This window comes from Actinomadura mexicana (genome assembly GCF_900188105.1).
GTDB classification, from domain to species: domain Bacteria; phylum Actinomycetota; class Actinomycetes; order Streptosporangiales; family Streptosporangiaceae; genus Spirillospora; species Spirillospora mexicana.
This window is the reverse complement of sequence record NZ_FZNP01000028.1, coordinates 1-55,945: the sequence shown is the minus strand read 5'-3', so window position 1 is coordinate 55,945 and position 55,945 is coordinate 1. Positions and strand designations below refer to the sequence as shown.

The following is a 55,945-nucleotide window of genomic DNA, read 5'->3' as shown; positions in this document are numbered from 1 at the left end:
AGCCACTACGACCGCTTCCGCAGTGAAGGCATGGACTCGCTCGACGCCATGGCCCAAGCCGCACCCTTCTTCACGCGGGATCCAAACGTTCGCCCTGGCGACCCTGGGCCCCAACAACGAGAACTGCACGAAGGCACAGGCGCCGAGTGGGCTGCACGAGCCCACGGCCCCGACCGCGGCGAGTGGGAGGAAGTCCGGCAAGAACTGCGCGCAAGCCAGATCGCGGACAAGCTGAGGAACAGCCTCAACCTTCAGGGACGTGAGCCTCAGCCCGAAGAGTTGCGCACGATCCTGGAGCTCACGACCAACCTGCCCGAACACATCATCCTCAAGGCCGTCCCGGCGACCCCTCGGCAGGACCCCAGCCGGGGCTCGGACGTGGAGCGGGCCGCTGAAGACTTCCCTCTCTCCATCGACGAGGCTCTGGAGATGAGCTCGAACCAACCCTTGGACGCCCCAGCCGCTCGCCGGACCCAGCCACAGATCCCCGAGCGCAACCGCCGGCGGAATCTCTAACCGAAGGGAAGATGATGATCGCCATCCAGAGCAGCGCGTTCTTCTGGCTCGGACTGGTCGGGCTTCTGGCGTTCCTCGCTGTCCTGCCGACGCTCATCGCGCTCATACGAGGTGCCGACGACATTGGCTACATCATCCTGAGCAACCTGATCTGCTGCGCGACCGTCCTCGCCTGGCCCATCGCAGTGTTCGCGGCGATGAGATGGCCAGCCAATCACTCACGTCCGCCCAGCACCGCACGGAAGCCTGGATTCAGACCACCACTCGGCGGCTCCCAGAGCAACCTCCGCGGCCGAGGCCCGAATGCGTGACGCCGCAGCCGCCAGCGACCCGCTCCGACAAGGCCGAGGCAATGCAAATCGCGAGAGCCGAACACAAGCCCGAAGGCGCAGAGCAGCGAGCCTATTAGGCGCATCCCTCGTCAGCTCCGGCGTCCTCCTCTGTACTGCCGCACCGCTTGCTCAGCACCAGGACACTGGCCCGATCGCCGTCCAGCAGGTGGCGAAATGTGCTCCGATCGGTCCAATCGCCAGCAGGTACGTCGACAAGAAGGAGGTTTGCCGCCGTGCTCGCAAGGAAGTCTTGCGAAGCCTCAAAACCGGCCGCGACCCCGACTGGGGCGACGTCTTCCGCGATTCCATACCCAAGGCAACCAAACGGCCCCGTCACCACCAGACCTCGAAGCCTCGTCGCCTACCTTTCAAGAAGCACGAGTCGACCCCGACGCCGCCCGGGAAGGCACCCACAACCGGTGCTACCGGCCGCAGCCAGCCACCGGATCGAACGCAAGGGGAGCTGCCACCAGGATCACAGGCACCCACCGCCAAGAAGCAGCCGAACACACTCCAGCCTGAACCCGTGCCCTCCGCTGGCCCGTCGGTCCACACGGCCATCCCAACCGCACGCACACAACCAGACGGCCGCAGGCCGTGGGCGATCATTGGGACGGGAGCCTGTGCACTAGCCGTCCTCCTCGGCGCTGCCGTCTTCCTGAGCAGATACCGACGGCCCCTCGTCTCGACGGCAAAATCTATGTTCGGTCAGAAGAAGCGACGTTTTCGACCTGAGCCCAAACCGATGTCACCGGCCCCCGCCGACCCGCCTGAGAATGTCCCGCTCGCCACGACGGGGGAGTCACCTGAGGGCCCAGCAGCCGAGGACGCCGCCCGCCGCCTCGTCATGGATGCCCTGAGTAGTCGGCCCGGAGCCACTACCGAGTTCGTCCTGAGTCGACCAGACGCACGGCGACTACTCGGGATAGATATCGGCACCCTGCAAGAGGATCGGATCCCCGGCTTGGAGCTGACCGAAGGCCTGGAGCAAACACGCGCCTTCCTACGGCGTCAGACAGTCTCCCGGCGTGTCCTGATCACTTACGACGGCGGCGCCGCAGACGTCCGCGAACTCCTGAGTAACCAACGAGGCCAAGTCGTCGTCATCGCACTGTCGACTCCCACGGTGGCAACTGTGGAGTTCACACGCGACAGCGAGTCCTCAACGAACGCCGCGCAGCTGCCCGAGCCAGCTCGCCTTGCACCACTGTCGAAGGACGACGGCTTCATCAGGCTCATGTCCATGCCAACGGTTGCCCGGCGACCCACCCGCCCGTAGCATCCGCCAATCCAGCACCATCCAACGCCGTGACGCCTGCATCAAGCTTGCTTTCCTCAGCCGCAAAAGGCGCTCGAACGAGCAGTGCACATGTCGCCCGACCTCAACGGTCTTGCGGCCGGAGGAAGGTGAAGTGCTCCACCCTCTCCTTGGACAGATGACCGATCATCGTCGCGGACTCACGCGTCGGCTGCGTTGTCATCTTGGGGTGGGCAGCAGGTTCGCAAGTAGGCCTGGAGTTCAGTGAGGGATCGCTCTACTGAGCGGGTGTCGACGCGGTAGCGGACTTGCTTGCCGTCCTTGCGGGAGGTGAGCAGGCCGCCGCGGCGCAGTACTGCGAGTTGCTGGGAGGCGTTGGACTGGCCGACGCCCAGGCGTTCGGCAACGGTGCCGACGGTCAGCTCAACACCGCCGGCGAACAGTTCGAGCATCTGCTGCCGCTGCTCGCTAGCCAGGCCCCTGAGGAACTCGCGCAGCTTCTCGCTCGGAGGCTCGACGACGGCTCCGCATCTGAGCTCCGGCTCGGGGAGCGAGCTGCTTGTGGCCTGGTCAGGCACCTGTTCCTCCTCTACCTCAGGCCAACATATTAACATTTCATGAAATGATGTTATGTTGAGCCCATGCCTCAGCGTTCCAACACCATCATCATCGGGGGCGGCCAGGCCGGTCTCGCCACTGCCCAGGTCGCCCGCGGGCTCGGCCTGAGCCCCTTGGTCCTGGAAGCCGCGCAGTCGACGACCGGGTCATGGCCGCGGTACTACGACAGCCTCACGCTGTTCTCTCCGGCCCGCCGCAGCGCCCTGCCAGGCGCTCCGTTCCCTGGCGACCCGAACGGTTACCCGACCCGCGATGAGGTCATCGCCTACCTGGCCCGGTACGCCGAACGGCTCGACATCGATGTTCGGACCGGTCACCGCGTGGCGAAGGTCGCTGCGGAGGCCGCCACGGCGCGCGGGCGGATGTTCGAGGTCGCGACCGAGAACGGAGACAGTTTCGCCGCACCGATCGTCATCGCTGCGACCGGAGCGTTCAGTCGCCCGTACCGTCCCGACCTGCCAGGGCTGGGGTCGTTTACCGGCAGAATGCTTCATTCGTCGCAGTACCGGCGGCCCGAGGAGTTCGCCGGACAGCGGGTCGTGATCGTGGGCGGCGGCAACTCGGCGGTCCAGATCGCCATCGAGTTGGCCGCGCAATCGCGCGTCACGCTGGCCACCCGGCATCCGTTGCGTTTCATGCCGCAGCGTGTGCTCGGCGTCGACATGCACCTGTGGCTGCAGCGGACCGGCCTGGACGGGGCTGGGTGGGCGCGTCCGCTACTCACCGGTGGCAAAGGGACGCCGGTGCTGGACACGGGCGTCTACCGGGCGCGGATCGCTACCGGCAATCCAGACCGCCGCCCTATGTTCACCAGACTGGATGGCGATCACGTGGTGTGGCAGGACGGGGTGCGCGATCGCGTCGACGTAGTTCTGCTAGCCACAGGGTTCCGTCCCGGCGTGGGATACCTCGACGCGCTGGGCGCCCTCGATGACGAGGGCCGGCCGCTGCACCGGGGCGGCATCTCCATCACTCATCCAGGCCTGGGCTACGTCGGCTTGGAGTGGCAGCGTTCGTTCGCATCGGCCACCTTGCGCGGCGTCGGCGCAGATGCCCGTTACGTCCTCAACAGGCTCCGCAAGTACACGTGAGTCGTCGGGAGAGGGTCAGGCCGAGGTGAGATGGGGCAGGGCGAAGAGGCCGGAGAGCCGGGTGAGCCGCTGTGGGACGACCCGGTAGTACACCCAGGTTCCTCGACGTTCCCCGTCGATCAGCCCGGCCTGGCGGAGCACTTTGAGGTGGTGGGAGATGGTCGGGGCGGTCAACTCGAAGGCGCCGGTCAGGTCGCACACGCACGCCTCGCCGGCATCAGCAGAGGCGATCATGTTCAGCAGCCGGAGCCGCACTGGGTCCGACAGCGCTTTGAACACTCCCGCCAGCTCTGCGGCATCGTCCTCGCCCAACGCCGGCCCGCTCAGCGGAGCGCAGCACGCCGAGGCGGTGACGTCTTCCAGATCCATCAAGTTAGACATGTCTCTAATTTGACATCTATCTAGGCAGCGAGGCAAACTAGCGACTACTTAGAAGTCCATCTAATCAGGAGTCGGGATGGAGACGTTGCTCAGCCGGATCGCCGCCCAGACCGTCCGCGCGAGCGGGCGGATCACCTTCAGCGACGACCGCGGCGAAGTCTGCGCGAGCGCCTGCCGCGCCGCTGCCCACCGCGACCGGATCGCCACGGCCGCGCACCGCGCCCGGCTCTGACCCTGACGAGCCCTTGGCAAAGTCCATCCTGACGACTACCACGCAACGCAGCGAGGAGAACTGATGAGCGAGAGCACCGAGGCTCCGCAGCCTGCCGACGACGACACCGCAGGCAGCTGCTGCGGTGTCAGCAGCTGCTGCAGTGACACCGAGCAGTCCCTGGACCCGGCGATCACCGTGCTCGAAGCAAAGACCGCTGTCGGCTGCGGCTGCGTCAACGACCAGGACGGCGCCCACGATCTGCCCGTGGTGGTCATCGGTGCAGGGCCGGTGGGCCTCGCCGCCGCCGCGCATCTGGCCGAACGAGGGCTGGAATTCCTCGTGCTGGAGGCAGGCGACAGCGTCGGGGCGGCGATCTCCGACTGGGGGCACGTCCGGCTGTTCTCACCGTGGCGGTACGACACTGACGCCGCCGCACGGCGTCTCCTGGAGCCCACCGGGTGGACGTTGCCCGATCCGGAGACGTTGCCGACCGGCGCCGAGCTGGTCCGCGACTACCTGACGCCCCTGGCGGAGGTGCCCGAGCTGGCCGTCCGGATCCGCACCGGCACCCGCGTGGTCGCGGTGGCCCGCCGGGGCGTGGACGTGACCCGCACCGTCGGACGCGACGAGCAGCCGCTGCTCGTCCGCACCATCGGACCGGATGGCACCGTCACCGACCTGACCGCCCGCGCCGTCATCGACGCCTCGGGTACCTGGGGCCGCAGCAACCCGCTCGGCCACTCCGGCCTCCCAGCTCCCGGCGAGGACCAGGCCGGCCCCTACCTGACCGGCCCGCTGCCGGACGTGCTGGGCCGTGACCGCGACCGCTTCGCCGGCAAGCACACCCTCGTTGTCGGCATGGGCCATTCGGCCGCCAACACGCTGCTGTCTCTCGCTGAACTCGCCAAGACCGCACCCGGCACCCGCATCACTTGGGCCGTGCGCAGCGCCTCGGTCGCCCGCCTGTACGGCGGTGGCGACGCCGACGGCCTCCCCGCCCGCGGCGCGCTCGGCACCCGTCTCAAGGCTGCTGTGGAAGGCGGCGAGATCGATCTGGTGCGCAGCTTCACCATCACCGGCTTCGCCAGCCCCAACGCCGGCCCGGCTGCCGGTCCTGTGAAGGTCATCGGCGTGACCCCGGACGGCGAGCGCGTCATTGAGGCCGACGCCCTGGTGGCGGCCACCGGTTTCCGTCCTGACCTGGACATGCTCCGCGAAGTCCGGGTGGAACTCGACCCGGCTACCGAGGCGCCGGTGCGGCTCGCGCCGATGATCGACCCCAACTTCCACTCTTGCGGCACCGTTCCGCCGCACGGCGAACGCGACCTCGCCCATACCGAGACTGGTTTCTACCTGGTCGGGATGAAGAGCTACGGCCGCGCCCCAACCTTCCTAATGGCAACCGGATACGAGCAGGTCCGCTCCGTCGTCGCCGCGCTCGCTGGAGACCGTGCCGCGGCCGACGCCGTCGAGCTCGACCTCCCCGAAACCGGCGTCTGCTCCACCAACCTCATCACTAAGGACCAGCTGCCCGGCGCCGCCGCGGGCGATGGCTGCGGGACCTCCTGCGGCACCGAGCCCGCCGAGATACCGGCCGCGGTCACCGCAGGCGAAACGGGAGGCGGATCGTGCTGCGGTGGATCGGCGCCCGAGCCAGTCACCATCGGCATCGGCGCTCCCGCCGGATTGGGCTTCGCGACCGGAAGCGTCCACGGCTACTCCGGCGAGACCGAACGCGGCGACAACTGACCGGTGTCTCACGAACCATCGACGCCAGAGCCGTTGCCGGCGACGGACGATCCCGTCGCCGGCACCGGCACCACCGCTCCCAGCAGCCCGAGCGGCGCCACCGCCAACGGTGCGGTCACCCGCGTCCCTCTGATCGCGCTGTGTGTCACCGAAATCACCAGCTGGGGCATCCTCTACTACGCCTTTCCCGTCCTGGCCCCCGACATCAATCACGACACCGGCTGGTCGACCGGTGCCATCACCGCGGCGTTCTCCGCCGCACTCGTCCTTGCAGCCCTCGGCGGCATTCCCATCGGGCGAGCGCTCGACCGGCACGGCCCCCGGCTGCTCATGACCGGAGGCTCCCTACTGGGCGTGCTGGCGGTCCTCGGCATGGCCGCAGCACCGAACCTGTTCTGGTTCGTCGCCGCGTGGATGCTGGCCGGTGCAGCTATGAGCGCCGTGCTCTACCAACCCGCCTTCGCCGCGCTCACCCGCTACTACGCACCCCGTCACCTCGGGGCGCTGACCACCCTGACCCTTGTCGCCGGGCTCGCCAGCACCGTCTTCGCCCCCCTGACCGATGCTCTTGCAGCGGAGATGTCCTGGCGAACCGTCTACCTGGTCCTCGCCGTCGTCCTTGCCGTCGTGACCATCCCACTGCACTACTTCGCCCTGCGTCGTCCCTGGCCCCCGCCCCCCGAAACCGGCACCGGCCGCGCCAAAATCGGACACGACCAGGTGAACATGGTGGTCCGCGGCGCACCGTTCCTTCTCCTGACCGCTGCGCTCACCCTGTCGGCGTTCTCCATGTACGCCGTGCTGACCAACCTCATCCCCCTGCTCACCTCGCGCGGCGCCTCCAGCAGCATCGCTGCTTGGGCACTCGGCCTCGGCGGCATCGGCCAAGTCGCCGGACGCCTTGGCTACGGCACCCTCACCCGCGTAACCACAGTCCGTGCCCGCACTGTGCTGATCCTCCTCTGCTCGGCTGCCACCACCATCGCCTTGGCCGGGCTTCCCGGACCCGTGCCTGTGCTCATAGCCGTCGCCGTCCTGGCCGGCACCACACGCGGCATCGCCACGCTTCTGCAGGCCACCGCCGTCTCCGACCGCTGGGGCACCGCCGCCTATGGCTCCCTGTCAGGCGTCATGGCCGCGCCTGTTACCACGGCCGGAGCCATCGCCCCCGCCGCAGGAGCCGCCCTCGCTGCGACCTTCGGCGGTTACCCGGCCCTGTTCGCCGCACTCGCCGGCACGGCGATACTCGCCGCCGTGCTGGCCATCGGCAGTGTTCCTGGAGCACGGGCAGACGATCTACACGATCGGGCCACACGCCAGGCTGCCACCTGACCGACCAAGCGGGCCGCAGCGGCGCTGGCGTCAGCAGGTGATCGGCTCAGCCGCTGGACGTTGGAGGCGGTCACGCGGTGACGAGCGCGGCCAGAGGTTCCTGGCCTACAAGGGATTCGGGGTGCCAGGGCAGCAGCCAGGCGCGGGCGGCGAGTTGATCTCGTACGCGGTGCACATGCGGGCGTTCCAGGGCGGCGCGCGCACGCAGGACGGGATCCCGGGTTGCCGTACCTGTGAGGGTGGCGTTGATGATCCAACCGTAGGGTTCGATGCCGGCGCGCTGCAGATCGTTTTGCAGCGCTGCGGCTTCGGACACCGGCGTGGCTTCGGCGAGCGTGACGATGAGCACGCGAGTCTGAGACGGGTCTTGCAAGCGCATGAGCGCTGTGGTTGCACGGCCGCCCACATGCTCCAGGTCGCCCATGACCTGGCGGTGATAAGAGCCAGTGAGGTCCAGCAGGCGCAGTGTGTGGCCACTCGGGGCGGTGTCCACGATTACTAGTTGGCGCCGGGCCCTGGACAGCAGCGTAGAGAACGCACGGAAGACCGCCATCTCCTGGGTACACGGGGAACGGAGATCTTCTTCCAGTAGAGCGCGCCGTTCAGGGCTCAGATGCTCGGCGGCACGGAGCCGTCCGGCGGTGTAGTCGGCCAATTCGGCGTCCGGATCGATGCGGCTGAGAGTTAGAAGGCGAGGCACCTCTCCGGTGAACAGGTCGCCGGGCCGCCCCGCAGGGTCGGTGGTGGACAGGTGCACCGGGTGGCCCCGCCTGGCCAGACCGACGGCGAGGGCAGCGGCAATCGTGGTCTTGCCGACGCCGCCTTTGCCCATCACCAGGACCGCTCCTGCCTGACCGGCGTCCAAATCCTCAACAAGGGCGTCCAGGGTTGGCAGGGGCAGCGGCTCGCCGCCCGCCGCTGCGGGGGTTGAGACGTGCGATTCCGAACCCCCAGGCGGCCGGAGCGCATGAGGGACCGGTTCTGCCGCCAGCGCCCGCAAGGCCGGAACGCCGATCAGCTCATAAGCGATCAGAGGAACAGCAGATACAGGCAACGTCCGCAGGTCAGACGGGCGGTTCTCCAGTGCCACCCTCTGATGGAGGGCCAGTGCTCGTGCAACAGGGTCACCGGGTGCTGGCGAGGCGAGCAGGCCGTTGACGATCAACCACTGGTTGCCGATGCCCTCGGAAGCGAGCTCGTCACCCGCGCGACCGGCCTCGCGCAGGGACGCGGGATCTGGGCGGCTGACCAGAACCAGTGTTGTCCGAGTCGGGTCCGCGAGCTGCGTCACGGCCTGCTGGTACTGCTCGCGCTGTGCCTGAAGTCCCGAGCGCGGTCCGAGGCAACTGGCCCCCGCAGCACTGGTCTGTATGAACTCCGACCAGGCGTTGGGCAGGTTCATCAGCCGCAGCGTGTGCCCCGTCGGGGCCGTATCGAACAGTATGTGGTCGTACCGCTCCGCCGACTCGGGACGGACGATCAGCTGGGTGAATCGATCGAACGCCGCCACCTCGACCGTGCATTCGCCCGCCAGTTGCTCCTCGATTCCGCGCAACTCCTGCTCGCTCACTATCCCGCGGTAAGGAGCGACGACTCGCTCACGGTAGGAGGCCGCTGCCGCTTCAGGGTCGATGTTCATCGCTTCGAGCCCTGCCACGCCCGGAACCGGGCCGGGGACGGCCTCGACCTTCGCGTCGAACAGGTCATCAAGGTTGGATGCCGGATCGGTGCAGACCAGCAATACCCGCCTTCCCGCGTCGGCCAAGGCGACCGCCGCCGCACCCGCGATGGTCGTCTTGCCCACCCCGCCCTTGCCTGTGAAGAAGACGAAGGGCGTCTTCCAGGCACCCCATTGCATCAACGGCAGATCGAGCGCTTGCATCGTCAGACCGCCCCGTCACTCGAAGAATGCGTCGGTTCACCCCTGCGCCCCCGGTCCCTGGGGCACCTCGTATATGCCCCCGGGCCGCTGCCGCGACCCAGATGAACTGATCACTCGTGTTGCCACTCGGGCGAGCCGCCCCTCGAACCGAGATGCATCAGCTGGACCGATGCATCGCTCTGGGCGGCAGGGCTCTATAGTTCGCGCGTCTGCTAACGTATCAGTCTGTGATGACGTCAGTAAATAATGATGTGCTACGACTGCTCGCAGATCCGTTGCGAGCACAGATCGTTTCGTTGCTCGCCGGTGAGGCGCTGTGCACGTGTCACCTGGTCGAGGAGACCGGGGCCAGGCAGACCAACATCTCCAACCACCTGCGCGCGCTTCGCGAGGCGGGCCTTGTCGACGCCGAGCCGTGTGGCCGCTACACCTACTACCGGCTGCGCCCAGAGGCCCTGGACGGACTGGCCGTCCAGCTGACTCGCCTGGCCGAGGCGGCACGACTGGCCAATCTCGAACAGCGGAAGAGGCCCTGCACTTGACCGGCATCGAATCGAAGCAGGCCACCGCCGATCGCAACGAGCCCAAGGTCGTGGCAGGGCTGTCGACTCTGGACCGCTTCCTGCCGGTGTGGATCATCATGGCGATGGCGATCGGCCTCGGCCTCGGACGGGCCGTTCCCGGACTCGATGACGCCCTGAGCAAGGTCGAGGCGGGCGGGATCTCGCTGCCGATCGCGCTCGGGTTGCTGGTGATGATGTATCCGGTGCTGGCCAAGGTGCGCTACGACCGGGTCGACACCGTCACCGGCGACCGCCGTCTGATGGTCTCCTCGCTGGTGTTGAACTGGCTGGTCGGACCCGCCGTGATGTTCGCGCTGGCCTGGATCTTCCTGCCCGACCTGCCCGAGTACCGCACCGGACTGATAATTGTCGGGCTCGCGCGCTGCATCGCGATGGTCATCATCTGGAACGACCTGGCCTGCGGCGACCGGGAGGCCGCGGCGGTGCTGGTGGCGCTGAACTCGGTGTTCCAGGTCGTCGCGTTCGGCGTACTCGGCTGGTTCTACCTGCAGATCCTGCCCGGCTGGCTCGGGCTGGACACCGATGACCTGCACTTCTCCACCGGCAAGATCGTGGTGAACGTGCTGGTGTTCCTCGGCATCCCGCTGCTGGCCGGCTACCTCACCCGGCGTTTCGGCGAGAAGACCCGCGGCCGCGAATGGTACGAGTCGCGGTTCCTTCCCCGCATCGGCCCGGTCGCGCTGTACGGGCTGCTGTTCACCATCGTGATCCTGTTCGCCCTGCAGGGAAAGACGATCACGTCCCAGCCCGGCGACGTCGCCCGGATCGCGCTCCCGCTGCTGGTCTACTTCGCGCTGATGTGGGGCGGTGCGTTCGCCCTGGGCCGAGGCGTCCGGCTGCCCTACCCGCGCACCGCGACGCTGGCGTTCACCGCGGCCGGGAACAACTTCGAGCTGGCCATCGCGGTCGCGATCGGAACCTTCGGCGTCACCTCCGGCCAAGCCCTGTCGGGCGTCGTCGGGCCGCTGATCGAGGTGCCCGTGCTGGTCGGGCTCGTCTACGTCTCGCTCTGGCTGCGTCGCCGCTTCTCCAAGGCGCCCGAACGGTTGGAGAGCGGACGATGAGCGCGACCGTCGACCGGGCCGTCTTCGACCGCACAGCCGTGCGACTGGCTGCCCGCTTCCATGGGCTGGTCTCCGTCGACACCGTGAAGCGTCTGGTGATCGACTCCTACCAGCAGCTGCAATCCACCTCGCGCATCGGCGCTTACCTGGTGGTCCTGGCCGAGCGGTTCGCCACCGAGCGGCTCACCGCCCTGGCCCAGGCCGAAGGCCGACTCGCCAAGCCGGTCCCCGAGGTGCTGTTCGTCTGCGACGCCAACGCCGGACGGTCCCAGATGGCGGCGGCGCTCGCCATAGCCCACGGACGAGGCCGTGTGCACGCACGCTCGGCAGGCACGGCACCGGCGGCCGAACTGGAACTGGCCGTCGTCGAGGTCATGGCCGAGATCGGCGTGGATCTGTCCGCCGAGTTCCCCAAGCCGCTGACCGATGAGCTGGTCGGCGCCGCCGACCTGGTCATCACGCTGGGCTGCGGCGGCGCGTGTGCCCTCCTGCCCGGCGTCCGCTACCTGGACTGGACCATCCCTGACCCTGCCGGCCAGCCCCTGGACGAGCTCCGGCGTGTCCGCGACGAGCTCGACCTGCTCGTCATCGACCTGCTCGCCGCCCTCGACCTGCAATGGAGCCCAGATGCCTGACAAGCCCAGTGTGCTGTTCGTCTGCGTCCACAACGCCGGACGCTCCCAGATGGCCGCCGCCTACCTCACCCACCTCGCCGGCGACCGCATCGAAGTCCGCTCCGCCGGATCCCAACCCGCCGACCAGGTCAACCCCGCCGTCGTCCAGGCCATGGCCGAGGAGGGCATCGACATCTCCTCCGAGATCCCCAAGGTCCTCACCGCCGACGCCGTCCAAGCCTCTGACGTCGTCATCACCATGGGCTGCGGCGATACCTGCCCCGTGTTCCCCGGCAAGCGCTACCTCGACTGGCAACTCGACGACCCCGCCGGCCAAGGCGTCGGAGCCGTCCGCCCCATTCGCGATGAGATCCGCGGCCTCATCGAGAGACTCACCGCCGAACTCGATGCCGCGGCAGAGCAGGCGTGACCCGGCCCCCCTCGTCTCACTCCGTCCTGGACGTCGCCGTCATCGGCGGTGGCCAGGCCGGACTGGCCGCTGGCTATTACCTCCGTCGCGCCGAACTGGACTTCGTCATCTTCGATGCCCAGGAACAGCCCGGCGGGGCCTGGCCGCACGCCTGGAGTTCGCTTCGACTCTTCTCGCCCGCCCGCTACAGCTCCCTGCCTGGCTGGCCGATGCCGCCCTCACAGCATCCTGGCAACCCGCCCGCTGCCCACGTCGTCGATTACCTGACGGCCTACGAAAAGCGCTACCAGCTCCCCGTCAACCGTCCCGTCCAGATCAAAGCCGTTCACCGGGACGGCGGCCTCTTCCGTCTGGACGACGCGACCCGCTCCTGGTGGGCCCGGCACGTGATCAGTGCGACCGGCACCTGGTGGCGCCCCTACCTGCCCTACTACCCCGGCGAACGCGACTACCGGGGCCACCAACTTCACACCGTCCAATACCGCAGGCCCGAGGAGTTCCACGGACAGCACGTGGTCATTGTGGGCGGCGGCAACTCCGCTGCGCAGATCCTCGCAGATCTCGCACCCCATGCCACCACCACCTGGACGACCCAGCGCCCACCGCGTTTCCTACCCGACGACGTGGACGGCCGAGCCCTCTTCGAACTGGCCACCCGCCGCTACCTCGCCCAGCAGAACGGCCAGAGCGACCCCGACGGCATCGCCGGCCTCGGCGACATCGTCATGGTCCCTTCAGTCCGCCAGGCCCGCGACAAGGGGGTCCTGCAGGCCCGGCCGATGTTCACCCACCTCACCGCCACCGGCATCGCATGGGGCGACGATCACACCCAAGACTGCGACGCGATCATCTGGTGTACCGGCTTCCGGCCCACCCTCAGCCACCTCACCCCGCTCCGCCTTCGCGACGACACAGGCCAAATCCCAACCAACGGCGGCACCCAGACCCTCGGCGAACCAAGCCTGCACCTCCTCGGCTACGGCGACTGGACTGGCCCTGGCTCAGCCACCCTCATCGGAGCCGCCCGAACAGCCCGGGACGCCGTCCGCGCCATCACCTCCAGTGCGCCCGCCAGTAACCGCCGTTCCTGACGTTCCTGTTCACCCAGCAGGCAGACCACCCAAAGGTCTCGCCGCTCACCAGCTCCATGGGCGGGTCTGTCCACAAGGGGCCAAGACCTGCCGTTCCTTGGCGTTGGTACGAGTATCTGCGGTGTGCGTTGACGATTCTCAACACAGGTCGAGGGAACGATGACGAGGTGCCCGCCGGGTGACATGGTGGAGACAGGAACACGAGCGGCCGTGGGAGGGAGGTGATCGTCAATGGCCTTTCCTGCAGAGCTCACCTCTGTCCTAACCGGGGCATCCATGGGGCAGCTGCGGCGCTGGAGCCAGACAGGGCTGCTGCGTCCTGAGATCCAGCAACGCCCAGTTGCCCTCTACTCCTTCCAAGATCTCGTCGCGCTGCGCACGTTCGTGAGGATGCGGAGCGAGCTCCCGCTCCAGCGCATCCGGAAGGCTGTCGCCAAGCTGAAAGACTTCGACCTGACCGAGCACCCGGCGAAGTACCAACTGCACACCGACGGCGACTCGGTGTACTTCGTCGAAGACGAACGGTCGGTCGACCTTGTACGCAAGCCCGGGCAGCGGGCTGTTCTGAACTTGCAGGACGTGTTCGCTCCGTTCAAGACCCGGCGGGGAGCCGAGGTCGTCGACTTCCTGCGTCCTCGCGCGAACCTTGAGGTCAAGGAAGCGCGGATGGGTGGATGGCCCACCATAAAGGACACTCGCGTTGGCTTCGACAGCGTGGCGAAGCTTCTCGACGGGGGCGAGATCTCGCCCGAAGACGTGCAGCGCTTCTATCCCAACGTGACACCTGAAGGTGCCGTCGATGCCAAGGACCTGTACGACGTTATCGCTGCCCGTCGAAGGGCGGCGTCGTGAGGTTCTTCCTGGATGAAAATGAGACCGAGGCCGTCCTGCCGCCGCTCAGACACGTCTTCTTCAACCACGAGTTCGTCTCGGCAAATGAGATCGGCGTTAGAGGCTTTGACGACAGGGACCTCTTCCCGACCGTGGCCGAGCACGGGTTCGATGCGATCATCACGCGCGACCGCAGGCAGTTGGTCGACCCGGCGGAGTGCCGGAGTCTCTTCGACAACGGGCTGCACTGGATCGGCCATCGTGACTCCGGGGTCGGCGGGCTGTTGTTAATCGCGACGATCTCGGCTGCATACCTCGCGGCGCTGCCGTTCATCCTTGAAGAGATGGCTGAAGCGGCCGAACCCACGGCCTTCTTTGTTCGGAACGTCCCGATGATGCCCAGTCAACGCGTCAAGATCAAGCCGTTGAAGCCTCACTAGCCAACGTCTCCGTCCCTGGGGCGACATCTCGAAGATTACGGAGAGTGACCGTCTGTATTCATGGGCGGGGGAGGGTGCGTTGGCCCCATGAAAGCTTTCTGATGTGGGCAAACGGCGCGGATGGCCCTAGATCTTGGTGTATGGGGCGGCCGCGTGTCCGGTGCTGAGTGGACTTTGCGACACGCGGCCACCTATGTGGACGAGTTACGGCGTTCTGTATGCGCTGGTGCTAAAGGTCGAGCTCTCCGTGGCTAGCCATCTCGGCCAGTTGGTGCCATCCATTGCGATTCAGAAGAAACATCGGGCCTTCGGGGTCCTTGGAGTCGCGGACAGCGATGCCCCCTTTGAGCGGAGCGAGTTCGACGCAGCCCTGGCTGCCTTGGCTGGCGGTCGCCTTGCGCCAGGCGAGGGGGGACGGGGGCTGGTTAGTCATTGAATCTCCTCTTCGGCGCTGCGCAGGAATGATGCCGTTTCACGAGGGTCGAGTGCCGACGCCACAAGCAGGTTGAACTTGGTGTTCATGCGGTTCACTTGATGCGGCTGCTCCAGGTAAGCGTTGCCGGCCTGACTCTCTACGTAGACGACGTCCGGGTCGGTGGGCTCGGGAAAGCCGAGTAGCGAGAAGGGCCCATCGAGCCCGACGTGCCCACCCTTAGCGAAGGGTAGGACCTGCAAAGTGATGTTGGGAGTCTTGATCGCTTCGAGGAGCCGGTGTATCTGCTCGCGCATCACCTGAGGGTCCCCGATCTGCCTGCGCAGTACGTTCTCGTCAAAGATCACCCATAGGGAGAACTGCGGGAAGGTGCGGTCGAGGAGCTGTTGCCGGGCGAGGCGGAGCTCCAGGAGCCGGTCGATGGTCTTGGGCGCCTCGCCAGGCAGAGTCGTCCGCAACACCTCGCGTGCGTACTCGGGAGTTTGCAGTAGGCCGTGGATGAGCTGGTTGTCGAAATGCCGCAGCTCCGTGGCTTCGCTCTCCAAGCCGATGTAGGAGCCGAAGTGCGGCGGAAAAACGTCCTGGAACTCGCTGTACCACCCCGGTTGTGCCGCTTCCCGGGCGAGTTGAAGGAGGGCGTCCTGGATCCGGGCGTCGGACGTGCCGAACAACTCCAGCAAGTCGCGTAGCTCGCGCTGTTTGGGCGGCTGTGCCTTGCCGGTCTCGATCCGACTCACTCGTGAGGGCGAGCATTCAAGGTGCTCGGCGACCTGCTCGATCGTGTAGCCGGCGCTCTCCCTCAACTTGCGAAGTTCGGCGCCGAGTCGACGCATGCGTACCGTCGTGACTCGCGGTTGCGGCATGGAGTTCTCCTTTCATGCCCGGCACAAGTTATACGGCGCAAGTCTCCTTCCGGCACCTGAAGCTCCAACCTTCCACAGGTCTGTAGTGACGTCTCCGACAAATAAGACAAGCTGTCCTTACTTGGTCGGCACACTTGTGCGGCACAGGTTCCAGGTGCATGCTGTGCTGTGTTCGGTCGGCCACACAGGGCGACCGAACGGAATCTGAAGTAGCCGATCCCGCTGATCTCTGCCGGGCGAATCCGGCTGAAGTCCTCAGCGGGAGCGATGCGATCTCGGACGCGGTGCGGCATCACCGGCCGCGGCCTTGATCGAATAGTGGAGGTCCTCCGACCCATGCATGATCGAACGAATACAACACCCGGCCCGGTGATCGCTCACGCCACAAAACACGGGCCTGACGGCGGACGACGTCATGACGATACGTCTGTTCGGACCACGGCGTCCGGGCCATACTGGACGGTTAATCAAGGTCCGGCGCAGGCCGTCGCCGAGCTCGGTCATCGGTACGCCCACGCCGCGATCTGGTTCGGTGCATACACGGGCAATTACTGGGCCTTGGTCCGCACGGAGAACGGCGAGCCTCGGCTGATCGAGCAGAGCTCGCCGGAGGTCCTGAGTCGATATCTCGCGACCCTGGCCCCCCTTACGCCGGAGCGTCACCTGCAAAGGCCGCTCTCGCCCAGCACACCCCGCCACATCCCAGCCTCATCCGGGGCTTGCGCAGACAGGTCTACTCAACCCGTGCCCGGACACGAGACGTCCAGGGCCATCGACAGGAGCCAAGGTAGTAACGCCGGTCCCGGGCCTGAGCGCAGGAGGGACAGATGATGACCGGCGACGCAGCCGGCATCGCGGCCGGCGGAGCCTGTGCCTTCCCCCTCCCCAGCGATGCGAGTACCGCCTCCCAGGCACGCTCTCTCCTCGCTGCGACGATGCGTCCGCTTGGCTTCGCCTCAGATCGGGTCGAGGACGGCGAACTTGCGGTGTCCGAGCTGGCGACCAATGCCTACATCTACGCGTCCTCGGCGGAGCGCGTCAGCGAGGTGGGTCAGGAACTCTGGATTTGGGCGCGAGCCTGTCCCACTCCGGAACTGGTCGTCTCGATCTTCGACACACAGCGAGGGACCTGGCCGATCATCCGTGATGTCGACCTGCTCGACGAGCACGGCAAGGGGCTCTCCATCGTCGCGGCCGTCTCTACCAGCACCGGCACTCACTTCACCCGGTCACGCCTGACCACGGCGCTCGGCAAGTGCGTCTGGTTCACCCTCGCATTACCAAGCCCCTGGCAGATGGTCGACCAAGCTCTTACACCGACGCTCGCGGCGTGCCAGCTCTCCGAGGCACTCAAAGCCCGCGGCATCTCGACCACCTACTGCAGGGAAGATAGTGGAGCCACCGTTCTCAGCACTCGAACCCTGAGCATCTGGATCGGGTCCAAGACGTTCACCTGGCACGACGGCCACCGCTACACCCGCCTACCACTGATCGACCTCCAAGAGACCGCCGAGCGCATCACCAGCCACCACGAAACTCACCCCTCGGCATCGTTGGCCTGAAAGCTTGAATAGCCCGGCCGCCTGGGGATCCCAACGCCGGGGATGCGGCGCCACCCCCAGCTCGCCGCGTCCCCGGCCCACAACAGCACGCCAGGACGAGTACCTATGCCTACCGAAGCCGACCGCCTTGCTCACCTACGGCGAAGCGCCGAGAAGATCCGGATGCTCGCCGAGCGAGCCGACCGCACTGCCATCGATCGCCTTCTCGCTCGCCCAGATGCCGCCAGTCAACTCGATGCCCCCACCCTCGACTTCCTCCGCCAGGCCCAAGACCTGGTCTGCTCCACCACGCAGGCGCTGACAACAGCGCTAGAAATCGCGAAGACCAGTAACGACGGTGACCAGCCGACGGGTGTCCCTAACGCTGACCTCCACCTCGCCACACCCAGCGCGGCCCCTCTAACGCCAGCCGCCCCACAGCCCCTGGACACCGCCGAGGCTTGGCGCCTCGCACACCTCCGCCTGCCCCACCGCCACGACAGCCCGATCCTCATCCACATCCGTGAATTCGAGGACGGCTACCAGGCCATCCCCATCTCGGTCCCAATCCCCGAAGCACCACAAATTCCGACGGTCGAGACTGCAACCACCCTGGTCATCGACAAGTCCACCGGCACCGTCACTCGCTGGCCCCTACTCCCACTTGACGCCCTGGCCCGCCTGTATCGCCGCTACCAACAGCGAGAACCTATGACCTTTGGTGATCAGTCTCGGTCGCGCTGACAACCCGGCTAGGTAACGTTGTCAAAGATTCACAATCACGCGCGCACGTCTGAGCGACGAGGCGCCCGCAACGGGTCACGAGGAAGAACACGTTGCCCTCCCGCAGCGTCAGCGGTGGGCATACGCCACATCCTCCGGGGCGAACATCTATCCCGACCCCATCCGGGGCCACCAGGTGACCGCCGCTCGGCCGCGGGATATGCAGGCCATCCTGGCTCGGCTGCCTGAGTATGAGCGAGCCTTCTTCCTCGCCCAGTACAGGGAGCGCGCTCACGCCGCCGCCGACGACGTCACCGGATACCAGGCCCTCCAGCGTTTCTGCACCTCTGGAGCATCCGGGCCCACGCCCCACGCGAAGACCGCGATCTCAACGCCGAAGCACAGGAGATCCGCGACGGCGGCCCTACGATCCCGATCGAGGACGCGCTCGCCGAAAGCCTCGGCATGTCCCGCGAGGACGCCGCCGCCTGGTGGCGCCAGAAAGTCGAACACGCCGCCGAGAGCCGCTGAAGGGCGGAAGACTACGGCCCGTGACCTACCGGGCCGAGCTCTCCCCCCGCACGCGACGGCAACTCGCTGGCATCCCGATGGAAGCCCGGTTCGCGCTCGCTGAGGCCCTCAGCATCGTCGTCGATGCCCCGTACGCCCCAACCTTCACCGAGCCGACGCCCCACCCGGACCTCAGACAGACGATCTTCGGGCGCTGGGTGTCATCGAGTACATGATCTGGGACGAACTGCACGTCGTGGTCGCACTTGACGTCATCTGGAGGGGCTGAACCCTCAGTGACCTGGGCCTACGCGGTCTGGACCAGCAGGCCCCTGCGCCCTAGCGAGCCACCATTCCGGCAATGGCCACACCCCTGCAATTCTTCAAGAATGGTAGGGGATCTGGGTGGTCGGAGACCTTAACGTGGGTAGCGCCCCTACACTCGGACCTATGAGCGCGCAGCCCGTCCGCCACGAGCCGGACCCGCGGGACCCGCAGGTCATCCATGACCGGCTTCCCGCTGGTGAGCGCCCCGAGTTCCTCCGCCAGTACCAGGCGGCTGCGGATGCGGCACGCGCCGATATCGCGAAGTACCGGGCTTTGCAGGACCTCCTCGCCCGTTGGGCCCTCACCGCCGAAGCGCTCAACGACCCCGCTTACAACGAGGCGCTCGCCGAAGCCCGCGCCGCCACCACCCCCGGCCTGTCGATGGAGCAAGTTGACGCAATGCGCCACGGAGCCTGACAGCACTCCCGTAGCGTTCTGGGCGTGTCCTACGAAGTGGAGTATCGACAGAACGCCGCCGCCCAGATCAAGCCGCTCACGGCCGCGGACTTCCTGTCGTTGACCGACGCGCTCCGCTTTGCCGCACGGGACCCCTTCGATGACACTCACAGCCAGCCGACCGCGGACGTCCACGTCCGCCGCGTCGACTTCGGTGTGGAAGTGATCGGGCAGGCGTCGGTTTTCGTAGACCCGGAGGCCGAAACATTGCGAGTGTTCGACATCCGCTGGTCGGAGCTGACCGCAGGTTGAGGGTCATCCCTCCCCGAGCCCCGGGTACCTCTCCTCGTCCGAATCTCGGGGCTGGCTGTGCTCGATCGAGATAAACTCGGCCTCCGCGGCCCCGTCGGTCTCGTCATCCACGACGCGGAAAAACAGATGCGCGTTCGTGTCGAACCTGGTTTCCCACACCTCAGGATCGCTCCGGTACTGCTGGGTCCACCAGCGTGTGCACCAACTGCCGTCCTCAAGGCTCAGCAGCAGTTCCCGCATCCGTTTCCTGTGCAGCGGGGACGCTGAGGGCCACCAGTCGGCCACGACCTGTTCGCTTCGCGCGGTAGGCCGCAGCCGCGGGCACATGAGCTACTCCTTGAGACGCTCCGCCATGTCCGCGAAGGTCACCCCAGCCGGCTTGCTGGGCGCCCCGCGGGTTTCCCGGATGGCCTGCCGCAGCCCCGTGCCCGACTCCAGACGGACCATACCGTCAACACTCTCCGCAAGCTTCACCAGGTCGTCAACATTCTTCGTTCGGCCGTACGCGGCCACCACCACCGCCAACGACCGGAACATCTCACGCTGCTCCGCAGCCGTCAGGGCATCCCAGACACCCATGGCCTGCGCAATCATCGCCTTATCGGCGGCCAGCACCTCGGGACGCCAGTACTCGACAGACACGGCGGTCTCCCTTCACGGTCACCCTCGTTGCCCGCCCTAACGTAGGGCCCGCAGTGGGCAGGGAGCCGCTCCTCCAAGGCGACTCGCCGCTGTCGTGGCCAGAGTGGGCCCATCCCCCGGACTGGTGAACCCTCTGCGCCGCCGGCGCGTCGCCAGACACTAGCCCCCACAGCTCTGAGTTGGCGGGAGGGTAGACCTGTGCTGTCACGGGAGTCGATGGCTCCGCTTAACTTGTGGGGGTGATTGGATATTTGAGGCGTCCGTAAAATTGTTTGAGCTGGTGAGAACTTCGGTGAGTTGGGCTGGGAAGTCGACTGCGGCCAATTTGGACTGGCTGTGCTCGTTGAGAGTGGTTGCTCGACGGAGGATTAGGCATACTTCCTGTGGAATAGGGTCTGGGGAGGTGAGGTCTTGGATTGCTTGGCTGAGTGTGGTGATGGCTTGGCTTCCCTTGGTTCGGGCTGCGTCGTAGCGGGTTGATAGTTCGCGTGCCGATCCTGGTAGGCGTGGTAGATGAGTTGGGTATTTCTTGTGTCGGTTCACTGCGCCTATTGCGGCTGCGTCGTTGATGGCGGCGTGGTGGTGTGCGGCGAGGCTGTTGCAGGCTTCGATGGTTTTGAGGGTGGTTACGGCGAGGGTGGCTGCGTGGTGGAGGTCGGGGGCGAGTTCGTGGGGTGGTTTTAGTCGGCTGGATGAATGGGGGCTTGGCGTCCACGCAGGGGCGGCGTGTATGAGGCGGCCCAGGCGGATGATGAGGTCGCTGGCGTCGGTGGCCGGGCCGTTGGCGGGGTGGCCGTAGTGGCCGATGTGCTCGTCCCAGCGCCGGATGATGGTTCTCCAACTGCGACCAGTGCCTTGGATGTCTGCTGCGGCCTGCTTGAGGGCGGGTAGGTGGTCGTATTCGTTCAGTTCGTTGATTCGGTGGATCAGTTGGTGGACGGTTTTCGAGTCGAGGTCGCAGATGATGGCGGCTGCTCGCGCGAGGTAGCGCCAGGTGGTTACCGAGGTACTGGTTTGTGGGTTGCTTAGCCGCTGGATGCTGGCGTCAATGCCGGCGAGGGTTTGCGTGACGTCTTCGCCGACCGCAAGGGGGATGCGGCCCGGCGTGTGCAGGGGCTGTATGGCGGTGATGGGCGGTGAGGTCTGGTTCTCGCTGTAGATGTGGGAGAGGAGTGCGGCCTTCAGGAGCAGAACGCCGGCCTCGTTGGTGGGCGTTGAAGTGCGCCTGGCTAGGTGCCCGACGGTGGAAGTGTGAACGCTGAGCTGTTGTAGGAGCGAGCGGGCGCTGTCAGCGGAGGCGATCACGTCTGCGGTCGCCGAGGTCGCCGAGGTCGCCTGGTCATGGGTTGTGGAGAAGTGGGTGGACAGCAGGTCCAGACCGCAGCCAAGAGCGATCGAGGTGGCGCGGAGTTTTTGAGCCAGGGCCGACCGTGGGGTTTCGGTGTCTGTGTGTGGGCCGAGGAGGTGTTCGGCTTGCTTGATGAGGTTGCTGGCGCGGCGGGCGCCGACCCTTACGCCGGCGCCGGTTGGGTCAGGGACGCCGAAGCCGTCAGCGATCTCGTTGTGGTAGCGGGCGAGGACGTGGGCGAGGCGTGCCAGTTCGGGCAGGGCGGTGCGACTGCGGATGTCTCTTTCGAGGCGCGCCAGGTGGAGTTGGTTTCGGAGGTCGGTGAGGTGTTCGTTGGCGAGTGCGGTCATCTCCCCGAACGTGGCCATGGGCGGCTACCGGAGTGCGTCGCGTAGGCGTCCGGCGTGCAGGGCGGCTTGGAGGCACGCCATTTTGTCGTCGGGGTCGCTGGCCAGTTCGGCGGCCCGGACGAGGCTCTGGGAGGTCTTTCGGGCGAGGTCGAACAGGGCGTCAGCGGTCGCGTTCTGGCCGGTGTGGTCGGCGGGAAGCTTGGTACGAAGTGATGGGGCTTGGCGAAGTGCCTGGTGGGCTTGGACGGCTTCACCCTCGGCCATGCCCCAGGCGATGAAGCCGTCGGGTGATTGGGCGGCGTAGGCGGTGATGACGCGTTCTGCGTGGGCGAGGTCGTTGAGGGCGCTGTTGAGGAGTTCGGTGAACCAGCTTTGGCGGACGTCCTGGTGCTGGCGTTCGTGCGTCATTGCGGTGTCCTCCGGTGGACGGTTGGGGTGGCCCGTGTGCCGGCCAGGTGGCGGCGGCGCGGTTTTGGTTGCAGCGGCGATGCGATGGGTTATTCGGGGCCTTGGGGTGCTCTATCCGGGTGCTTATGCGGTGGGAGTTGAGCCATGGGCCGAGGGCGGCGGCTGCTTGTAGTCGAGTGTGTCCGGTGGTGCTGCGGTGAGTCTGTGGTTGATGTCGGTGGGGAAGTCCGCAGCGGCTGCACGGGTATCGGGCTGTTGGAATCTGGCCGCGGTCGGGCGCGGGGCGAGTTCGATGTGGATGCGGGACCCGGAGATTCCGCTCCAGGAACTCAATGCGGCCAGCAGTCGCTGGCGGTCGTTTTCTAGCTTGGTGCGGGTTGCCGCAGGAGCATGCGGAAGCTGCTTGGCTATTTTGAAGTACAGCTGTTCGGCTTGGTCGGGATAGCGCACGGTGCCGAGGATTGTCTCGGTCGGTGGGAACGCAGGCGCGGGTTTAAGGTGCGTGGCCGCCTCGGCATAGATGTAGGGGATGCCGGGGACCGTGACGAGGTAGGAGGTCTCGTCGTCGGAGCCGGTGGTCTGCCAGCCGATGACGGTGCCGCAGTAGTTGTACTGGCGAGTGAGGCGTACCTGGTCGCCGGGCTTGTAGGGGGCGTCCTCGGAGACCTCTTCGGCGTTGAGAGCGCGGCCGGTGCTGACGACGCCGGAGAAGCTGATGCCGTGGTGGTTGGCGTAGTGCTCCAGATCGCAGACCAGCGCTGCCAGCAAGGCCTCGGTATAGAAGGGGTCGCGTTGCAGAAGCGAAGGCTTGCCTGGGAAAGCCTCCAGTTCGTAGGCGGTCAGAGCGTGAGTCGCGCGGTCGATGCGCTTGGTGTAATGAGGCACGGGTCCTATTTCATTGCCGCGTGAACGTTGCCGGCGTGGTGGGCGGCTCTCAGACAGGCCACTCGATCGGCTGGATCGGTGGTTTTGGAAGCGACGTTGAGGATGGCTTCGGCCACTACCATCACCAAGGCGGCGATGGATTCGGCGAGGTCCGATACGTCGGTGTCCGACATAGAGCGGTCTGGCCAGGTGAGGGTGGGAGCGTCGACCAGGGCCCACCAGGCGTCGCTCGCCTCGGCGAGTGCGGTTTGGTAAGCATTCTCGGGTGCGGTCTGGGCCAGGACCGTGGTGGCGCGTTCGATCAGCTCCATGCCCATGAAGGCGGCGGCGAGGAGCGCGGGAACTGAGTCGGCCGTCTTGATCTGGCGGGCGGCGTAGTCGAAGAAGTACTTCAGCGGAACCTCCAGGTTGTTGACGCCTATCTCCAAGGCGTGTTTCTAAAAGCACTGAGAGCAATTATCGTTGCTCATGATCAATGGACCAACGATGGAAGTGCGTGTCGCGATGAGTTTCCGCAGGTGGCGGCGGCCCTATCGGTGGCGGTCGGTGCGCCTGCTAGCGGAGGTGGTGGGGTGAGGAGTTGTGTGGGTGCCAGGGCGGTGCTCTGTGAGTCCTTGTTCCAGCGGTATCGGGAAGTCCTGTGCTGCGAGTCGGCCGGGGCTGAGAGCTTTGTCTGTGACTGGGATCTCGGCCTGGGACGTGGTGAGTCGTTGTTCCACCTGGGCTAGGAGCAGGTCGGTGACGTCACGGGTGTCCATACCGTTCCAGGCCACGAGGGCTTCCAGCAGGGCATGACGGTCGTTGAGGTCGTCCTGGTTCGGTGGGATGCCGTGGAGGTCGGCCCGCCCGATCCGGGTCATCACTTCGACGAGGGCGTCTTCAGCCAAGAAGGGGTCACTGATAATGCCCTTTGTGGTGGATGTGTCCGGGAAGGTCGACGCTTCTGCCAGTTCGGTGGCGAGGATGCTGTGGCTGCCGGGCTCGCCCAGGAAGCGAACGTAGTACTCGGTAGGACCGTCATGAGGGACGTAGATTCCGGTGACGCCGCCCCTGGTCGGTCGACCGAGCAGAGCTGCCTCGTCGGCGGCCGGCCCTTCGAGTTGGACGACCGAGCCGATGGCGTAGACGTCGGAGCTGTTGCGTTCGCTGAGGTAGTGACCGTTGGCTTGGGCGAGGACGTCGTTGAACTCCAGACCGCGGCGCTGGGCGTAGTGCATCAGGTCGATCAGCAGGTCGCCGAGGAGCTCTCGGGCGTGGACGTCGTTGCTGCGATGGTCGAGATGCTCGGTCTCCTCGAAGAGGGCCTGGAAGGAGTCCAAGGCTGCGGCTCCGAACTCGGCGAACTCTTCGGCGCCGGCTTCGGCCATATGGCCTCCAAGGGTTCGAGTTAGGTGGCATGGGAGGCGCCGGTGGGGTCTTAGGGGTGGTGCTTGCGTGGGTTGTGCCGGTTGTCTGGGCTGGGCCTTGTGCTGGGCGGTTGGTCGGGTGACGGTGAGGGAGTCGGGCCCTGGGGGAACTCGCTTGCGGACAGCCGCGCTGCAGGTCGTCCTCGCCCTGGCTGGGCCGACTTCTGAACGGCGGCCAGTATGCGGTCGTGGAGGTGGCGCATGATTGCGTCGGGCTGGCCGCCGGACCAGGTCCCCAGTCTCATGGTCAGCTGTGCGAGGTCGGTGAGCGCCTGCTCGTCGGCGACGAGGCCGCTGGCAGCGGCGCGCTTGAGCCGGACGCCGATGTCGATGATCGTCGACTCGGCGCCCCGGGCACTTACGACGACACCAGCCGTTCGGGTGGAGAGTGGCGGAAACGGATCGGCCGGTTCCAGCTCGGATGCGGTGACGTGTAGACCTTGGTGGATGCCCGGCACGCGGACCGTGCACTGTGCGCCACCGTTTGTTGAGGCTGCCAGTGCGGTGATGAAGCCGCGCCATAGCGGAAACCGCGGCTTGGCCCCGGTGGCGGTGGGCTCTTGCCGGAACTGGACTTCGCTTGCGAGCCGGAAGCGTTCGACCGGGTCGTGGGCGCGCCCGCCGCGGTCGAGTCGTTCCTGATGAAGCAGAGCCAAGGTGTCGTTCAGTTTCAGGTCCCGTCGCTCGGCGTAGCGGACGAGTTGATCGATGAGCGACTTGCTGAGCAACTCGGCCAGCAACGGGTCGGCCCGGTGGCTGGGAAGTTTGTCGGGCAGGACTTGCCGCTGGTAGGTGTCGAGTGCGTTGGCGACTGCCTCTTCATGTTCGCGCATTCAGTACCTCCGGATGACTGAGCGGGTAGGGCCGATCACGTAAGGCGGAGAGGCGGGTTTGGGCCTGGCGGCTCGGGCCGGTGGGCCGTTGACGTGGTCGGCTGCTCGCCGGCCAGGCTGGCGGCGATGCCGTTCGGGAATGCTGCTGCGGCGCGGCGAGCGGCTGGTGAGCGGTGATCCGACGATGGCGGGGAGAGTCTCGCCTGGTAGCGGAGGTGGTGCAGGACCCGTTGGGGTGTCGTGCCGGACCAGGTGGCCAGGGCGGTGGCCAGTTCGTCCAGATCCGCGAGCACCTCAGGAGCAGGATCGGTGTCCGGCTTGCTTGTCAGGCAACCGAGGATCTCGATGATGGTGTCTTCGGCCTCCAGTGCGGAGAAGACGATTCCGCAGGTACGAGTCCGTACAGGGACCAGCCGGATAGCCGGTTGGAGCTGCGAGGTGATGGTGTGCTGTGGGTCGATGAGCCCCGGGACGCGCAGGACGCATTCGGCGTCCTGTCTGGAGCCGGGTGACTTCAGTTCGGTGATGAACCCGCGGTGCTCGTCGGCGTCTCGGTCGCGGAACTGGACTTCGGTGTTGAGGCGGAAGCTGTAGCGAGGGTTGATGAGGGCCCCGCCGCGGTCGATGCGGGCTTGGACGAGGGCGTCCAGGAGGTCGACGACGTCCAGGTGGTTGCTCTCGCCGTAGGTGATGAGGTCGACGATCAGCGCGTGCACAAGCCCCTCGGCTTCTGCGTGGTCGTTGCGGTGCCCATGGGCGAGCTCCCCGAACAGGTGCTGTTCGTAGGCGTCCAGCGCCAGGGCAGCGGCGGCCATGCGTCCAGTCACACGGGCCTCCAGCCAGCGGTTCGCAGCGTCCGAGGCGAGTTCATGCGCCCGCCGCGGCGAGGTCGTCTTGGTCGACGCCCAGCCACCAGGCGGGGACCGGGATGGTTCGCGCCTGGTGCGGGGCCAGATGCTCGTTCTCGGTGCACTGGTAGAAGGGGCCGCGCGGTCCCAGCAGGACGGGCATCTGGTGGTCGAGGTGGTCGCGGTACCACAGGGCCATGCCGGTGGCGCCCTGAAGCCGCATCGCCTCCCACGAGAACCACAGGGCGGTGAGGCGTGAGATGGCTTCGCCGTGCCGCCACCATTCGGCGCACCAGCGGAACTCGCCGCCGAGCGTGCGCCGGTACATCGGGACGAAGTGCTGGGTCACCCAGGCGATGACATCCGGATACAGCGGTTTGAGACGCTGGTCGTCCGTACCTGGCGCGTCGGATTGGGACATGGAGCCTCCAGAGCTGTTGCGGTGTGCATGCAAGGCCTTTCGCGGACACGGGGGTGGGGGATCAGTTGGTGTCCCGGTGGTAATGGCGGCGGGCGGCGTCGGCGATGGCGATATCGGCGGTCTTGATGGCCGTGGTGATGGCCGCGGCGTGTGGTCCGGCGTACCAAGGACGCAGGCGGATGAGGGCCGGCTTGGTGCCTGTCGCGAGTAGTAGCGCGGTGCCGGTGGGCAGAGCGCGGATGTCGGCGGCTTCGAGGATGTCCTGGCGGCGCAACGAGATCTGCTCGCTGGCGCGTCCCTCGCTGTAGGTGATGGACCGGACGGGCACGTCGTGCTGGCCAATGAGGGTCGCCAGGTCGCGGACGAGGCGAGGTGAGTCGATGCCGGCGCCGATGAGCTTGCGGGTTGCGGCGCCCCACAGAGCGGCCATACCAGGCTCGCCCCAGACGGTGATGCCCTGCTCGTAGCTCTGCAGGATGGTGACCGGGACGATGCCGCGCGAGCCGAGGTGGGAGTAGAGCTGCGGGAGGTCGGCGATGCGGCAGATGTTGGCGGCCTCGTCCAGCGCGACGATGAGCGGCGGGTCCAGGCGGCCACCGGCTTGTTCGGCGCGGCGCTCGGCGGCGCGCATGGTGGTGTCGGTGAGCGCGGCGATCAGCGGAGCCGCCGCCGAGAGCGACTTCGACAGCAGATACAGCGTGTCGCGCGAGGTCGCGAACGCGTCCGGGTCGAAGACCGGCAGGTCGCGGGCGGGGGTGACCCAGGCGAGGATTTCCTGGTCGCGCAGTGCCTTGGCCGCCGTCCGAGCGGTCTGGTAGATGCCGTCCCGCGTCTCGACGGCCCCGTTCTGCGTGCCTTTGAGCGAGGAGGCCATGAGCTGGAAGCCGGCTTTCTGGAGCAGCTCGATCGGCGTGGGGACGGCCGGCTCGTCCAGCCACTGCGCCACATGATGAAGCGAACGGCCAGAGGTCGCGGCGGCCAGGAACAAGGCGCACAGCAGGTCTTGTGCTGCGGGCCCCCACAGGTCCTTCTTCTGGCCGTCGTCGACGGTGAGGACGAAGTGCCCGGCGAGCCGGTGGGCGTCCTCGACGGTGGAGAGGCCGGCGAGCGGGTTCCACCACCAGGCTTGTGGCTGGTAGGTGATGTGCTGCGGATCGAACAGCCAGATCTTTCCACCGGTGCGTTTAGCGCGGACGGTCGCGATCGCCGACCACAGATCGGCCTTGTTGCTGGTCGCGATGACGGGGCCGGGCGCGGAGAGGACGTGCGGGATCGACTGGGTGGTCGTCTTGCCCGACCGCGGCGCCATGAACGCGACCACGGTGTCCTCGAACGAGGCGAACAACGTCGGGCCGCTCCGGTCGCCGGGCAGCAGGACGTCCCCGAGCACGAGGCCGATGTCCTCCGGCTTCAACGCCTCAGGGGCTGACTTGGCGAGGGAACGCCGCAGCGCGATCGCCTTGCCGGCGGACGCGTCTGGCTGAAGGGTGGCCAAACCAGGGTTGTCGGCGAGCGCGGCGACCGGGTCACCCGGCTGCGGGAAACGGTCCGCGATCCACGACCAGATCACCCAGACGCCGCAAACGAGCGCGGTCACCAGAAGACTGAGGATGAGAAGGACGAGCCATGTCGGCGTCCCCGGCCAGGCCAGATCGGTGCGTCCCTGGGTGAGGGTGACTGCGAAGGCGGTGCCGAACGGCATGACCGTCCCGCCCGCCGCCCACGCGCTCAACTTTGCCGCGAAGCATATGACCCAGAGCCCGGCGATGGGTGTCCAGCAGGCGGCCAGCACAAGCCACCCGGCACCGGCGTTGGAATGCCACAGCGATGCCCGAGGACCGAGCGCCCGGCTCATGCGGCACTCCCGTCCGGAGCCGGTGAGCAGAATGGCTCTCTTTCAGGTGGGTGCCGAACACGCGTCTGATGGAGGATGTCGGCGTGAGCTTCCGCATGCCCGACGACCCTGAAAGCCTCGCGCTCGTCCGCCGGTACGTCGTCTGGGGATCGGGACGTTCTGGGACCCGGCGTTACATGCGGCTGCTGGGCGTGAACCCGCTCCGTGAGGACCGTCCGGACCGAGAGGCTTTCAACGCGGCGCTGGCCGAAGACGCCCGGCAGATTGCCGACGACGATCTGAGTCTGCTGCTTGAACTGGAGTGGCGTGCCAGGCTCACCGCTGCATGGCTGATCGGCCTGGACCGCCGCACCTGGTTTCGCCGGCGGTTGGGGGACCTTCTTCTGGACAGTGAACTGGTCCACGCTGGTAAGAGTTACTGTTTCGCCCTGGCACGCTTCGGGGAATCCAAGGACGCCGACATCCTCGTCGCCTATCTGGACCGCTACCTGCCCAGAGCCGATTGCCATTACGACCAGCTGTGGGCCATCGGTGCGTTGCTTCACCTCGATGACCGGTTCGGAAGTGGCCACGCAGAACGTTTCCTGGCACCAGACGGGCTCTGGCACCGATCCGCCTTCGCCCAGATCGAACCGGACATGGGCAAGCGCGCCATCAAGGCGCTCTGCGACTTCGCCGATCAGATCATGCAGACCGGCCAGTGAGACCGCTCGCCGCTCCCTCACCGCACGGCTTCCTCACACCTGTTCCGGCCATGCGGTAGGTCGAACGTTGGATCGGTGTCGTACAGCTCGGTTTCGGGGCCGACGAGGGAGAGTTCGACGGGGATGCCGAGGCGTTCGCCGGTCTTGATGAGGTACTTGCCGCGTCCCGGGTGGCGGGCACCGGGTTGCCAGGAGTCGGGGGCCGACCAGGAGGTGACTAGGCGCTGTTCGGGGCCGGTGAGTGGAGTGATCTCGTGGACGCGGGCCAGTTCGCGTGGCGGGAGTCCGGCCAGGACGGTGATGGCGGAGCGGTCGGCGAAGCCCTTGGCCTTGGCGCGGTCTTCCTCGGTGGCCAGGGCGTCCAGGTCGGCGAGCGAGTGGGTGATCATGATGGAGGCCATGCCCTTGGCGCGGTTGAGGCGGGTCAGGGCGTCGGCGTGCTCGACCAGGCCGGGGGCGCCGCGCAGCGCCCGCCACAGTTCGTCCATGACGCCGAGGTAGGAGCGTCGTGGGGCGGCGCCGAGGTCGGCGAGGGCGGTGGCGGCGTCGACCATGCCGAAGGCGTAGGCCCAGGTGCACAGCATCGCGGCGGTGAGGAGCTTGTCGCCGGCGGCTCGCACGCGGGAGATGTCGACGCTGATCGCTGGTGCGTCCAGGTTCAGCGGGCGGGTGGTGGGGGAGTCGAAGACACCGGCGAGCGATCCGGAGATGAGGAGGTCGAGGGTGAAGACCAGGTCGCGGGTCTGGGCCCGGTAGGAGTCGGCGGAGTCGGTGCGGGTTGCTGAGCGCAGTTCGTCTGGTCCTTGCTCCAGGATGCGCAGGACGTCCACGACGGTGGGGTCGTGGGCCAGGCGCTCGTCGAGGAGGTCGACGGCGCGGCCGAGGACGACTTCCTCGGCGTTGGTGATGCGGGCTTCGCGGACGAGCGTCGCCAGCGCCAGCAACAGGGAGAGCCGTCGGGAGCGCATTTCCCACCGCAGGGTTTCGGCGTCGGCGTCGGCGGCGGCGCCGGTGAGGCGTTGCCGTGCCTGGTCCAGGGGACCGGCGTCGAGAGGGTTGATGCGGTCGAAACCGCGGCCGACGCGAATGACTTGGCCGCCGAGGTATTCGACCAGCAGGGTGTAGTCGGGTTGGTGTCGCCGAGGATGATCGGTGTGGTGCCGGTCGCGACCGCGCCGGTGACCAGGCGTTTGACGAGGGTGGATTTGCCGGTGCCGGGTTGGCCGAGGACGAACATGCCCGGGTTGGTGACCAGACCTTCACGGAGCCAGGCGAGCGGGTCGAGGCAGACGACCTCGCCCCAGAGCTGGTGGCGTCCGATGGGAGTGCCGGCGGTGGGTGTTCCTGAGCCTGCGGTGAAAGGGTACAGGCCGCAGACTTGGCTGGTGGTGGCCTGGAACTCCGGGGCGGCTTCGACATGCGCGGCGCGTCCGGTACCTGGGCCGCGCCAGCCCCACGGCGGGGCGAGCGGCTCGGACATCGCTGCAGTTTCGGCGTTGGGCAAGCTCGGTTCCTCCGATTCAGTGCAAGAGACGTCGAGACAGCTCGGGTGGGCAGATCCCGCACGGCAGGGTGGTGGCGAATCCGACGGCCTGGCTGCCCCACAGGCGGCGGAGCCGAATCTTGGCCGAGTCGGCCGACGCCTCCACCTGGGCCACGGCGCGTTGGAGCTGGCCGGGGTCGGTGACGGTGACGGTCGCGTACATCGAAACCAGGCAGACCCCGGCGCCCATGGCTTCCTCGGCGGCGGCCTGGCGGGCGCGGGCGGCGTCCCAGCTGTCGCGGGCGGTCTCGTCGCGGCCGGTGCGGCGCCGGAACTGGGCGCGGAACGCCGCCGCATTGACCTCCTGTTGCAGGACGCGGCTCGCCGCCGCGGCGGGCAACGCCCGGTACTGCAAGGTGACGCGCTTGGGGAACGGGCCGGGCGCGACCAGCCGGGCCAGGACGTCGGAGCGCACGTTCTGGCGGGGTGGCTCGTGCCAGGCCCAGCCCACCGAGTGCCCGCCGTCATGCTCGTAGTGGGTGGTGTGCTCGGTCGCTGCGACCGGTCCGGCATCAGCCCACGACAGAATCTCTTCTGAATTCGGGCGGGCGAGCAGCCGGTTCACCTCACCGCGCGCATCGGGGTCGAAGGCGATCCGCACGGCCCCGGCGATCTCGGCTGCGGTGGCGCGTCCCAGCACGGACACGCCGCAGCCGCCGAGCCGGGACGCCAGCCCGTCCAGCGTGCGGCCCAGTTCGGCGACCGCCTCGAACAGGTCCTTCGGACCGGCCGCGGATGCCTTGGGATCGAAGGTGATCGAGACGCGGGTGTCGACATCGGCGGCTGCTGCGGGGGCTGTGCGGACGAGTTCGCTCATGATGGTGCGGGCCGGCTTCGGCGCGGTGGCCACGACGGCGCGGTCGACGGCGTCGGCGAGTGTCGAGCCAGGCTCGGGTGCGGTGTCGATCGTGACGGTCACCCAGCGCACGGCGGGCATGTGCCCGAGTGCGGCGAGCCAGCCACCCCAGGAGGCGACCCAGGTGTCGGCGTCGCTGCGGTCGGCCAGCCAGGTCGATGCGGGGACGACGCGGAGGGTCGCGGTCAGCAAGCCGGCACGGCGGTCCCACACGATCCCGTACCGGCCGCCGTAACCGTCCTCGGCACTGAGCAGCGTCAGCGGCGCGAGCACGCCCGGGAGCTGGAACGCGCGCGGGTGCTCGATGACGACGCCGGCCCGGTAGCGGGTGTGGCCGCGCCACACGCCCCAACGCCAGCGGCACCGCGCCAGAACGAGACGCGCCAGCGGCACGCCACCGACCCGGACCAGGCTCAGCGCGCCACCGATGAACGCGGGCGGGAGCAGGTAGACCAGCAGTCGGGGAGCGGTGGCCGCGACCAGCACGAGCAGCATCGCGGTACCGAGCGCGATGAAGGTCGAGGTGGTGTCCAGGCCGAGCAGGCCGATGCCCTGTCGGCGTCGCCAGCCGCCGTAGGTACGGATGTCATGCTCCACCGCCGCCACCCCCTTCACCTGCGGCGCCGGTCGGTCCGTCCAGGCCGCCGTTGCCAACCCAGCGGATGGCGTCCTCACCGCGACGACGTTCACGGTCGGCCGCGCGGATGCCGGTAGGACCGACCGGTTCGCCGTGGCCGCCGTCGGGGGGAGCCCACCCGTGACCGTCCTGCGCAGGCTGGCCCGCCTCGGGAGAACCGGTTCCTTCGGGGGAGCTGGAATCGGAAGGGCCATGGCCGAGACCGCCGGCCGGTGCCGAGGTGTCATGGGGGTGACCGGGCGGGGAAGACGGCTGGTCGGCAGAGTCGGCGGTGGACGGTGGCTGCGCTGGGGGACTTTTGTCACCGAGCTGCTGGTCGAGGTAGTCGGCGTGCTCGCCTGCCGAGTCCGACCGTCCGCCCGATGCCCCCAGGGCACCGTAGGCGCGCAACGCACCCAACGCGGTCGCGCTGCCCATCAGCGCGCCGAGGATCCCGCCGCCGGTGCTCGATTCGGTGCCGCCGGTCGTCCAGGTGAAGAACTTCAGCAGGACCGGGAAGGCGATCAGGCTGATCAGCATCATCGTGAACCCCATCAGGATCACGCGCATGTCCTTGCCCTTGCCGACGAGCGTGAACGCCGTCGCGTACACCGCTGCCGCGGCGGGCTTGTAAAAGATCAGCGCGAGCATCCAGCCGGCCACACGGGTGAACCACGACCGAGTTGAAGTGGTGATCATGCCTGCGGCCGCCAGCGGCAGCAGCCCGGCCAAAATGACCAGCGCCGCTCCGCGGAACAGCAGCAGGATCGCCTGGATAATGCCGATGATCAGCGCGATCAGGCAGAGGATGAGCACCAGCGCGGCGGGCGTCCCACTCGGCACCATCACGATCTGGGTCATCCGCTTGGCGAAGTCACCCTGCGAGGACGCGTTCAGCACCCAGCCCGACCACTGGTCACCCCACTTCAGCAGCAGGTTCGGAAGGACGGTGCCGATCACGGTGACCGCCGCGAGCACGACCAGGCCGCGTCCGGCATCGATCAGCGGAACCGCCTTGCGCGACAGCGCCATGCGCGCGGCTACCGCCAGCAACGCCAGTACCGCGACCGCGACCGTCAGGGGCTGGACCAGGAGTTGCAGGTATCTGATCGCCGGCTCGCCCTCCAGGTCGGGGGAGGGGGTCTTGACCCACCAGGCGGCGGTGTTGGAGATCAGCCAGCCGACCGCCGACTGGAACGACTTGGCCGCCTCGTCCAGCATGTGCCCGCCGACCATGGCAGGGATGTCCGGTACCCCGGGCAGAGATGGGCCCCCTCCGCCGTGGCCGTCGTTGTCGACCGGCTGGACGCAGGCCGGATCCATGACCGGTGAGCACGGATCGAACGGAAACATCAGGCGCCCCCGCCCGGGAAGCGGACATAGCCGTCCGGCGAATCGACCGGGGCCGCTGTTCCGACCCATGTCCCACCCGGGGGAGCCAGGAGACGCCAGTCACCGTCCTGCCAATGCAACTGGAACCGGGCCACGGCACGGACCGTCACATCGCTGTCGCCCGGCCCCGCCGACACCAGATCCAGGCTCGCCGCCTCGGGCGAATAGCCCTGCCAACGGAACGCCTCCAGCACGACATATCCGCGGCTGAGCAAGGCGCCATCGGGCCGGTCGCCCCTCAAACGCTCGTAGGCCCTGCGTGTCGCATCAAGCAGGATGCTCGCATCGGGGCCGGTGACCTGCCGCTCGATGGTCGGACCGAACACTCTGCTGCCCCACTGCACGTTGGCGCGCACCGCGATATGGATCGCGGCCAGCAAGGCCCCGCGCGGCGACCTGGCGAACCCCGAAGCCAGATCGCCGGCGGTGTCGCGTGGACCGTCCCCAGCGGAGTAGGGCAGGAGAACGCCGTGGTAGTCACGCCACGACACACCGGCGAAGGAGACCTGCGGCGTGCTGACCATCTGCCCGGCTCGCGCGGTCGTTCGCACGATCACTGGAGTCGTTGCGGGAGGGGTCCTGAAGACCGGAGGTGCCAGGAGGCCGACCAGGACTCCGCCGCCAATCACCGACGCCGTTATGACCGGGCCGCGGCGCCACCACACGGCGCTGTCCGACGGGTTCGCGTCTTCCTTCGCCCGGGTCATTTGAAGAACACCCCGACGATCGGGGCCGCCGTCGCCGCCAGGCTCAGCCCGCCCAGCACCCACGGGATGCCGGTCGCTCCGTCGGCCGCGAACGTGGACCGGTTCTTGCGGCCGATGGCCATCTGACCCGCGCAGATGAACAAGCCGGCGACGCCGCAGATCAGCACGCCCCACTTGCCCCACGACAGCAGCGTGCTCATTTTGCTATCGAGCCCTGGCGGGGGAGCCGGGGGCGGATCGGGCACATTGACATCCACGCCTAAGAGCGGGACCGCGGTGAGCACCGACAAGATCAGAGTCACCGGCCCTCCTCGTGCAGCAGGCGCCGGATCTCACCGAGGGCCTGGTGCACCTTGCCCGGCAAGGCGACCTTCGACGGGTCCTCGACGAGCCGCAGGGTCCGCACATGCGGGACGCGCACCACGCCACCGACCCGCGCAGTCAGCAGCCCGTATCGAGCCGTTGCGTCCCGCGACTCCGGGCCGCCATCGCTGACGATCGCCAGTACAGCCACGCGCTCGCCCCACTCCCGCAGCGCACTGATCGCGGCGGTGGCGTGCGTTGCCGCGACCGCGGTGTTGCGCGCGGCCAGCACAACCGGACGGCCCTTGGCCTGCAGTGGTGCCCGGTCGAGATCCAGCAGTTGGCCGATCGAGCCCACGTCCCACGCCGCGGGCAGCAGCGCGGCCAGCGTGGAGGCCCCAGAGCCGCCGTGCGCCCCGGCCACAACCACGTCAAGGGCCTCTCTCGCCTGCTCAGCCGAGCTCGGTCCGGTTTGTCGAAGACTCACCCGCGTACCCCCGAATCAATGCGCTGGGTTGTTGGTCGCTCACAGTACGTGGCAGAATTATGGAGCGCAAGCAACGTCAAACAGTTTCTTCGAAAACCATTCGACCTCAAGAACGTGCTTCCGCAGCGCCCGTCCACCACACTGGATGCGACAGCCGTGACCGCCGAACCAGGAGCCCCCGCGATGACCGAGACACCCGGCCGCGACCCCGACGTCCTCACCACCGCCGAACTCGCGACCAAACTCGGCCTCTCGCCCCAGACCGTCCGCCGGATGGCCAATGCAGGGCAGATCCCCGCGCTCAAGACCGGCAAGGACTTCCGCTACTCCTGGCAAGCGGTCCGCGAGGTGCTGCGGCAGCCCCACCGACCGGGGGAGACCGCACATGAGCCACCCGAACCCAAGAAGGGCGCCGGATACCGCGCCCAACGCCGCGCCCGCACCGGCGCCCAGAACCAGACCACCCAGGAGCAGCCCGTCTGGGAGTAGCCCGCCTCGGCGACCGGTGCGGCGGCCGGGGCGGTGAAAGCCGCCGCCACCGCATGCGCAGCCGCTCTTGCTGTCCCGCTGGCTTTGGTGATCCTGCTCGCCGGTCACAACTCCGCCGCAGGAACCGGATCAGAGCTGGCTGGCGCGCCCACCGCCGAAGCCGAACGCGACATCCCACCGGCCTACCTGCGCTGGTACCTCGACGCCGTCGTCGCCTGCCCAGGTCTGCCCTGGAACGTCCTGGCCGCCATCGGCAAGATCGAATCCGACCACGGCCGCTCCACCGCACCCGGCGTCCACTCCGGCCAGAACACCGCCGGAGCCGGCGGCCCCATGCAGTTCCTCGCCGCCACCTGGGCCGCCTACGGCATCGACGGCGACCACGACGGCCGCAAAGACCGCTACAACCCCGCCGACGCCATCCACGGCGCCGCCCACTACCTATGCGCCAACGGCGCCGGGAAAGGCGGCAAGCGCCTCAACCGGGCCATCTGGCAGTACAACCACGCCGACTGGTATGTCCGCAAAGTCCTGGCCCAAGCCGCCCTCTACGCCGCCCCCACCGCCACCGGACGCGGCGCTGTCGCCGTCCGCGCAGCCCTGCGCTGGCTCGGCACCCCCTACTCCTGGGGCGGCGGCGGCCCCTCCGGCCCCACCTACGGCACCGCCCAAGGAGCCGGCACAAAGGGCTTCGACTGCTCAGGTCTCACCCAGTACGCCTGGGCCCAAGCCGGCATCCGCCTACCCCGAGTCGCCGCCGACCAGTACAACGCCGGAACCCACATCCCCCGGCCCCAACTCCAACCCGGAGACCTGCTCTTCTTCGCCACCAACCCCCGCAACCCCGCCACCATCCACCACGTCGGCATCTACTACGGCCGCGGCCGCATGATCCACGCCCCCCACACCGGCGACATCGTCCGCATCTCCCAGTTCACCGGCAACCCCTACCGCGAACGCCAATACATCGGCGCCACCCGCCCCGCGTCCCGCACCGACGAAGCCTGACCGGAGCCTGCGCATGCACCCACACCACCACGCCTTGAAGACCGTCCTCACGGCACCAAGCCTGAAGCCAACTCAATGCGGTCCTGCTGACCTCAGTGATGGCGGCTGCGCCTCACTTGGGATCCCGGCCCGCGATGCGCACCATCGCCGGTCACGGGTTATGGCGGCCGCGATGCCCAAGCCTGCAGTGGCCTGTCACCGCGAGATCATGCACAACGGCCTGCCAGCCCATATGCATCGAAAACCAACCGCACCCGCCGAGCCGCCTTCCTGGCATGTCTGGGGGCCCCGCATACCGCCGGTACAGGAACGCGCTACTGGGCCGCGGGTCCACGTCACGATCCATAGGACGAGAGGGACAAGGCCGCTCGGAGTTGCTCACACAACGCTTCCACCTCGGTCTCGCGTGGCACTGTCCCTTCATGGAACATCGCCATCTGCAGTGCTGGGCCGAACGCGTCGAACCGGGCCATGTCAGCCTTCACAGCGGGCTGGACCACGAAATGCAGGTGACCCGGCACAGCATTCGCATGGGACCAGAGGCATACGTAGACCTGCTCCGGCTGGACAACCTTCGTCACCGCTGCGGCCACTCGCTGTAGCAGCGGACCCAACGCCGCGCTCTCGACCACGTTCAACTCGGCGACATGGACGACGTGCCGCACCGGCTTGACCACCAACGTCCCTAGGCCGAGCGGGCCCACCGAGTGCTCGACAACCCAGCCCGGCGACTCCGCCAGACGACCTCCGGGAAGAGGGCGGGCCCCGACAAGAAGATCGCACGCGAGACACCCAGCGACAGGTTCCATAGAAGCCATCCTCCAGGCATCAGAGCGCAATCGCCGCAAGAGATTCGCGCCGGCTGGCGATTCCCCGAATCAGCTCACCCATCAAGACTGAGAAACCTCAAAAGCAGGAGGCAGTCGTATGCGACCGCTGACGAACGCTGAACTTGCCGAACTTCCTACCGTGGTCGACATCAGCACCGCCGCCCGAGCCCTCGGTCTCTCCCGCTCTTACGCCTACCAACTCGCCAAACAGGACCAGTTCCCCTGCAAGATCCTCCGCATCGGCATCTGCTATCGCGTCCCCACAGCCGCCCTTCAAGCGCTGCTCAGCTCCGACTAACCGGAGTGCGCCGCTCCTGGCAGCTCGCTTGAGGGGGCAAGAAAGTCAGTCGAACGCTGAGGGTGCAGAGCTGCCCCTCTCCGAGGAGATGGCCGGGCGATGCCCGTCTGGCCCGCCGGGATGGCGCGAGCTGTGGGCCGGAGGGAGCCGGGTTTGTGGATCCGGCCCTCCGGTTGGGCGGTCGCTGGCCTGGCTGTCGCTGCGTCTGTGGCGCGCTGAAGGCCTGACGGTCGGCGCGGCTGGGTTGAACACGTAGGAGAGGGCGCGGGGCGGTGCCCGCGTCTTCTAGTCCTGTGTGAACCGTCCGGGTGCCGGGTGAGACGGCTCGGTTCGCTAACGAACGGCTAACTAACGATCAAGAGGCCGGTTCTCCGTGGTGGAGAAACGGCCTCTGAGCTGGTACTTCTTGTCGGGACGGCGGGATTTGAACCCACGACCCCTTGACCCCCAGTCAAGTGCGCTGCCAAACTGCGCTACGTCCCGGTGCCCGTTTGAGCGGGCGTGATTACTCTAGCGCAGTCTGCGGGGTCGTGCGTACCGAGATACGGGGACGCGGATCTCTGGTAGGCAGGCCTGATGGTGCGTTTGCGGGCGGTGCTGGCCGGGGTCGTGGGCCTGGGGCTGGTGTGCGGGTGCGGGGACGGTGGAGGGGCTCGGTCGGTGAGCGGGAGTCCTGAGCCGACGGGGTCCGTGCCGCGGGTTTCGGAGGCGCCGTCCAAGGCGCCGGTCGTGCGGGTGCCGGCGGGGGTGCGGGCCTCGTACGAGGTGTTCGACCGGCGTTCGGGGCGGGTGGTGGTCGCGCGGGCGACGCGGCGGACGTTCCGGTCGGCCTCGGTGGTGAAGATCCTCATCGCGCTGGACTACATGGATCGGCATGAGGTGTCGGCGGCGGATCGCCGGCTGCTGGTGCCGATGCTGCGGTCGAGCGACGACGGGGCGGCCACGGAGTTCTGGCGGCGGGGCGGGCAGGGGCGGATCATCGAGCGGATGGTGCGCAAGGTCGGGTTGGAGGACACCGCGCCGCCGCCCGCTGAGAAGCCCGGGTTCTGGGGGTACACGGCGCTCAGTGCGGGGGATGTCGTGCGGATGTACCGGTATCTGCTGGACGAGGCTCCGGAGGGGCAGCGGGAGTTCGTGCTCGCGCAGTTGCGGCGGTCGACGCCCTGCGGGACGGACGGGTTCGACCAGACGTTCGGGATTCCGCGGGCGGTGAAGCGGCCGTGGGCCGTCAAGCAGGGGTGGTCCGGGTTCGGGGAGACGCCGGCGGAGCCGTGCAGCGTGCGGCCGGCGGCATGGCGGCCCGACCTGGGGCTGGGACGGCCCGTGCTGCACACGACGGGGGTCGTGGGGGACAAGATCGTGGTGGTGCTGACGCTGCATCCGGTGGGGACGTCGTTCCGGACGGCGGCGGCGCGGATCACCTCGCTGACGCGGCAGGTGGCGCGGGTGTGACGCGGGTCACAAGACGTGGAAGCGGTTCGTCTTGAGATGGTCACCGAAGCGGTCGAGTTGGGGCGCGAACGGAAAACCCGGGCAAAGATCAGGACTCTTTGCCCGGCGATGGGTGAATAGTCCCTCGCTGACGTATGTAGCTTCTTTCTCCCAGGGGCAGGTGACGCCGAACGGGGGACAGGGTTGGCGGAATCGGGGGGCACCCAGCCCGGGGTGCACGTTGCGGACGTGGAGGACCTGCGGGGAGCCGCGCACGACCGTGCGGTCCTCGCGGAGGCGCGGGTCGTGCTGGCCCGCCGTCTCGGCGTCCCGCCGGGCGAGGCCCTGCAGCACCTGATCTGGCTCGCGCGCGACCTGGACATCGAGATGGCCGAGGCGGCGTCGCTGCTGGTCAAGGATGGGGGCGGCGGGCCGGTGGGGGCCGTGGCGGCGGGGGCCTCCTCCGCGCCGCGCGCCGAGGAGGTCCCCGCGGAGCGCCAGATCGTCCTGTCGGAGGCCGAGGGTGTGCTGCGCCGCGTCACGGCCGAGGACACCGCGGGGGACGTGGAGGTCCTCGCGCGGGTGCCCGACGATCCGGCGGCGACGGCGGTGCTGGAGGGGGCGCTCGACTCCGCAGCCCATCTGGTTCCGGTGCGGGGGCCGGATGGCAACGTGGTCGACTTCCTGTTCGCCGAGCTCAACGGCGTCGCCAAGGACATGTTCGGGCGGGGCAGGGAGGAGCTGACCGGGCTGCGGCTCTTGCGGACGGACCCGGGGGCGGTGCTCAGCGGGCTGTTCGACGACTACGTCGGGGTTCTGGAGTCCGGGACGCGGTTGGACCGTTCCTCGATCCAGTACTCGACCGCTCAGCGCGGCCTGTCCCGCTCCTCGCGGATGAGCGTGCGGTGCGTGCGGGTGCCGACCGGCGTCTGCGTGACCTGGCGGTACCACCTGGCCGAGGACCGCATCGCGCGGCGGCTGGAGCGGGTCGAGCGGCTCGCCCTGATCGGGTTCGGGGAGTGGGACCTGGCGACCGGGGAGGCGGACTGGACGCCGCAGATGCTGGCCAACTACGGTCTCGCGCCCGACGAGGTGCCACCGATGCCGCACGACCTGCCGAAGGTCGTGGCCGACGACGACCTGCCGCTGGTCGAGGAGGCCGTCCAGACGATGTTCTCGCGCCGCGAACCGGTCGAGGCGGAGCACCGCGTGATCAGCCACGACGGGACGCCCCGGCACCTGTGGGTGTTCGCCGAGCCCGTGCTCGGCGAGTCCGGACTGCCCGTCTCGATCAACATCGTCTCGCAGGACATCACCAGGCGGCGCGGGGTGGAGCGCGCGCTGGCCGAGACCCGGCGGCAGATGCTGCGCCAGCAGGCGCGGACGGCGCAGGAGCGGCGCGTTGCGGTGACGCTGCGGCGGGCCATCCTGCCGGACGAGGACGAGGTGGAGCAGCTTCCTGGCCTGTGCACCTCGATCCGCAGCATGGCGGCGGAGAGCACGGCCCGCATCGGCGGCGACTGGTTCGCGACCCGCGCCCTGCAGGACGGGCGGGCGATGCTCGCCATCGGGGACGCGGCCGGGCACGGGCTGCCCGCGGCGGCGGCGATGGCGCGGACCCGGAACGGCCTGCTGGGCCTCGCCTGCACGGGGGAGCGGGCGGGACGGCTGGTCGGCTGGCTGAACGACCTGATCGGCGCCATGGACCCGCCCGCGACGGGCACCGCCATCGTCGCCCACTACGACCCGTCCCGGCACGTCCTGGAGTGGACGTGCGCGGGCCATCCGCCGCCGATCCTGGTCCGGGACGGCCGGGCGACTCCGCTGGAGGTGGTCCGCGACCCGATGCTCGGCGCCATGCCCGGCTGGGAGTACACGACGATCACCACCGGGCTCAACTCGGGCGACATGCTCTTCCTCTACACCGACGGCCTGGTGGAGCGCAGGGACGCGGATCTGGACGAGCGGATCGTCCGACTGACCCACATCCTGCAGGACTGCTCCACGCGTCCCGACCGGGTGCTGGACGAGGTGCTGGCGCACATGGAGCACGACCGGGCGGCGGACGACACCACGCTCTTCGCCATCCACGTGGAGTGACCGCGCGGCCCTCGCGGTGACGAACGGCACGCCTGACCAGCGAAGGATCGCCGGGTGTGACGTGCACCTCATTCGGAGGTGCGGCGGGGCGGCGGGCGCCTCGGGCCGGGAGCGCCGGCCGGCCTCATTTCGATCTTCTTTACCTTTTCCCGAAGGGCCGGTAAGTACGGCGGGCAAGGGGGTGAGGGGCACCTCGGCAAAGATCGGGAAGACGCGGTGCCGTCCCGGTGTTGAGAGTCCCTTGGAAGGGCCTTGAGCAGGCAAGACTTTACTTTATGCCTGGTTTGCTTTTCTTGAGAAGGTTGGTACCTTCGGTTCCGAATCACGCAACGCGTCCCATGCGTTGCCGCCGGCCGCACCATGCGCGGCCGAGGATCGCGGAGCGGAATCCGCACGCGATGCGCGCCAATCGACGCGCGCCCCCTCATCAAGATCTGTCAGCGAGACATCCGATACCGGCACCGCTCGCGCGGTGCGAGGCCGAGTCCGTCCGGTCAGTGCGACCGGAACGGAGCCGGGGACCCACGTTTCTGGGGTGAATCGGCGCGCCCGAGAGTCGCGCCGTAGGGCTCTTCCATGCCCGAATCCGTCAGCTAACCCGGTAGGCGCCATGGAAGACAAGGAGATTCCCTGCATGTCCGGTCTTTTCGATCGACTTTCGCTCAACCGCCTCACGCCCGAGGACAAGGCCGTCGGCGTCGCCGTAGGCGCGGTCCTGGCGGGCGCGGTCGGGCTCTCGGTGGTCAACCCCCTCGCCGGCGGCCGCGCGGTCGCCGACACCTCCGGCAACACGGCGGTGGTCGCCGAGCAGGGCACCGCCGCGCACGAGTCCTCCCGGGGCAAGACGGTGAAGGCCCGGAACGCCGCGGCCGAGGCGCGGCGGGAGGGCTTCAAGGTCCCCCCGCACGCCGTCAAGCCCGCTGAAGTGATCAAGCTGGCGCAGAAGCAGGTCGGCATCCACGAGGGCAAGGGCGGCGAGACCAAGTACCACAAGTGGTACGTCTCGACCCCGCAGGCGAAGGCCACCGCCAAGCGCGACGGCGGCTTCTCGGTCAAGGAGTACAACGGCGCCCAGTGGTGCAACATGTTCGTCTCCTGGCTCGGCGCCCAGACCGGCGTCAAGAACATGGGCTGGGACGCCTACACCGTCCAGCACGCCAGCTGGTTCAAGCAGACCGACCGCTGGGGCCACACCGCCAAGCCGGGCGCGGTGGTGTTCTACGACTGGCAGGACGGCTCGAAGGCCGACATCGGCGACATCGACCACGTCGGCATCGTCGTCAAGGACAACGGTGACGGCAGCATCACCACCATCGAGGGCAACACCGACAACGCGGTGCAGAAGAAGGTCCGCGACAAGTCGCAGGTCGTCGGCTACGGCTACCCCGACTACGCCCGCTGACGCGGCGCCGTCCGAGAAGGCGCACGCTCCGCGAAGGCGCCCGGCCTCCCGCCGGGCGCCTTCTGGCGTTCCGGGTGTTGTGCCCAATGCCTCCGCGGACGGTGGGTAATGCTAAGCGTTGACAGCCTTTGATCCCTCTTGGACCTCAGTGCGGAGTTCCTGGAAAGGAATCCAGCACGCCGGAGTCTGCGGAGGGGGATGCCCATGGCGGTGCGCCCGGATGTCAGCGTGGTGGTGATCGCCTACAACGACGCGCGGAGGCTTCCGCGGGCGGTGGCCTCGACGCTGGCGCAGTCGCTGGGCGGCGTCGAGACGCTGATCGTCGACGACGCGAGCACCGACGGCACGGGCGAGGCCGCCGACCGGCTCGCCGCGGCCCATCCCGGACGGGTCCGGGCCGTCCATCTGCCGTCCAACTCCGGCGGGTGCGGCCGCCCCCGCAACACCGGGATCGAGGCGTCCACCGGCCGGTACGTGATGTTCCTCGACAGCGACGACCTGCTGGACCGGCACGCCTGCCTGAACCTCCTCGCCGCCGGCGAGGACACCGGCGCCGACATGGTCTCGGGGCTCTGCGACCGGATCTTCCTCGACCTGCCCGAGGGCGCCAAGGGGCGGATCCGCCCCTGGTATCCGTGGCTCTACCGGCACAGCGTCGTCTACGAGTCGCTGAGCGAGAACCCGGATCTCCTCTACGACACCCTCTCGACCAACAAGGCGTACCGGCGCGGCTTCCTGGAGGAGCACGGGCTGCGGTTCGTCGAGCGGCTGCACTACGAGGACCTCCTGTTCACCGCCGAGGCCTACCTGGAGGCGGGACGGACCGCCCTCATCCCGCACCGCGTCTACAACTGGCTGGTCAAGGAGCGGACGCCGGCGCCGTCGATCTCCAACCGGCGCGCCGAGCTGGCCAACTTCGCCGACCGGCTGGAGATCCACCGCCGCATCGACATGCTCTTCGCGCTGCGCGGCGCCTACGACCTGCAGCGGGCCAAGGACGTCAAGTTCGTCAACCACGACCTGGTGCTGTACCTGCGCGAGCTGCGCGACCGCGACCCCGCCCTCCAGGCGCGCTTCCTCGACCTGGCCGCCGCCTACCTGGCCGAGCTGGACCCGCGGGTCTTCGAGCAGGCCAACCCGCTGCCCGCGATCGCCGCGCACCTGATCCGCGAGGGCGACCACGCGGGGGCGCTCGCCGCCGCCGAGTACGACCCCGTGAAGCGTCCCGAGCTGCGCGCCCGCCTCGTGGAGCGGGACGGGCGCGTCTACTGGGGGGCCGGGCGCCCGCGCGGCACGCTCGGCCGCCGCGTCCTGGACGTCACGGCCTTCGGCTTCCACGTGCGGCCCCTCCGGGAGCTGCGCCCGGCGAACACCGTCACGCGGCTGGAGACGCGCGGCGACCGCGTGCTCATGGCCGGATACGTGCTGAACCCGCTGGGGCGGATCCCGCGGGATGCAGGGCTGGCCGGGACGCTGGAGTTCCGCGACCGGCGCCGCCGCTCGGGAAGGGGGCGGGTCCGCGCATCCGTCCGGCACGAGGGCGACCGGCTCACCTGGCTGGCCGAGTTCGGCCCCGCCCAGAGGATCCGCCCTTTCGGGTTCGTCGACCCCGTCTGGGACGTGCGGCTGCGCATCCGGGTGGACGGCGAGGAGGTGGTCACCCGGCTCGGTGAGGGCCGCGGTTCGCCGCCGCTCGGCGGCGTCGCGCTGCCCGTCCGGCCGCGGCTGACGCGGTTCGCGGGGGACCGGCTCCGCTCGTACGTCACCGAGGGAGGGCACCTGGCGTTCGCCCTGGAGACGGGGAGCCCGTGGGCGCGGCTCACCCGCGCCGTCGCGCGCCGCGCCGCCCTGTCCCGGCCGGTACGGCTGGCCCGGCGGCGGGTCCGGGGGCTGCACAGTTCGGTGCGCCGGACGCTGACCGGCCGGAACACCAAGATCGTCGTGTTCAACCGGGTGCTGAGCCGGCTGCCCGTCCGGACCGGCCTGGCGGTCTTCGAGAGCCAGCTCGGCCGCCACTACTCCGACAACCCGAAGTACATCTACCGGGAGCTGCGCAGGTCCGGCCGCCCGGTGACGGCGGTGTGGTCGTACGCGTCGTCCCCCGCGGGGTTCCCGGACGACGCCCGGCTCGTCAAGCGCGGATCATGGGCGTACTACCTGGCGCTCGCGCGGGCGCAGTTCTGGATCGACAACCAGGGCTTCCCGGACCGGCTGCGCAAGCGTCCCGAGACCACCTACATCCAGACCTGGCACGGGTCGGCGTTCAAGCTGATGGGGCTGGACCAGCCGCGGTTGAAGTCGGGCCCCGCCGGCGACCAGGCGCGGCTGCGGCGGATGGTGGCGCGCTTCGACTGCTTCCTGGTGCGCTCCGGGCACGACACCGAGACGCTCTGCAGCGGCCTCGGCGTCCGCTCCGAGCTGCTCCCGGTGGGATACCCCCGCAACGACCCCCTGGTCAACGGGGTGGCCGGCGATCCGGAGCTGGCCGCCGAGGTCGCTTCCCTGCGCGACGCGCTCGGCCTGGACGACGGGCGCCGCGCCGTCCTGTACGCGCCCACGTACGTCACCGGGCCGAAGGGGCGCCCCGTCCGGCTCCTGGACGCGCCCGTGGATCCGGCGGTCTTCGCGCAGGAGCTGGGGGAGGAGTACGTCCTGCTCGTCCGGCCCCACTACCTGTGCCGGGCGAACGTGCCGCCGGGCGCCCGCGCGGTCATGCGGGACGTCGGCGCGGTGCCCGACGTGACGCCGCTCCTGCTGCTGGCGGACGCGCTCGTCACCGACCACTCCTCGATCATGTTCGACTTCGCCCTGCTCGACCGGCCGATCGTGCTGCACCTCCCGGACGGCAGGGACCGCGCCACCGGCTACTTCGACCTGGAGCGGCACGCCCCCGGGCCGATCACCCGCACCGAGGACGAGCTCGTCGCCGCGCTCGCCGGCCTGGACGGGGCCGAGGCCGAGCACGCCGGGCGGCGCCGCGCGTTCGCCGCGCGCTTCGGCGAGCACGACCGCGGCACCGCCGCGAGGACGGTGGCGGAGCGCTACTTCCCGGCCGCGCCGAGCAGGAGGGGGAAACGCCATGGCCGCGCCGCGTGACGTCTTCATCGTGTGCAACAACGCCGACGACATGGGCGGCCTCCAGCGGTGGGCGCACCACATGGCGCGGCTGCTGGCCGGGCGCGGCGACCGCGTCACCCTCGTCGGCATCACACGGGGCCTGGAGCCGTACCACCACGGCCGCGACGGCTCCTACGCCGTCGAGGTGCTGCACGGCGAGTGGCGGGCGCCCGCCCTCGCGTGGCGGCCGAGGAAGGCGCTGCAGCGGCTCGATCCGGCCGCGCGGGCCCGCGACCTGTGGCGGAGCGCCGCCCAGCGGCGCGGCGCGGCTCGCCTGTCGGAGCTGTTCGCCGCCGCGAGGCCGGGGGCGGTCGTCATCGTGGCGCAGGTGTGGGCGATGGAGTGGGTGCGGCTCGCCGACACCTGCGGGCTGCGCGTCGTGGGCATGAGCCACGAGTCCTACCAGGCGACCCGCGGGTCGTCGCGGTACCGGCGGGTCAAGGAGCACTACGCCCGAGCCGACCGGATGCTCGTGCTCACCGCCGAGGACGCCGACGCCTGGGCCAGGGACGGCATGACCAACGTCGACCACATCCCGAACGCGCTGCACATCACGCCGAGCGTGCATCCCACGCTCGACCTGCCCGTCGTCGCCTGCGTCGGACGCCTGGCCTACGAGAAGGGCGTGGACCTGCTGCTGGAGGCGTGGGAGCGCGTCGCCGGACGGCATCCGGGGTGGCGGCTGCACGTCTACGGCAGCGGCCCGGACGAGGCGGACCTGTGGGCGAGGGCGGACGCCGCCGGGCTGTCCGGCTCCGTGGAGTTCCGGGGCGTGGTGTCCGACGTCGAGGAGGCGCTCGTCGAGGCGTCGGTGTTCGCGCTGCCCTCGCGGGCCGAGGGCTTTCCGATGGCGGTGCTGGAGGCCATGGCGTACGGGCTGCCCACCGTGGCGTTCGACTGCGCGCCGGGCGTCCGGGCCCTGATCGAGGACGGGCGGGACGGCCTGCTGGCAGCACCGGGCGACGTCACCGCGTTCGCCGCCGCGCTCGGCCGGCTCATCGAGGACCCGGAGCTGCGCCGCGCGCTCGGGGCCGGGGCCCGCGCGTCCGTGCCGCGGTTCCGCCCGGACGCGGTCCTCGCCCGGTGGGACCGGCTGTTCGACCTGCTCCACCGTGAGCTCGCGGCCGCCGCACCGGCTCCCGCGCCGGACCGGGCCGCGCCCCCGGTCCCGGGCCGGGTCGCGGCACAGGAGGCCGAACCCGCCCTGGGGGGTGATTCTTTCTAACAACTGTTTGGTAGAGTTCGCGTCGTGAAGCAGAACGAGTCCCCCGCGGACCGGGCCTTCCGCGCCGAGGTCCGCGACTGGCTCCAGGGCAACCTGTCGGGTGAGTTCGCGCACGCCCGCGGGCTCGGCGGCCCCGGCCGCGAGCACGAGGCGTTCGAGGAGCGGCTGGCCTGGGAGCGGCACATGGCCGCCGCCGGCTGGACGTGCGTCGGCTGGCCCCGCGAGCACGGCGGCCGCGGCGCCACCGTCGAGCAGCAGGTGATCTTCCACGAGGAGTACGCGCTCGCGGGCGGGCCCGCCCGGGTCAACCACATCGGCGAGAACCTGCTCGGGCCCACGATCATCGCGTTCGGCACCGACGAGCAGCGCGCCCGCTTCCTGCCGCCGATCGTGGCGGCCCGGGAGCTGTGGTGCCAGGGCTACTCCGAGCCGAACGCGGGCTCCGACCTGGCCAACGTGCAGACCCGCGCCGAACTCGCCGGAGACCACTGGCTGGTCGACGGGCAGAAGGTGTGGACGTCGCTGGCCCTCGAAGCCGACTGGTGCTTCGCCGTGTGCCGCACCGAACCGGGGTCGTCCCGCCACAAGGGCCTGTCGTACCTGCTGGTCCCGATGCGGCAGGACGGCGTGGACATCCGGCCGATCGTCCAGCTCACCGGCACCTCCGAGTTCAACGAGGTGTTCTTCGACGGCGCCCGCACCGACGCCGGCAACATCGTCGGGGCGCCCGGCGAGGGCTGGAGGATCGCGATGGCGACGCTCGGGTTCGAGCGCGGCGTCGCGACGCTCGGCCAGCAGGTGGGGTTCCGGCGCGAGTTCGAGGGCGTCGCCGACCTCGCCCGGCGCACCGGCGCCATCGACGACCCCCTCGTGCGCGACCGGCTGACCCGGTCCTACATGGGCCTGGAGATCATGCGGCTGAACGCGGTGCGCACCATGGCGGGCGTCGCGGCGGGCGCGCCCGGCCCCGAGTCGTCCATCTCCAAGCTCGTCTGGGGCACCTGGCACCGCGAGCTCGGCGAACTGGCCATGGACGTCCTCGGCGCCGCCGGCCTCATCGCCGACGGGGCGCCGGGAGCGGGCCCGGACGGCGGGTCCGCGAAGGCGCAGCCCTACGACCTGAACGACTGGCAGCGGCTGTTCCTGTTCTCCCGCTCCGACACCATCTACGCCGGATCCAACGAGATTCAGCGCAACATCATCGCCGAGCGCGTGCTCGGCCTGCCCCGTGAACCGGCCGCCGACAGGAAGGCACGCGGATGACCCCGCCCCCCTACGTCCCCGGGCACGGACTGCTCGCCGACCGCGCCGTCGTGATCACCGCGGCCGCCGGAGCAGGGATCGGCGGCGCCACCGCCCGCCGCTGCCTGGAGGAGGGCGCCCGCGTCCTGGTCTCCGACGCGCACGAGCGGCGGCTCGCCGCGACGGCGGCGGAGCTGGAGACGGACTTCGGCGCCGACCGGGTCGCCTCGCTGCCCTGCGACGTCACCTCCGAGGAGCAGGTGCAGGCCCTCTACGGCCGGGCCGTGGAGCGGTTCGGGCGCATCGACGTCGCGGTCAACAACGCCGGCCTCGGCGGGACCTCGGACCTCGTCGACATGACCGACGAGCAGTGGGGCCGCGTCCTCGACATCACCCTCACCGGCACGATGCGCTGCACCCGCGCCGCCCTGCGCCTCATGCGGGACCAGGGCTCCGGCGTCGTCGTCAACAACGCCTCGGTGATCGGCTGGCGGGCCCAGAGGGGCCAGTCGCACTACGCCGCCGCCAAGGCCGGGGTCATGGCGCTCACCCGCTGCTCCGCGCTCGAGGCCGCCGACTTCGGCGTCCGGGTCAACGCCGTCTCCCCGTCCCTGGCCATGCACCCGCACCTGGTCAAGGTGACGTCCGAGGAGCTGCTGGAGGAGCTGACGCGCCGGGAGGCGTTCGGCCGCTACGCCGAGCCGTGGGAGGTGGCCAACGTTATCGTCTTCCTGGCCAGCGACTACTCGTCGTACATGACGGGCGAGGTCGTCTCCGTCTCCTCCCAGCACGCATAGGGACACCAGGTACAGAAGGAACACCAGGCACATGCGGAACACCAGGCACATGAGAAACACCAGGCACATGAGGAACACCGGTACGTGAGGAACAGCGCATGAGTCCACGACGGCGCGACGCCGAGGGCACCGCCGCCGCCCGCGCGGGGCGGCGGGCCGAGCTGCTCGCCACGGCCGCCGAGGTGTTCGCCTCGCAGGGCTACTCCGCCACCACCGTCCGGAAGGTGGCCGACGCCGCCGGGATCCTCGGCGGCAGCCTCTACTACCACTTCGACTCCAAGGAGTCGATGGCCGACGAGATCCTGTCGACCTTCCTGGACGACATGTGGACCGCCTACGACCGCGTCCTGGACGCCGGGCTCAGCGCGCGCGACACCCTGGAGGCCGTCGTCGTCGAGTCGTTCCGCTCGATCGACAGGCACCGTCCCGCCGTCGTCCTCTACCAGAACGAGTCCAAGCACCTCGCGACCAGCGAGCGGTTCCACTACCTCCTGGACTCCCAGCGGCGGTTCGAGGAGATGTGGCTGTCCCTGCTGGACCGCGGCGTCAAGGAGGGCGCCTTCCGCGCCGACCTCGACCGGACCCTCATCTACCGCTTCATCCGCGACACCGTCTGGGTCGCGGCCAACTGGTACCAGCACGGCGGACGGCTGTCCGCCGACGACATCGCCAAGCAGTACCTCGCCATGTTCCTCGAGGGGATCCGGGCGAGCTAGGCCCCCGTACGAAGGAGACACCCCCATGGCCGAGGCCTACATCGTCGACGCGGTACGCGCCCCGGTCGGGCGCCGCAACGGCGGGCTCGCCGGAGTGCACCCCGCCGACCTCGGCGCGCACGTGCTGACCGCCCTCATGGACCGGACGAAGATCGACCCGGCCGCCGTCGAGGACGTCGTCTTCGGCTGCGTCGACACGCTCGGCCCGCAGGCCGGCGACATCGCCCGCACCTGCTGGCTGGCCGCCGGGCTCCCCGAGGAGGTCCCCGGCGTCACGGTCGACCGGCAGTGCGGGTCCTCCCAGCAGGCCGTGCACTTCGCGGCGCAGGCCGTCCTGTCCGGGACGTCGGACCTGGTCGTCGCGGGCGGCGTGCAGAACATGTCGCAGATCCCGATCGCCTCGGCGATGACCGCCGCGGCCCCGCTCGGCTTCACCGAGGGCCCCTTCGCGGGCTCGAAGGGCTGGACGCGCCGCTACGGCGACGCCGAGGTGTCGCAGTTCAACGGCGCCGAGATGATCGCCCGCGACTGGGACATCTCCCGCGAGGAGATGGAGGCGTTCGCCTACGAGTCGCACCAGCGCGCCGTCCGCGCGATCGACGAGGGCCGTTTCGAGCGCGAGACCGTCCCCTGCGAGGGCGTCACCGCCGACGAGGGCCCGCGCCGCGACACCACCCTGGAGAAGATGGCGGGCCTGAAGACCCTCGTGGAGGGCGGCCGCCTCACCGCGGCCGTCTCGTCGCAGATCTCCGACGGCGCCGCCGCGCTGCTCATCGCCTCCGAGCAGGCCGTCAAGGACCACGGACTCACCCCGCGCGCCCGCGTCCACCACCTCTCCGCGCGCGGAGAGGACCCCATCCGGATGCTGTCGGCGCCCATCCCCGCCACCGCGCACGCGCTGAAGAAGACGGGGATGACGATCGGCGACATCGACGCCGTCGAGATCAACGAGGCGTTCGCGTCCGTCGTCCTCGCCTGGCTCAAGGAGACCGGCGCCGACCCGGCGACGACCAACCCCAACGGCGGCGCCATCGCCCTCGGCCACCCCCTCGGCGCCACCGGCGCCCGCCTGATGACCACCCTGCTGCACGAGCTCGACCGCACCGGCGGCCGCTACGGGCTCCAGACCATGTGCGAAGGCGGTGGCCAGGCCAACGTCACCATCATCGAGCGGTTGGGCTAGCCGAGAGGCGGGGAGGCGGGAGGCGGATCGTGGAGGTCTTCGAACCGGCGCGGCTCGGGCCGCTGACGCTGCGGAACCGCGTGATCAAGGCGGCCACGTCCGAGGGGATGACGCCCGACGCGCTGGTGACCGACGAACTGATCGAGTACCACCGGCGCCCGGCCGCCGGGGGAGTGGGCATGACCACCGTCGCCTACTGCGCGGTCGCGCCCGAGGGGCGGACCGAGCGGCGGCAGATCTGGATGCGGCCGGACGCCGTCCCCGGGCTGCGGCGCCTCACCGACGCCGTGCACGCGGAGGGCGCCGCCGCGTCCGCGCAGCTCGGGCATGCCGGCCCGGTCGCCGACGCCAGTTCCAACAGGGTGCCCGCCGTCTCGGCCGGGCGGTTCTTCAACCCGCTCGGCATGGCCTTCACCAAGGTGGCCAAGGCGGAGGACATCGAGCGCATCACCCGCGCCCACGCCGAGGCGGCCCGGCTCGCGGTCGAGTCGGGCTTCGACGCCGTCGAGATCCACCTCGGGCACAACTACCTGGCCAGCTCGTTCCTCAGCCCCCGCCTCAACCGCCGCAAGGACGGCTACGGCGGGCCGATCGAGAACCGGGCCAAGGTCGCGCTCGGCATCGCCCGCGCCGTCCGGGACGAGGTCGGCGACCGCATCGCGATCACGGCCAAGCTCAACATGCGCGACGGCGTGCGCGGCGGCCTGGAGATCGACGACAGCCTCCACGTCGCCCGCGGGCTCCAGGAGGAGGGCACCGTCGACGCGCTGGAGCTGACCGCCGGCAGTTCGCTGCTCAATCCGATGTACCTGTTCCGCGGGGAGATGCCCATCCCCGAGTTCGCGGCCAGCTACAAGCTGCCCATGCGGGTCGGCCTGCGGATGTTCGGCAAGCGGTTCCTGCGCGTCTACCCCTACCAGGACGCCTACCTGCTGGAGCACGCCCGCAGGTTCCGCGCCGAGCTCGACCTGCCCCTGATCCTTCTGGGCGGCATCACCGACCGCGCGACCATGGACACGGCGATGGCGGAGGGCTTCGAGTTCGTCGCCATGGCCCGCGCCCTCCTCCGCGAACCCGACCTCGTGAACCGGATCGCCGCCGACCCGTCCACCCCGTCCCTGTGCATCCACTGCAACCGCTGCGTCCCGACGGTCTACCGGGGCACCCACTGCCCGCTCGTCCCGGAACCGGATTGACCTGGAGCGCGCTCCAGCTCGTAACGTTCGGTGCATGACCACTCCACAGCACACGATCGGTTCGGGTTTCGGCTTCGGGAGCACGGCCGGGGACGTTCTCAAGGGCATCGACCTCTCGGGAAAGCTCGCCCTCGTCACCGGCGGCTACTCGGGGCTCGGGCTGGAGACGACGCGGGCTCTGGCGGGCGCGGGGGCGCAGGTGGTGGTCCCCGCGCGGCGGCCGGATGCGGCGAAGGAGGCCGTCGGCGGCATCGACGGGGTGGAGGTCGGCGAACTGGACCTGGCGGACCTGGAGAGCGTGCGCGGGTTCGCGGAGCGGTTCCTCGCATCCGGGCGCGGCGTCGACGTCCTCATCAACAACGCGGCGGTCATGGCCTGCCCGGAGACGCGCGTCGGGCCCGGCTGGGAGGCGCAGTTCGCCACCAACCACCTCGGCCATTTCGCGCTGGTGAACCGCCTGTGGCCCGCCGTCAGGCCGGGAGCCCGGGTCGTCGCGGTGTCGTCGCGCGGGCACCACTTCTCCCCGATCCGGTGGGACGACGTGCAGTTCGAGCGCGGCTACGACAAATGGGAGGCGTACGGGCAGGCGAAGACGGCCAACGTGCTGTTCGCCGTCCACCTGGACGCGCTCGCCAAGGACGAGGTGCGGGCCTTCTCGCTCCATCCGGGGAGCATCCTGACGCCCCTCCAGCGCCACATCCCCCTGGAGGAGAAGGTGGCGAACGGCTGGATCGACGAGGACGGGAACGAGATCGGCCAGGGGTTCAAGACGCCGGCACAGGGCGCGGCGACGGCGGTGTGGGCGGCCACGTCCCCGCGGTTGGCCGGCATGGGCGGCGTGTACTGCGAGGACTGCGACATCGCCGAACAGGTCCCGGACGGCGCGCCGGAGCGGCGCGGCCGGACCGACGCGCCCTCCAGCGGGGTGCGCTCCTACGCGACCGACCCGGGGCAGGCCCGGCGGCTGTGGGAGCTGTCGGCGGAGCTGACCGGGGTGAACGCGTTCGGGTAGCGCCTGCGACGATGGGGCCGTGATCGACATCGCGGGGTGGACCCCGGAACCGCAGGAGGCGACCGAGGTCGTCGGCGCCGGGCCGTCGGCCATGCTGGCCGGGATGCTCGACGTCGAGCCGCCGGGGGAGGACCTGCCGCCCCTCTGGCACTGGCTGCACTTCCTGGAACGGCCCGCACAGCGTGACCTGGGGCCGGACGGGCATCCGCGCGAGGGACGGTTCCTCCCGCCGCTTCCCGATCGGCGCCGCATGTTCGCCGGCGGGCGGTTCCGGATCCACGAGCCCCTGCGCGTCGGGGACGCCGTCACGCGCCGGACGGAGCTCGCCTCCACCGCGGTGAAGCAGGGGCGCAGCGGGGAGATGCTGTTCGTGACCGTCCGGCACACCTTCGTGCGGGACGGCGCCGAGATCGCGGTCGAGGAGCAGGATCTCGTCTACCGCAGCGGCGACACGGCGTCCCGCCTGGAGCGGGTGGCGTTCGAGGCGCCGGTGGTGGACGCGCCGTGGACGCTGAGGACGGCCGCCGACCCGGTCTTGTTGTTCCGGTTCAGCGCCCTCACCTACAACGCCCATCGCATCCACTACGACGAGGCGTACGCGACCGGGGCTGAGGGGCACGCCGGGCTCGTCGTCCACGGGCCGCTGCTCGCGATCCTCTGCCTGGAGCTGCCGCGCCGGGCGGGCCTGAAGGTGCGCGAACTGTCGTTCCGCGCCCGCAGACCTGTCTACGCGCGGCAGCCGTTCGTGGCGGCCGGGTCCCCGGACGGCACCCTCTCGATCCACGTCCCGGGCGACGCCACGGCGATGACCGCGACCTTCGCCTAGGCGGCGGTGACGGGCGCCTCCTGCACGGCAGGGCCGCCGCGGCGCTCCGCCGCGACCAGCGAGACGTACCGCTTGACCTCGCCGCTGATCCGCTCGTCGTCCCAGCCGAGCCAGGGCGCGACGAGTCCGGCCACGCGGGACGCCGCGGCCACGCCGCCGTCCCACTCCTCGATCGAGACGCGCAGCCGCCGCGACAGGACGTCCTCCAGGTGGAGCGCGCCCTCGTGCGTCACCGCGTAGACGGCCTCGGCGCACAGGTAGTCCTCGGCGCCGGGGACGGCGGCGCCGAGCGCCGGGTCGTCCGCGACCATGGCCAGCACCTCCCGGGCGCACGATCCGTACCGGTGCAGCAGGTGCTCGATCCGCGCGACGTGCAGGCCCGACTCGGCGGCGAGCCGGCGCCGCTCGTTCCACAGCACCTCGTACCCGGTGGCGCCGAGGATCGGCAGCCGGCCGGTGACCGACGCGGGGACGGAGTCGTCGAGGCCCTCGGCGACCACGTCGACCGCGTCCCGCGCCATGACGCGGTAGGTGGTGAACTTACCGCCGGTCACGACGACGAGGCCGGGCACCGGCTCGGCGACGGCGTGCTCGCGCGACAGCCGCGTGGTGTCGTCCACCTCGCCGGACAGCAGCGGCCGCAGCCCCGCGTAGACGCCCTCGATGTCGTCGTGCGTGAGCGGCGTGCGCAGGACGGCGTTCGCCTGGTCGAGGAGGTAGCCGATGTCGGTGTGGTCGGCGACGGGCTCGTCGGGGCCGCCGGCGTGCGGGGTGTCGGTGGTGCCGACGAGCCAGTGCCGCCCCCACGGGATGATGAACAGGACGCTCCTGGAGGTCCGCGTGATCAGCCCGGTGCCCATCGGGATCCGGTCGCGCGGCACGACCAGGTGGACGCCCTTGGACGCCCGCACGCCGAACGCGGCCCGCGACCCGGTCATCGCCTGCGCGCCGTCCGTCCACACTCCGGTCGCGCACACCACGCGCCGGGCCCGTACGGCGATCTCCCGGTCGCCCTCCAGGTCGAGGACGCGGACGCCGGTCACCCGCTCGCCCTCGCGCAGGAATCCCGTCGCCTCGGCGCGGGTGGCCACCCTCGCGCCGTACTGCGCGGCGGTGCGGGCGACCATCATCGTGTAGCGGGCGTCGTCGACCTGCGCGTCGTAGTACTGGACGGCGCCGACCAGCGCGTCCGACCGCAGGGCGGGGGCCTCCCGCAGCGCGGCCCGCCGCGTGAGCTGGCGGTGCCGGGGCAGCGACCGCGCGCCGCCCATCGTGTCGTACAGGGTCACGCCCGCGCTGACGTACGCCCGCTCCCAGACCCGGTTGCGCAGCGGGTAGAGGAACCGGACGGGGCGCACCAGGTGCGGAGCGAGCCGCTGAAGCAGCAGGCCGCGCTCCCGCAGCGCCTCCCTGACCAGCCCGAAGTCGCGCTGTTCGAGGTAGCGCAGCCCGCCGTGGATCAGCTTGCTGGACCGGCTGGACGTGCCGGCCGCCCAGTCCCGCGCCTCCACGAGGGCGACGGACAGGCCCCGCGAGATCGCGTCGAGCGCCGCGCCGGCGCCGACGATGCCGCCGCCGACGACCACGACGTCGAACTCGGTCTCCGCCAGGTCCCGCAGAGTGTCCTCGCGGTACTGGGGGCCGAGGGCTACAGATGTCACCGCATGCTCCCGAGGAGAGGTCGGATCCAGTGTCGTGCGGCCGGGTTGCGGCGAGCCGTCGCCCGGAGGTCCTCCGGGCCGACAACCCGCCGCACCCCGGCGAAGAGAGGGCGCGCCCAGTCCCCGCGGAGGGACCGAGCTCCCTACCTAGTCACCCAGGTCGACCCAGTCGAGGGTCCTGTCGACTGCCTTTTTCCAGCCTGCGTAGCCTTGTTGGCGTTGGTCGTTGTTCCAGGTGGGTTGCCAGCGTTTGTCTTCGTTCCAGTTCTGGCGGAG

Annotated in this window: 58 protein-coding genes, 1 tRNA gene and 1 riboswitch (1 of these 60 cut by a window edge); of the genes, 33 read left to right on the top strand and 26 right to left on the bottom strand. The window is 69.2% G+C overall.

Features of this window, described 5'->3' with window-relative positions; all coding sequences use genetic code 11:
- Both CHC11_RS38610 and CHC11_RS38605 read left to right on the top strand, forming a co-directional pair.
- Positions 1-516: the 3' portion of a hypothetical protein gene (locus CHC11_RS38610; RefSeq protein WP_143227470.1), read on the top strand. 183 nt of this gene lie to the left of the window's left edge; only the last 516 of its 699 coding nucleotides appear in the window; the start codon falls outside the window, past its left edge; the stop codon is at positions 514-516.
- Between the two features lie 11 nt (positions 517-527).
- Positions 528-827: a hypothetical protein gene (locus tag CHC11_RS38605; RefSeq protein WP_089316860.1), complete on the top strand. Its 300-nt coding sequence runs from the start codon at positions 528-530 to the stop codon at positions 825-827.
- A 1,479-nt stretch (positions 828-2,306) separates the two neighbouring features.
- Here CHC11_RS38605 and CHC11_RS38600 read toward each other — a convergent pair.
- On the bottom strand, positions 2,307-2,684 hold the full coding sequence (locus tag CHC11_RS38600) for an ArsR/SmtB family transcription factor (RefSeq protein WP_245920280.1): 378 nt from the start codon (positions 2,682-2,684) through the stop codon (positions 2,307-2,309).
- Positions 2,685-2,747: 63 nt separating this feature from the next.
- Between CHC11_RS38600 and CHC11_RS38595 the strand changes: the two genes are divergently transcribed.
- Positions 2,748-3,815 (top strand): flavin-containing monooxygenase, encoded by a 1,068-nt coding sequence (locus CHC11_RS38595; protein WP_089316858.1) that lies wholly within the window; start codon positions 2,748-2,750, stop codon positions 3,813-3,815.
- Positions 3,816-3,830: 15 nt separating this feature from the next.
- Here CHC11_RS38595 and CHC11_RS38590 read toward each other — a convergent pair whose 3' ends face one another.
- A complete protein-coding gene (locus CHC11_RS38590) occupies positions 3,831-4,196 on the bottom strand; it encodes an ArsR/SmtB family transcription factor (RefSeq protein WP_089316857.1) in 366 nt (121 codons plus the stop codon).
- 76 nt (positions 4,197-4,272) lie between these two features.
- On the opposite strand from CHC11_RS38590, the gene CHC11_RS41845 reads away from it, so the two are divergent.
- The 3 genes from CHC11_RS41845 to CHC11_RS38580 all read left to right on the top strand — a co-directional run bounded on the left by CHC11_RS41845 (position 4,273) and on the right by CHC11_RS38580 (position 7,491).
- Entirely contained in the window at positions 4,273-4,428 is a 156-nt protein-coding gene (locus CHC11_RS41845; protein ID WP_179279225.1) for a hypothetical protein, read from the top strand.
- Positions 4,429-4,491: 63 nt separating this feature from the next.
- The gene (locus CHC11_RS38585) at positions 4,492-6,159 is read left to right on the top strand and encodes an FAD-dependent oxidoreductase (protein ID WP_089316856.1); all 1,668 of its coding nucleotides are present in this window, start codon (positions 4,492-4,494) and stop codon (positions 6,157-6,159) included.
- A gap of 33 nt (positions 6,160-6,192) precedes the next feature.
- Complete coding sequence (locus tag CHC11_RS38580) at positions 6,193-7,491, top strand: MFS transporter (RefSeq protein ID WP_218826433.1); 1,299 nt, start codon at positions 6,193-6,195, stop codon at positions 7,489-7,491.
- A gap of 70 nt (positions 7,492-7,561) precedes the next feature.
- Here the strand turns inward: CHC11_RS38580 and arsA are convergent, their stop codons facing one another.
- Positions 7,562-9,373: an arsenical pump-driving ATPase gene (arsA, locus tag CHC11_RS38575; protein WP_281258440.1), complete on the bottom strand. Its 1,812-nt coding sequence runs from the start codon at positions 9,371-9,373 to the stop codon at positions 7,562-7,564.
- 230 nt (positions 9,374-9,603) lie between these two features.
- On the opposite strand from arsA, the gene CHC11_RS38570 reads away from it, so the two are divergent.
- From CHC11_RS38570 to CHC11_RS38540, 7 genes are all read left to right on the top strand, one after another.
- Entirely contained in the window at positions 9,604-9,915 is a 312-nt protein-coding gene (locus CHC11_RS38570; protein ID WP_218826432.1) for an ArsR/SmtB family transcription factor, read from the top strand.
- 5 nt (positions 9,916-9,920) lie between these two features.
- On the top strand, positions 9,921-11,021 hold the full coding sequence (arsB, locus tag CHC11_RS38565; RefSeq protein WP_281258441.1) for an ACR3 family arsenite efflux transporter: 1,101 nt from the start codon (positions 9,921-9,923) through the stop codon (positions 11,019-11,021).
- Positions 11,018-11,656: an arsenate reductase ArsC gene (locus CHC11_RS38560; RefSeq protein ID WP_089316853.1), complete on the top strand. Its 639-nt coding sequence runs from the start codon at positions 11,018-11,020 to the stop codon at positions 11,654-11,656. The genes arsB and CHC11_RS38560 overlap by 4 nt, the downstream gene beginning before the upstream one ends.
- Positions 11,649-12,065, top strand: coding sequence for an arsenate reductase ArsC (locus CHC11_RS38555; RefSeq protein ID WP_089316852.1), 417 nt, complete (start codon positions 11,649-11,651; stop codon positions 12,063-12,065). Before CHC11_RS38560 ends, CHC11_RS38555 begins: the two co-directional genes overlap by 8 nt.
- A complete protein-coding gene (locus CHC11_RS38550; RefSeq protein WP_089316851.1) occupies positions 12,062-13,156 on the top strand; it encodes an ArsO family NAD(P)H-dependent flavin-containing monooxygenase in 1,095 nt (364 codons plus the stop codon). The genes CHC11_RS38555 and CHC11_RS38550 overlap by 4 nt, the downstream gene beginning before the upstream one ends.
- Positions 13,157-13,387: 231 nt before the next feature.
- A complete protein-coding gene (locus CHC11_RS38545; RefSeq protein WP_089316850.1) occupies positions 13,388-14,008 on the top strand; it encodes a DUF433 domain-containing protein in 621 nt (206 codons plus the stop codon).
- On the top strand, positions 14,005-14,427 hold the full coding sequence (locus CHC11_RS38540; protein WP_089316849.1) for a PIN-like domain-containing protein: 423 nt from the start codon (positions 14,005-14,007) through the stop codon (positions 14,425-14,427). Before CHC11_RS38545 ends, CHC11_RS38540 begins: the two co-directional genes overlap by 4 nt.
- A gap of 229 nt (positions 14,428-14,656) precedes the next feature.
- Here the strand turns inward: CHC11_RS38540 and CHC11_RS38535 are convergent, their stop codons facing one another.
- Positions 14,657-14,860 carry a DUF397 domain-containing protein gene (locus tag CHC11_RS38535; protein WP_089316848.1) on the bottom strand — a complete coding sequence of 68 codons (204 nt, stop codon included), beginning with the start codon at positions 14,858-14,860 and terminating at the stop codon, positions 14,657-14,659.
- A complete protein-coding gene (locus tag CHC11_RS38530; RefSeq protein ID WP_089316847.1) occupies positions 14,857-15,723 on the bottom strand; it encodes a helix-turn-helix domain-containing protein in 867 nt (288 codons plus the stop codon). The genes CHC11_RS38535 and CHC11_RS38530 overlap by 4 nt, the downstream gene beginning before the upstream one ends.
- A gap of 827 nt (positions 15,724-16,550) precedes the next feature.
- Here CHC11_RS38530 and CHC11_RS38525 point away from each other — a divergent pair.
- Positions 16,551-17,285 (top strand): ATP-binding protein, encoded by a 735-nt coding sequence (locus tag CHC11_RS38525; protein WP_089316846.1) that lies wholly within the window; start codon positions 16,551-16,553, stop codon positions 17,283-17,285.
- 105 nt (positions 17,286-17,390) lie between these two features.
- The gene (locus CHC11_RS38520) at positions 17,391-18,008 is read left to right on the top strand and encodes a hypothetical protein (RefSeq protein ID WP_089316845.1); all 618 of its coding nucleotides are present in this window, start codon (positions 17,391-17,393) and stop codon (positions 18,006-18,008) included.
- A 270-nt stretch (positions 18,009-18,278) separates the two neighbouring features.
- On the opposite strand, the gene CHC11_RS38515 is transcribed toward CHC11_RS38520, so the two are convergent.
- Entirely contained in the window at positions 18,279-18,500 is a 222-nt protein-coding gene (locus tag CHC11_RS38515; protein WP_089316844.1) for a hypothetical protein, read from the bottom strand.
- A gap of 447 nt (positions 18,501-18,947) precedes the next feature.
- Here CHC11_RS38515 and CHC11_RS38505 point away from each other — a divergent pair, with 447 nt between their 5' ends.
- Positions 18,948-19,241: a DUF6247 family protein gene (locus CHC11_RS38505; protein ID WP_089316842.1), complete on the top strand. Its 294-nt coding sequence runs from the start codon at positions 18,948-18,950 to the stop codon at positions 19,239-19,241.
- A 24-nt stretch (positions 19,242-19,265) separates the two neighbouring features.
- Positions 19,266-19,532 (top strand): hypothetical protein, encoded by a 267-nt coding sequence (locus CHC11_RS38500; protein WP_089316841.1) that lies wholly within the window; start codon positions 19,266-19,268, stop codon positions 19,530-19,532.
- Positions 19,533-19,535: 3 nt separating this feature from the next.
- Here CHC11_RS38500 and CHC11_RS38495 read toward each other — a convergent pair whose 3' ends face one another.
- From CHC11_RS38495 to CHC11_RS38445, 11 genes are all read right to left on the bottom strand, one after another.
- Positions 19,536-19,772: a hypothetical protein gene (locus CHC11_RS38495; protein WP_089316840.1), complete on the bottom strand. Its 237-nt coding sequence runs from the start codon at positions 19,770-19,772 to the stop codon at positions 19,536-19,538.
- Positions 19,773-19,862: 90 nt separating this feature from the next.
- Positions 19,863-20,174, bottom strand: a complete 312-nt coding sequence (locus tag CHC11_RS38490; protein WP_089316839.1) for a hypothetical protein — start codon at positions 20,172-20,174, stop codon at positions 19,863-19,865.
- A 204-nt stretch (positions 20,175-20,378) separates the two neighbouring features.
- A complete protein-coding gene (locus CHC11_RS40895) occupies positions 20,379-21,872 on the bottom strand; it encodes a hypothetical protein (protein WP_143227469.1) in 1,494 nt (497 codons plus the stop codon).
- A 24-nt stretch (positions 21,873-21,896) separates the two neighbouring features.
- Positions 21,897-22,280, bottom strand: a complete 384-nt coding sequence (locus tag CHC11_RS38480; protein WP_089316837.1) for a hypothetical protein — start codon at positions 22,278-22,280, stop codon at positions 21,897-21,899.
- Between the two features lie 123 nt (positions 22,281-22,403).
- Positions 22,404-23,165: a hypothetical protein gene (locus CHC11_RS38475; protein WP_089316836.1), complete on the bottom strand. Its 762-nt coding sequence runs from the start codon at positions 23,163-23,165 to the stop codon at positions 22,404-22,406.
- Positions 23,166-23,170: 5 nt separating this feature from the next.
- Positions 23,171-23,593, bottom strand: a complete 423-nt coding sequence (locus tag CHC11_RS38470) for a hypothetical protein (RefSeq protein WP_089316835.1) — start codon at positions 23,591-23,593, stop codon at positions 23,171-23,173.
- Between the two features lie 102 nt (positions 23,594-23,695).
- A complete protein-coding gene (locus CHC11_RS38465; RefSeq protein WP_089316834.1) occupies positions 23,696-24,532 on the bottom strand; it encodes a hypothetical protein in 837 nt (278 codons plus the stop codon).
- Between the two features lie 50 nt (positions 24,533-24,582).
- Complete coding sequence (locus tag CHC11_RS40890) at positions 24,583-25,404, bottom strand: hypothetical protein (RefSeq protein ID WP_143227468.1); 822 nt, start codon at positions 25,402-25,404, stop codon at positions 24,583-24,585.
- 35 nt (positions 25,405-25,439) lie between these two features.
- Positions 25,440-26,219, bottom strand: a complete 780-nt coding sequence (locus tag CHC11_RS38455; protein ID WP_089316832.1) for a hypothetical protein — start codon at positions 26,217-26,219, stop codon at positions 25,440-25,442.
- Between the two features lie 52 nt (positions 26,220-26,271).
- Entirely contained in the window at positions 26,272-26,673 is a 402-nt protein-coding gene (locus CHC11_RS38450; protein ID WP_089316831.1) for a DUF4913 domain-containing protein, read from the bottom strand.
- A gap of 61 nt (positions 26,674-26,734) precedes the next feature.
- A complete protein-coding gene (locus tag CHC11_RS38445) occupies positions 26,735-28,405 on the bottom strand; it encodes a type IV secretory system conjugative DNA transfer family protein (RefSeq protein ID WP_179279224.1) in 1,671 nt (556 codons plus the stop codon).
- Positions 28,406-28,611: 206 nt separating this feature from the next.
- On the opposite strand from CHC11_RS38445, the gene CHC11_RS38440 reads away from it, so the two are divergent.
- Positions 28,612-29,232, top strand: a complete 621-nt coding sequence (locus CHC11_RS38440; RefSeq protein WP_143227467.1) for a DUF6000 family protein — start codon at positions 28,612-28,614, stop codon at positions 29,230-29,232.
- A gap of 17 nt (positions 29,233-29,249) precedes the next feature.
- On the opposite strand, the gene CHC11_RS38435 is transcribed toward CHC11_RS38440, so the two are convergent.
- From CHC11_RS38435 to CHC11_RS40885, 6 genes are all read right to left on the bottom strand, one after another.
- Entirely contained in the window at positions 29,250-30,200 is a 951-nt protein-coding gene (locus tag CHC11_RS38435) for a hypothetical protein (RefSeq protein WP_245920279.1), read from the bottom strand.
- 552 nt (positions 30,201-30,752) lie between these two features.
- A complete protein-coding gene (locus tag CHC11_RS38430) occupies positions 30,753-32,228 on the bottom strand; it encodes an SCO6880 family protein (RefSeq protein WP_245920278.1) in 1,476 nt (491 codons plus the stop codon).
- Positions 32,218-33,468, bottom strand: coding sequence for a proline-rich domain-containing protein (locus CHC11_RS38425; RefSeq protein ID WP_143227466.1), 1,251 nt, complete (start codon positions 33,466-33,468; stop codon positions 32,218-32,220). Before CHC11_RS38425 ends, CHC11_RS38430 begins: the two co-directional genes overlap by 11 nt.
- A gap of 131 nt (positions 33,469-33,599) precedes the next feature.
- A complete protein-coding gene (locus CHC11_RS38420; protein ID WP_143227465.1) occupies positions 33,600-34,346 on the bottom strand; it encodes a DUF8175 domain-containg protein in 747 nt (248 codons plus the stop codon).
- On the bottom strand, positions 34,343-34,546 hold the full coding sequence (locus CHC11_RS38415; protein ID WP_218826430.1) for a hypothetical protein: 204 nt from the start codon (positions 34,544-34,546) through the stop codon (positions 34,343-34,345). The genes CHC11_RS38420 and CHC11_RS38415 overlap by 4 nt, the downstream gene beginning before the upstream one ends.
- A 98-nt stretch (positions 34,547-34,644) precedes the next feature.
- Complete coding sequence (locus CHC11_RS40885) at positions 34,645-35,079, bottom strand: hypothetical protein (RefSeq protein ID WP_143227464.1); 435 nt, start codon at positions 35,077-35,079, stop codon at positions 34,645-34,647.
- A gap of 240 nt (positions 35,080-35,319) precedes the next feature.
- Here CHC11_RS40885 and CHC11_RS40880 point away from each other — a divergent pair, with 240 nt between their 5' ends.
- Together CHC11_RS40880 and CHC11_RS43120 are read left to right on the top strand one after the other, a co-directional pair.
- A complete protein-coding gene (locus CHC11_RS40880; protein WP_143227463.1) occupies positions 35,320-35,625 on the top strand; it encodes a helix-turn-helix domain-containing protein in 306 nt (101 codons plus the stop codon).
- 87 nt (positions 35,626-35,712) lie between these two features.
- Positions 35,713-36,633, top strand: coding sequence for a C40 family peptidase (locus CHC11_RS43120; RefSeq protein ID WP_245920277.1), 921 nt, complete (start codon positions 35,713-35,715; stop codon positions 36,631-36,633).
- A 335-nt stretch (positions 36,634-36,968) separates the two neighbouring features.
- Here CHC11_RS43120 and CHC11_RS38400 read toward each other — a convergent pair whose 3' ends face one another.
- Positions 36,969-37,310, bottom strand: a complete 342-nt coding sequence (locus CHC11_RS38400; RefSeq protein ID WP_218826429.1) for an HIT family protein — start codon at positions 37,308-37,310, stop codon at positions 36,969-36,971.
- 250 nt (positions 37,311-37,560) lie between these two features.
- Here CHC11_RS38400 and CHC11_RS38395 point away from each other — a divergent pair, with 250 nt between their 5' ends.
- Entirely contained in the window at positions 37,561-37,761 is a 201-nt protein-coding gene (locus CHC11_RS38395) for a helix-turn-helix transcriptional regulator (RefSeq protein WP_089316822.1), read from the top strand.
- A gap of 409 nt (positions 37,762-38,170) precedes the next feature.
- On the opposite strand, the gene CHC11_RS38390 is transcribed toward CHC11_RS38395, so the two are convergent.
- Positions 38,171-38,244: transfer RNA gene (locus CHC11_RS38390), tRNA-Pro, on the bottom strand.
- Between the two features lie 93 nt (positions 38,245-38,337).
- Here CHC11_RS38390 and CHC11_RS38385 point away from each other — a divergent pair.
- The 12 genes from CHC11_RS38385 (at position 38,338) to CHC11_RS38325 (ending at position 54,008) form a co-directional block, all read left to right on the top strand.
- A complete protein-coding gene (locus CHC11_RS38385; RefSeq protein ID WP_143227462.1) occupies positions 38,338-39,213 on the top strand; it encodes a hypothetical protein in 876 nt (291 codons plus the stop codon).
- A 213-nt stretch (positions 39,214-39,426) separates the two neighbouring features.
- The gene (locus CHC11_RS38380; protein ID WP_089316820.1) at positions 39,427-41,292 is read left to right on the top strand and encodes a PP2C family protein-serine/threonine phosphatase; all 1,866 of its coding nucleotides are present in this window, start codon (positions 39,427-39,429) and stop codon (positions 41,290-41,292) included.
- A gap of 468 nt (positions 41,293-41,760) precedes the next feature.
- Positions 41,761-41,915, top strand: a riboswitch (cyclic di-AMP (ydaO/yuaA leader).
- Between the two features lie 11 nt (positions 41,916-41,926).
- Complete coding sequence (locus tag CHC11_RS38375; RefSeq protein ID WP_089316819.1) at positions 41,927-42,694, top strand: CHAP domain-containing protein; 768 nt, start codon at positions 41,927-41,929, stop codon at positions 42,692-42,694.
- Positions 42,695-42,898: 204 nt separating this feature from the next.
- Positions 42,899-45,790 (top strand): bifunctional glycosyltransferase/CDP-glycerol:glycerophosphate glycerophosphotransferase, encoded by a 2,892-nt coding sequence (locus CHC11_RS38370; protein WP_089316818.1) that lies wholly within the window; start codon positions 42,899-42,901, stop codon positions 45,788-45,790.
- Positions 45,774-47,036, top strand: a complete 1,263-nt coding sequence (locus tag CHC11_RS38365; protein WP_089316817.1) for a glycosyltransferase — start codon at positions 45,774-45,776, stop codon at positions 47,034-47,036. Before CHC11_RS38370 ends, CHC11_RS38365 begins: the two co-directional genes overlap by 17 nt.
- A gap of 24 nt (positions 47,037-47,060) precedes the next feature.
- Positions 47,061-48,299, top strand: coding sequence for an acyl-CoA dehydrogenase family protein (locus CHC11_RS38360; protein WP_089316816.1), 1,239 nt, complete (start codon positions 47,061-47,063; stop codon positions 48,297-48,299).
- Positions 48,296-49,075: an SDR family oxidoreductase gene (locus tag CHC11_RS38355; RefSeq protein WP_089316815.1), complete on the top strand. Its 780-nt coding sequence runs from the start codon at positions 48,296-48,298 to the stop codon at positions 49,073-49,075. The genes CHC11_RS38360 and CHC11_RS38355 overlap by 4 nt, the downstream gene beginning before the upstream one ends.
- A 98-nt stretch (positions 49,076-49,173) precedes the next feature.
- A complete protein-coding gene (locus CHC11_RS38345) occupies positions 49,174-49,791 on the top strand; it encodes a TetR/AcrR family transcriptional regulator (protein WP_089316814.1) in 618 nt (205 codons plus the stop codon).
- Between the two features lie 25 nt (positions 49,792-49,816).
- Positions 49,817-50,974 carry an acetyl-CoA C-acetyltransferase gene (locus CHC11_RS38340; protein WP_089316813.1) on the top strand — a complete coding sequence of 386 codons (1,158 nt, stop codon included), beginning with the start codon at positions 49,817-49,819 and terminating at the stop codon, positions 50,972-50,974.
- A gap of 29 nt (positions 50,975-51,003) precedes the next feature.
- A complete protein-coding gene (locus CHC11_RS38335) occupies positions 51,004-52,170 on the top strand; it encodes an NADH:flavin oxidoreductase (protein ID WP_218826428.1) in 1,167 nt (388 codons plus the stop codon).
- A gap of 34 nt (positions 52,171-52,204) precedes the next feature.
- Positions 52,205-53,182, top strand: coding sequence for an SDR family NAD(P)-dependent oxidoreductase (locus CHC11_RS38330; RefSeq protein WP_089316812.1), 978 nt, complete (start codon positions 52,205-52,207; stop codon positions 53,180-53,182).
- Positions 53,183-53,201: 19 nt separating this feature from the next.
- Positions 53,202-54,008 carry an HTD2 family dehydratase gene (locus CHC11_RS38325; protein WP_089316811.1) on the top strand — a complete coding sequence of 269 codons (807 nt, stop codon included), beginning with the start codon at positions 53,202-53,204 and terminating at the stop codon, positions 54,006-54,008.
- Here CHC11_RS38325 and CHC11_RS38320 read toward each other — a convergent pair.
- Positions 54,005-55,669, bottom strand: a complete 1,665-nt coding sequence (locus CHC11_RS38320; protein WP_089316810.1) for a glycerol-3-phosphate dehydrogenase/oxidase — start codon at positions 55,667-55,669, stop codon at positions 54,005-54,007. The two genes, CHC11_RS38325 and CHC11_RS38320, sit on opposite strands and share 4 nt — an antisense overlap.
- Positions 55,670-55,945: the final 276 nt, after the last annotated feature.

Excerpts from the sequence above, each read along its gene's own strand:
- CHC11_RS38585 (WP_089316856.1), top strand. The coding sequence starts at position 4,492 with ATGAGCGAGAGCACCGAGGCTCCGCAGCCTGCCGACGACGACACCGCA.
- CHC11_RS38535 (WP_089316848.1), bottom strand. The coding sequence starts at position 14,860 with ATGACTAACCAGCCCCCGTCCCCCCTCGCCTGGCGCAAGGCGACCGCC.
- CHC11_RS38545 (WP_089316850.1), top strand. The coding sequence starts at position 13,388 with ATGGCCTTTCCTGCAGAGCTCACCTCTGTCCTAACCGGGGCATCCATG.
- CHC11_RS38345 (WP_089316814.1), top strand. The coding sequence starts at position 49,174 with ATGAGTCCACGACGGCGCGACGCCGAGGGCACCGCCGCCGCCCGCGCG.
- CHC11_RS38435 (WP_245920279.1), bottom strand. The coding sequence starts at position 30,200 with ATGCGCTCCCGACGGCTCTCCCTGTTGCTGGCGCTGGCGACGCTCGTC.
- CHC11_RS38605 (WP_089316860.1), top strand. The coding sequence starts at position 528 with ATGATGATCGCCATCCAGAGCAGCGCGTTCTTCTGGCTCGGACTGGTC.
- CHC11_RS38425 (WP_143227466.1), bottom strand. The coding sequence starts at position 33,468 with ATGCTGGACGAGGCGGCCAAGTCGTTCCAGTCGGCGGTCGGCTGGCTG.
- CHC11_RS38365 (WP_089316817.1), top strand. The coding sequence starts at position 45,774 with ATGGCCGCGCCGCGTGACGTCTTCATCGTGTGCAACAACGCCGACGAC.
- CHC11_RS40890 (WP_143227468.1), bottom strand. The coding sequence starts at position 25,404 with ATGCGCGAACATGAAGAGGCAGTCGCCAACGCACTCGACACCTACCAG.
- CHC11_RS38495 (WP_089316840.1), bottom strand. The coding sequence starts at position 19,772 with ATGCGGGAACTGCTGCTGAGCCTTGAGGACGGCAGTTGGTGCACACGC.
- CHC11_RS38420 (WP_143227465.1), bottom strand. The coding sequence starts at position 34,346 with ATGACCCGGGCGAAGGAAGACGCGAACCCGTCGGACAGCGCCGTGTGG.
- CHC11_RS38525 (WP_089316846.1), top strand. The coding sequence starts at position 16,551 with ATGATGACCGGCGACGCAGCCGGCATCGCGGCCGGCGGAGCCTGTGCC.
- CHC11_RS40895 (WP_143227469.1), bottom strand. The coding sequence starts at position 21,872 with ATGACCGCACTCGCCAACGAACACCTCACCGACCTCCGAAACCAACTC.
- CHC11_RS38385 (WP_143227462.1), top strand. The coding sequence starts at position 38,338 with ATGGTGCGTTTGCGGGCGGTGCTGGCCGGGGTCGTGGGCCTGGGGCTG.
- CHC11_RS38370 (WP_089316818.1), top strand. The coding sequence starts at position 42,899 with ATGGCGGTGCGCCCGGATGTCAGCGTGGTGGTGATCGCCTACAACGAC.
- CHC11_RS38375 (WP_089316819.1), top strand. The coding sequence starts at position 41,927 with ATGTCCGGTCTTTTCGATCGACTTTCGCTCAACCGCCTCACGCCCGAG.
- CHC11_RS38530 (WP_089316847.1), bottom strand. The coding sequence starts at position 15,723 with ATGCCGCAACCGCGAGTCACGACGGTACGCATGCGTCGACTCGGCGCC.
- CHC11_RS38330 (WP_089316812.1), top strand. The coding sequence starts at position 52,205 with ATGACCACTCCACAGCACACGATCGGTTCGGGTTTCGGCTTCGGGAGC.
- CHC11_RS38560 (WP_089316853.1), top strand. The coding sequence starts at position 11,018 with ATGAGCGCGACCGTCGACCGGGCCGTCTTCGACCGCACAGCCGTGCGA.
- CHC11_RS38520 (WP_089316845.1), top strand. The coding sequence starts at position 17,391 with ATGCCTACCGAAGCCGACCGCCTTGCTCACCTACGGCGAAGCGCCGAG.
- CHC11_RS41845 (WP_179279225.1), top strand. The coding sequence starts at position 4,273 with ATGGAGACGTTGCTCAGCCGGATCGCCGCCCAGACCGTCCGCGCGAGC.
- CHC11_RS38455 (WP_089316832.1), bottom strand. The coding sequence starts at position 26,219 with ATGGCCGCCGCTGCCCTGGCGCTGGACGCCTACGAACAGCACCTGTTC.
- CHC11_RS38595 (WP_089316858.1), top strand. The coding sequence starts at position 2,748 with ATGCCTCAGCGTTCCAACACCATCATCATCGGGGGCGGCCAGGCCGGT.
- arsA (WP_281258440.1), bottom strand. The coding sequence starts at position 9,373 with ATGCAAGCGCTCGATCTGCCGTTGATGCAATGGGGTGCCTGGAAGACG.
- CHC11_RS40880 (WP_143227463.1), top strand. The coding sequence starts at position 35,320 with ATGACCGAGACACCCGGCCGCGACCCCGACGTCCTCACCACCGCCGAA.
- CHC11_RS38395 (WP_089316822.1), top strand. The coding sequence starts at position 37,561 with ATGCGACCGCTGACGAACGCTGAACTTGCCGAACTTCCTACCGTGGTC.
- CHC11_RS38480 (WP_089316837.1), bottom strand. The coding sequence starts at position 22,280 with ATGACGCACGAACGCCAGCACCAGGACGTCCGCCAAAGCTGGTTCACC.
- CHC11_RS38415 (WP_218826430.1), bottom strand. The coding sequence starts at position 34,546 with ATGAGCACGCTGCTGTCGTGGGGCAAGTGGGGCGTGCTGATCTGCGGC.
- CHC11_RS38465 (WP_089316834.1), bottom strand. The coding sequence starts at position 24,532 with ATGGCCGAAGCCGGCGCCGAAGAGTTCGCCGAGTTCGGAGCCGCAGCC.
- CHC11_RS38355 (WP_089316815.1), top strand. The coding sequence starts at position 48,296 with ATGACCCCGCCCCCCTACGTCCCCGGGCACGGACTGCTCGCCGACCGC.
- CHC11_RS38555 (WP_089316852.1), top strand. The coding sequence starts at position 11,649 with ATGCCTGACAAGCCCAGTGTGCTGTTCGTCTGCGTCCACAACGCCGGA.
- CHC11_RS38570 (WP_218826432.1), top strand. The coding sequence starts at position 9,604 with ATGACGTCAGTAAATAATGATGTGCTACGACTGCTCGCAGATCCGTTG.
- CHC11_RS38340 (WP_089316813.1), top strand. The coding sequence starts at position 49,817 with ATGGCCGAGGCCTACATCGTCGACGCGGTACGCGCCCCGGTCGGGCGC.
- CHC11_RS38590 (WP_089316857.1), bottom strand. The coding sequence starts at position 4,196 with ATGTCTAACTTGATGGATCTGGAAGACGTCACCGCCTCGGCGTGCTGC.
- CHC11_RS38450 (WP_089316831.1), bottom strand. The coding sequence starts at position 26,673 with ATGTCCCAATCCGACGCGCCAGGTACGGACGACCAGCGTCTCAAACCG.
- CHC11_RS38505 (WP_089316842.1), top strand. The coding sequence starts at position 18,948 with ATGAGCGCGCAGCCCGTCCGCCACGAGCCGGACCCGCGGGACCCGCAG.